Raw genomic sequence first — 57,671 nt, 5'->3', positions numbered from 1 at the left:
GGCAGCGGCAGCAGCCAGCTGGTGTTCACCTACACGATCCAGGCCGGCCAGACCGATGCCAACGGCATCAGCATCGATGCGAATGCGCTGAGCCTCAACGGCGGCACGATCACGGATGCGGCCGGCAACGCAGCGGTGCTGACCGCGGCCGCGGTGGCCGACGATGCCAGCTACAAGGTCGATACGGCCGCGCCGACGGTGAGCAGTGAAGCGATCACCAGCGCGACGGGGGCGCAGAACAATACGCTCAATGCCGGCGACGTCGTCAGCGTCACCGTGACGTTCAGCGAGAGCGTCACGGTAACAGGGACGCCGCATCTGGCCCTCAATATCGGCGGCACGCCGGTGCAGGCGAGCTATGCCTCGGGTAGCGGCAGCACCCAGCTGGTGTTCACCTACACGATCCAGGCCGGCCAGACCGATGCCAATGGCATCAGCCTCGATGCCAACGCGCTGAGCCTGAACGGCGGCACGATCACGGACGCCGCCGGCAATGCCGCGGCGCTGACCGCGGCCGCGGTGGCCGACAATGCCAGCTACAAGGTCGATACGGCCGCGCCGACGGTGAGCAGCGAGGCGATCACCAGCGCGACGGGGGCGCAGAACGGCACGCTCAATGCCGGCGACGTGGTCAGCATCACGGTGTCGTTCAGCGAGAGCGTCACGGTGACCGGAACGCCGCAACTTGTCCTGAACATCGGCGGGACGCCGGTGCAGGCCAGCTACGCCTCCGGCAGCGGCAGCGGCCAGCTGGTGTTCACCTACACGATCCAGGCCGGCCAGACCGATGCCAACGGCATCAGCATCGATGCGAATGCGCTGGGGGGGGGGGGGGGGGGGGGGGGGGGGGGGGGGGGGGGGGGGGGGGGGGGGGGGGGGGGGGGGGGGGGGGGGGGGGGGGGGGGGGGGGGGGGGGGGGGGGGGGGGGGGGGGGGGGGGGGGGGGGGGGGGGGGGGGGGGGGGGGGGGGGGGGGGGGGGGGGGGGGGGGGGGGGGGGGGGGGGGGGGGGGGGGGGGGGGGGGGGGGGGGGGGGGGGGGGGGGGGGGGGGGGGGGGGGGGGGGGGGGGGGGGGGGGGGGGGGGGGGGGGGGGGGGTGTGGCCGCGGTGGCCGACAATGCCAGCTACAAGGTCGATACGGCCGCGCCGACGGTGAGCAGCGAGGCGATCACCAGCGCGACGGGAGCGCAGAACAGCACGCTCAATGCCGGCGACGTCGTCAGCGTCACCGTGACGTTCAGCGAGAGCGTCACGGTAACAGGGACGCCGCAACTTGCCCTGAACATCGGCGGGACGCCGGTGCAGGCCAGCTATGCCTCGGGCAGCGGCACCGGTCAGCTGGTGTTCACCTACACGATCCAGGCCGGCCAGACCGATGCCAACGGCATCAGCATCGACGCCAACGCGCTGAGCCTGAACGGCGGCACGATCACGGATGCGGCCGGCAATGCGGCCGTGCTGACGGCGGCCGCGGTGGCCGACAATGCGAGCTACGTCGTCGACACCGGTTCGCCGACGGAATCCGTCGCGATTACGTCCGTCGCCAGCAGTTCGTCCTCCACGAGCACCTCGATCACCGTGACGGGGACGAATGGTACGCTTGCGTTCGGCGATAAAGTCCAGATCAGTACGGACAACGTGACGTGGACGGATGTTGTCCGGAACGGTTCGACACGGTGGAGCTTCACCGACAGTACGGTCCGAAGTGCGAATTTCACATACTTCACGCGAGTGGTCGACTCGGCGGGCAATGTCGGCGCGACGGCGAGCCTTCCGATACTGGTTGCCAGCGGCGGCGCCAGCGTCGCGATGAACCCAGCAGGCGGCGTCGTCGAGTTCACCGGATCCGGCGGCACTTTGCAGATTGGCGCGGCCGTCACTGCAACGATCAATGCGATTTCGATCGCAAGCGGCCCGGTTGCGATCGGCGGAAGCGGCAACATTGCGACCAGCGCCGGCGACGCGATCGACCTCTATGCGACCGGCGCAAGTGCGGGCAATCCCGCGAACCTGACCGTCAATCCCACCGGCCAGATCACCGGAGCCGGAAGCGCTATCTCCGTGATTCAGAATGCCGCCGGATCAATCACGGTCACGACGTCGGGAACAGTGATCGGCCAGGCGGGCAGGGGCATCCTTGCTCAGCAGAATGCGACAGGCACGGGCGGTATCCTGATCAACGGATCAGGCAATGTGACAGGAACGGGCGCCGCGTTCAGCGGGATCGTCGCTGTCAACCTCAATTCCGCGAACAACAGCGATATCACCGTCAGCCAGAGCGGAAATATCACGGGCGGTCACGACGGCATCCGCGTCCAAACCAATGGCAACGGCAATATCAGCATAACCACGGCACCCAATCCGCTCGAGGCGACCGCGCAGATCATTGGTTCGACACTCTACGGTATCGAGGCGCAATCCAAGGGGACCGGCAATATCCAGATCAATGCGGGCGCCGGCACGGTTATCACGTCAGCTGGTGTCGGCATCAACGCGTACAACGAAGCGGTCTCCCTGCCCAAGGTCGGTGGCGTGATCGCAAGCTCGATCTCGGTCAATGCGAGCGGCGTGATCAACTCGGGTACGGTCCTGACCGGACAGGGCAGCCGTCCAGCCGGCATCCTCGCCGGCTACAAGGGCGGCACGACCAATACCGTCAATGCCAACGTGTTCGGCAACGTTTCCGTCACCAACACCGGCACCATCAATGCGGCCGGTGGTGACGGCATCCGCGGCTATAATTTCGGGCCCGGAAACGTCAGCATCAGCAATTCCGGGACCATCATTGCCGGAGATGTCTATGGCATCGTCGGTTCAAGCAACAGCACTGGCAACGTTTCGGTCACGACGACTGCGAGCTCCAGCATCACCTCGGGGTCGCACGGTATCCTCGCGATCAACCAGGGCACTTCCATTTTGCAGAGCCTGGGCTCGACCGTCACCGTCACGGCCGCCGGCACGATCAACTCGGGTGTGCATCTGTCGGCCGGAGGTGCCCAGCCGGCGGGCATTTCAGCTGGATATTATGGCAGCAACGGTACTTCAAACACGAACATCAACGGCTCGGTCCTCGTCGACAACGCAGCCAATATTTCGGCGAGAGCCGGTTATGGCATCATTGGGTTCAATTTCGGCTACGGCAACATCACGATCATAAACAGGGCCGACAAGTCGGTGAGCGGTGCGCAATTCGGCATCGCCGCGAGTTCGTCCGTCAACGGCACCGCGTCGCCTTCCAATGTCTCGATCAGCGTCGAAGCCAATTCGACGCCGACGGCTGCCGCGGTGACTGCGAGCTCGCTCATGGGGCTTGCCGCAATCAACGCCAACAACTCGAGCGGCGGCAATATCACGATCACGACCGGCGCCAATGACCAGTTCACGTCCGGCGGCTCCGGCATCAACGCCAATTCAGCGGCCGTCAGCGTCGCGTCCGGAAATCAGATATCGGTCACCACGTCGACAGGCACAATCAATTCCGGCTTCAACTTCTTCTCGGGCGGCGGCACGCCTGCCGGCATCTCGGCTGGCTACTCCGTCCTCTCGCCGGCCAACATTCACGGCACCGTCGTTGTGGACAATGCGGCGACTGTCACCGCGGCTTCGGGTTCCGGCATCAATCTCTACAACAATGGCAATGGCAGCATCAGCGCAACGCTGCGGCCGACGTCGTCGATCACTGCGGCGCAGGGAGCCGGCGTCACGGCATTCTCGGCCGCGGGTGGCAGCATCACGATCAACAATCAGGGCGCCATCAGCGCGGCGGCCATCGGCATCTCGGTCGGCAACGGATCCAGTGCTTCGGTCAATGGGTTGATCTCGATTTCCAACTCCGGAACGATCAATGCGCCCGGTGTGCCGTTCATGCCCGTCGTGACGATCGGCAACGGCAACAGCACTCAGACGGCAACGGTTTCCAACGCCGCGGGCAAGTTCATCGCCTCGAATCTCTTTGCCCGCACGACCAACAATTTCGCCATCTCGGTCATTGCCGGCAATGGGGCGGTCACCAACAACGGCTCGATCACCGGCAATATCAGCTTCAGCGGAACTGGTAGCGGCAGCGTCAGCAATGCGCTCGGGGCAACCTGGAATATCAACGGCTCGAATTTCTTCGGCAGCGGCACGAACGCGATCAGCAATGCCGGCATCATCAATATGCTCGGCCTTGCCGCCTTGTCCGGGGCGGCCGCGATTGCGCTGTCGAACACGGGTAATATATCCGTTTTGCCCAACGCTTCGGCGCAGATATTCGCTAATGTAACCGGCGCGGGCTCGATCCTCCTGGGCGACCGCTCGGCCCTCGAGCTTGGACTGTCTGTTGCGGCCACACAGACCATCAATTTCGGCGGCAAGGGACTTCTGACGTTCGACAACCCGGCCTCGGTTGGTACGAATCTGCCGCTCAACTTTAGCGCCAGCGGTGGCGGCAATGTTGGCTCGATCATCACCCTGCAGGGCGGCGGCATCACGGCTGCGAACATCAGCGGCTCGACGCTGACCGTCAGCGGTGTACAAAACTATGCGTTCCAGGTGTCCGGAACCGGACTGTCCGGAAATATGTTCGATGTCCTCTCGCCGAACCGTATCGTGCTGGTGCCGACCAGCGCGACGATCATCTCCGGCGTCACCACGTCGCAATCGCCGCTGACGCCGGCAAGCTTCTACATCCTCGACAACGACCATATCAACAGCAGCACCGGACCCGGGTTCAACCTGGCGACGAGCGACGGCGTTGCCGCCAACACGTATACGGTCGTGGCCAATACGAGCTCCGACTTTGTGATCAACGGCGCGTTTCCGGGTCTGCGCGTTGCGACGCAGGGTGCGAGCGGGGCGATTATCAACGCGGCTAGTATTTCCGGCCCGACGCCCAGCTCCGGCCCCAACGTTGGCCTCACCGTTGATACCACACAGAACAGCAACATCGGAAGCGGCTCTGCCGATATCGTCAACTACGCAAATGTGAGCGCGGTGACGGTCGCCATCTCCGCCAACACCGTCAACGGCAATATCAATATCGTCAGCTCGGCAGGCACGCTGACCGGAACGAACTCGTACGGAATACTGGGCGTGTCCAACGGCACGGGCGGCGTCACCATCACGGCGTCGGGCGGCACGATCACTGCCGGTTTCAACGGTATTCGTGCCGCCGAGCTGCAGGAAACTACCCCCGGGCCGGGCGGCAACATTTTTATCTACAACTCGTCCAACATTACGAGCGGAACGAACACTGCGAACATTGCGGGCAGCGGTGCGGCCGGTCTTCGCGCGCGGATTCTCAACAACAACACGACGGTGCCGAACGCCGCGATCACAGGCGACGTCACGATCGAGAATCGCGCCAGCATTACCGCGCAGGCTGGCGCAGGCATTTTTGCCGACAATTACGGTTCAGGAAATACGTCGGTTACGTTTGCGCCTGGCCAGTATTCGATCACGGCGGTCAACGGAGGAGCGACGGGCGTCGGCAGCGGCCTCACCCAGTATGGTATCTTTGCCTTCACCTACGGTACGGGAAGCTCGCTGGTGAATGCCGGCTGGGGCACCACCATTACCTCGGGCAGCACGGGCATCAATGCCGGCAACCAGGCCACCACGATTGCTTCGGGCAGCGGGAGCACCGTCGCGGTCTATAGCCAAGGCTTCATCTCATCCGGAACGAACGTCAACAACGGAGGCAGTGCACAGTCTGCGATCCAGGCAGGCTACAATCCCGGCGGCAACGGCGCGTTCAGTTCGGCCGTGTACGGCGACGTGATCGTCTATGTCGCGAGCGACGGCAATCCCTTCGGCAACCCCAATCCGACTCTGCTCGCCGCGGCGGGGCCCGGCATCCTTGCGTACGACTACGGCGTCGGCAACATCACGGTCACCGTCGGCTCGGGTGTCTCGATTCAGGCGCTGACGGCGGCAACGTCGTCGGGGGGCGGCAACGCTCCTTACGGCATCGGCGCCACCAATCGCGGGTCGGGCAATATCGTTGTCGTGACGTCGAATGGGTCCTCCATCAATTCCGGCAGCACCGGCATCAATGCGGTCAACGACGCAAATCCGACGGCGGGCTCAGATCTGGCCAATCTGTTTGCAGCCAATGTCGCCGCTGGCAAACCTGCCGTGGTCTCGGTGACGGCAGCCGGCGCGATCAACGCCGGCGGACAGTCCACCAACAGCGGCGGCACGCCGTCCGGTATCGCCGCTGGCTTCTTTGCGCCGGTGAGCGGCGCCGGGCATTCGAACCAATATGTCAGTGGCAACGTCTTCATCAACAACGCGGCGGTCGTCTCCGCCGCCGGCTTCGGCCTCCAGGGCTATAATTACGGCTACGGCAACATAACGATCAACGATGCCTCGGGCGCCAACATCACGGCGGGCTCGAATGGCATCTACGCCCACGCCGATGGCGGGTTCACCGATCCGGTAACGTCGAGCGCGCTGTCTCGTGACATTGCCATCACCGTCTATGCCAACACGACCATCACCGCCGGCTCCGCAACGTTCAACAAGGCTTACGGCATCCTCGCCCTGAGCACCAACGCCGGCAGCATATCGGTGGTCACGTCGACGGGAGATACGATCGACTCCCACCAAGGCAGCGCCGGCATCAATGCGGTCAACGAGGCCACCAGTATTGCACCGTCGTTCAACAGCTCGGTGATCGTGACGAACGCAGCCTCAATACACTCCGGCAGCGGCACCACGGGATTCAACAGCCCGCCGGGCGGTATCCTCGCAGGCTATATCGGCCAGGCGACGGACCCCAGCCTGAACAATCCACCGAATCCCGCGAACTACAACGTCTATGGCGAGGTCGTCGTCAATAACTTCGGCGATATCACCGCCGATGCAGGCGATGGCATCAGGGCCTACAACTTTGGTGTTGGCGACGTTAGCGTCGACAACTTCTCGGGGACCATCACGGCGCTCGGCGGTGCAAATCCACCAAACGGATCGGGTGTTGGAATCCTCGCCCAGAACTTCGGGCCGGGTAGCGTCTATGTCACGACATCAGCGAGCACGAGCATTACCTCCGGGAGCACGGGCATCGCTGCCTTGAACAAGGCGACCACGGCGGATCCGCTCAATCCCTCCGTGGTCGTGCCGGCGACGGCGGAGGTCTTCGTCAATGCGTCCGGCACGATCCACTCCGGAACGACCCCGACGGGCACCGTCGCCGCCGACCCCGCCGCAGGCATCCTGGCCGGCTACAATCCCAACAATCAGAACACGGCGAATAATGCGGTCCACGGAAATGTGTTGGTCTACGACCATGCAACGATCGTCGCGCCGACCGGGACCGACGGCATCCGCGCGGTGAATTACGGCGACGGCGACATAGCTGTTACGGTCGAGTCGGATTCCCGTGTGTTCGCGGGCCGGTACGGCGTTGCGGCGTTCGGCTTCGATGGCGGCGATGTGAGCGTCACGATCGACGGTTCGGTGATGGGTGGCACAGCGGGGCTCGACGTCTCCACGACCGGCACGGGCATGGTCACCATAGACAATGCCGGCTTCGTTGCGGGCATCGTCCTCGGCTACAACGCGGCGTTCACGAACGTGGCGGGGGCGGACTGGCAATTCAGCGGCGCCAGCGCGTTCACCGGCACCAGTACGCTCGCGAATGCCGGCACGATCGAGAGCACCGGCACGTCGTCGATTCTGGGCCTGGCGGGTTTCACAAATACCGGAACGATCGCAGTGGAATCCGGCAGCCTGACCATCGGGAGCGCGGTGACCGGCGGCGGCGCTGCGGTGATCTATAGTGCTTCCCTCGTGTTCAACGCGGCGTCGGACGCCAACGTTGCATTCGACACCGGCACGAGTACGCCCGGGACCTTGGTGCTTGCGGATGCCGCTCATTTCACCGGCACGGTCACCGGCTTTGCACTTGGAGACACGATCGATCTCGTCGGGATCGCTCCTGCGAACGTCAGCGTCTCCAGTTCGGGTGGTCTGCACGTCGATTTCGGCACCGGTTCGTTCGCTCTCGGTGGCAGTTACGATCCGGCCGGATTCCTCATCGCTTCCGACGGGCAAGGTGGCGCGAAGATCAGCTGGAATCATCAGGGGCCCGTGATCGATACCAGCCAGCTGACCGTCAGTCTCAACAGTGGCACGTACACCGTGACCGGGATACAGGTGACCGACAGCGATCCCACCGTTCCGACCGCGCCTGTCGTGACCTACACGCCCGGCAGTACGCCACCCGCGTACGAGAAGGTGGCGCTGACGCTGTCGGACATTGCCGGCGCCGGCCAAACCGTGAATTTCATCTTCCAGAACGGCACGGGGACGACCGTGCAGGGTACCTCCGGCAACGACGTCATCTTCGCTGCGAGCGGCCAGGACGTGCTCACCGGGGGCGGGGGACGGGACCAGTTCGTATTCGCGTCGCCCCCGGCTTCGACGCCCGTCCAACATACGATCACCGATTTCGCGGAGGGAATCGACCGGCTCGACGTGCGTCAGTTCACGAACGTGTCCTGGGCCTCGGCGGCCGATAGTCCCAACGACACGCTGGTGACGCTGGATGCCAACGACTCCATTCTGCTCAAGAATATCGTGGCGTCGAACCTCAAACCGGCCGACTTCATCTTCCATGTGTAGTCGGCGCCAACGGGAGGTGGACTGAACTGAATGCGTGACGTAGAGGTCTTGTTGAATTCGCTCGTCGACGTCGATCGTGGCACGCTGATCTCGGTGTTGTCCATGGAGGTGCAGACTGCCACAAAGCTCGCAATGAGTGGGCACCAGCGTACGGCCTGGCAGCGCGCGAAAAGGCGAAGCGCCGTCGAGCACGCCGCCCGTCTCGCGCATATCCTGGCCTATTTCAAATATGGGGAGACGCCGCCCGGCATGTCGGAGGATGATCGCCGGCTTTGCAGCAGCCTCGTGGAGAAGCGTAGCCTGTAGGTTGACCGGGTGATCGTGTCTGGAAGACATTTGATGAAGAGTTGATCGCCATGAATGAAAACGACGCGCTCGTGCTGGATCTTGCGATCGGCAGCCGCTTCCGGGTGAGGTCCCTCGGCAAGCATAGCAAGCGTTTGGACGGCAGGACCGGACGGGTCATCGGCTTTGCCCAGACCAAGAACGCGCTGCGGGTCATTCTGGACGGCCACAAGCATCCGCAAACGCTGCATCGCAGCTATCTGGAGCCGCTGGTCGAGACCGCGTCCTGAATCGGCCGGCACCGCCTCAGTTGGATTCGATCGGCGCGATCAGGTCGACGATGCGGAGCAGGCCCTGGCAGACACGCCAGATGCAGCCGGTGCCGAGAAACAGTTCGGTCGCTGCGTTCATGTCGCCAAACTGGAGGTGATATCCATTGGCGACGACGTTGATGGATATCCTGATGCCATTGGTGCCCACCAGCTGGGTGCGCGCCGTATGCACCGCTTCGACCAGCCGCCGGCCGAACTCCTTGGCATCGTCGAGATCAAGGGCTGCGAGCCGCGGTGGCGTGCGCGCCTGGTTGAACGGATACACGGCGTCGATCAGGATGGTGTGGCCGTCCGATAGCAACAGCAGCTGGCTGACCGACTTTCCGGCCGGAAACAGGAAGCATCGCTCGTCGAGGTCGATCTTGATCTCGTACTTCGGCCGCAACTCTGCAATGATCCGGTGAGCTGGATTTATATTCATCGTGTTGCAATGCGAATTGACCGTAACTTGGCTTTATCCTAGGTCGCTCATGTGGAGGCGGCAAGGCGGATGCGGCAAGGTTGATCCAGCGCCTGGTCTTCGGGCGACCAGCGGAGGTGTTATCCCGGGCCGCCCCAGGCGGTATAGTCGGCACAGAACTGGGCAAGAGGGGGCCAGCGAGGCTCCAACCATATTTCGGGGCATTGAGTAATGGCGATCAGGATTGCGGCGGTGAGCTCCGCCACCATGTCGGATGACAAAAAGGAATTCATCGTCCAGACCACGGGCAAATATACCGGGGCGCTGGAGCTGAGATTCGCCAGCGACTGCGTCGATGATCTGATCGCGGCACTGACAAAGGTGCGAGGCGGCGCGCAGCCGGCGGCGTCACATGGCGGGGGGCCGGCACTTGCCGCCGAAACAGCCGTCCCCGGTGCTGAAGCCGCAGCGCAGGCCAAGCCGGGCGCGACCGGCAAGGCCGACGAGGTGAGGTTCGAAATCCCCAAGAACTGCACCATTTCCGCGGACACGAGCGGCCGCGGCCTCGTGCTCTTCATCCTCAATCACCGGCTGGAAGGCCAGGCCGGTTACGCGTTCTCGCCGGACGCTGCGAAACAACTGGCCGGAGGGCTGACCAAGAGCGCTGATGCATTGCTGGCGCAGCGGGCGACACCCAAGGACTGAACCGGCTGTCTGCCCGCGGAGCGTTGGCCCCGCGTCACCTAAACTCCATTCATACAAGAATTTACGATGATAAATAGCGCGATCACCCTCAGCATTCGCCCGAAATGGCCCGAGATCTCGGATCACTACGCGGTCTGGTCGCAAGGCCGCGAGATCGGCAGGATCCGCCACGCCCTCGATGCAAGCGGGGCCGATCGTTCCTGGGAGTGGTTCGTCCTGATCCCGATGGGCCTTCCGGCATGGGCGAGCGGTGCAGCGCAGGACAGGGACACGGCGATCAGGGCCTTCAGCACAGCCTGGGGAAGGCTGCTGAAGGAAACGCGACCCGAGCGGATGCAGCGCGCTTGGGAGTTGCACGGCGCGGCGCAGTCGCGGGCCGCGGCGATGGCTTCGCCGTCCGTAGCCGAAAGCTGAAGGCAAGGCGACCTTCCACCCACATCCGCTGAGGGGTATTATTTAACCTTCGGAAGCGGGAATTGCCGAGATTTCCCGGTATCTGCTCGGCCGGTCACTATCAAATTACCGAGTAAACGTTGCATTAATCGTAAAGAGTTGCTTAAAGTTCCCTGTTTGAGTTTCTGGGCAGGCAGGGCTGTTTTGATTGATTTTTGCCGACGGAGGTCTGCATAGGCCGGCACGCGCGTCCGCGCGTGTCGGTTTTTTCGTGCGCAACCGAAGGCGGCATTCCTGCCTCCTCCCACGTGACTTTGGAATTTTTGTTGTGATTTTTTTGGAGGCTTAGGTCATGGCAATTTACAAGTACGATCCGTCGAGCGGCGTGTACGTTCTTGTCGACGACTCTCAGTTGATCGCCGATCCCACGCTCGCGGCCATCTCGATCAGCACCGACCAAGCCGATTATGCGCCGGGATCGACCGCCTATTTCACCGCGAACGTCGGCGTCGGCGACACCGTCACCTTTGAAGTCACGGACGTGAATGGCATCCCTGTCTCCGGAACGAATGCGCCATGGACGGTGACGGACGGCGGCGCCGGCGATCTCGACAACGTCGCGAACGGCGTCGTTCAGACGAGCTGGAACGTCGGCTTCGACGCAGCCGGCGAGTCCTTCGTGCTGAGCGCGATCGACCAGACCGCAGGCCTGATGGCCACAACCGCCTTTACCGATTCCAGCGGCACCGTGACGACAGATATTTCCTACCAGGTCCAGGTCGACCTTTCGACCGTGGGCTCTACGGCCCAGGTCAATCAGGTGACCATTGAACAGATTCCGGTCGGTTCAACGGGCTCGTCCGGCACCGGTCAGTTTCCGTCGTTCTTGCGGATCCACAATGCCGGCAACAATAACACCGAACAGGGCTACAACACCGACGGTGACATCAAGCCCGGCACCGGTGCGCAGGATTTCCAGTTCGATCAGGTTGGAGGCAACTTCACCCACTCGGTCCAACTGGGATCGATGGCGATCGTCAACGTCGGCGGGACGGACTACAGGGAATTCCGGCTGGATCTGGGCGAGAACGTCAACAACCTGATCTCCCTGGACGTTCTCAAGCTTTACTATTCATCCAATCCGGCACTCACCAGCTACGATCCGATAGGTGCACTTGGCGGCACCGACACCGGCTTCGGTGTGGCGGCGACGCTGATCTGGAATATGGATGCAGGTGCCGACGGAGATGTCTCGCTCAAGCTCAACGACCTCTCCTCCGGCAATGGTCATCCGGACTACAGCTTCCTCGTCCCGAACTCCTTCTTCGCGGGGCTTAGCAACAGTTCCTACATATACCTGTATTCGGTCTTCGGTGGGGTCAGCGGCGAGCGGGTCGACGGCACTTTCGAGGAGTGGTCGTACCGGGCGTCCGGCAACGTCACGCCTCCACCCACCCCGCATGCGACCGTCACCATCGCCAAGGACACTGTCTGCCCGGAGGATGGAGAGAGCGTCGCCGGCAAGACCTTGCTCTCGGGTGAAGACGTCAAGTGGACTTACGCGGTCACGAATACCGGAACGGTGGGTCTGAACAACGTCGTTGTGACCGATGACAACGGGACGCCCGGCACGACGGCCGACGATTTCACTGCGACTGCCGTCACCGTGACTTTCAACAGCCAGGAGTACAACGTCGGCGACGTCAATCATAACGGTATCCTGGATGCCGATGACGCCACAACGACCGGTGTCAACGAAGCCGAAACCTGGCAGTACTCTGCAACGGGGACGACGGTTGCCGGCGCCTACTCGAACACGGGGACCGTCACGACGAGCGCGACAGGCTACAACCCGGCCAATCCGCCCGCCGATCTCAATCCAACCGCATTCGACATCAGCGGCTACACCGGCGTAACGGTGGCTCCCGACTCGATCACCATCAAGAAGGAGGTGTCCGTCGACGGCGGTCAGACCTGGTCCGACGCCAACGATCCGACTGGACCGGTCCTGCTCACCGGGTACGACGATCCTCAGTATCGTTTTACGATCACCAACAATAGCGACGTGTCCCTCGACATTCACCTGGTCGACTCCAAATTGGGGATCAACCAGGTCGTCACCGTTGCCGGCAGCGGCGGGTCCGAACTCGTCGACGCCATCGGTGGTAGTCCAATCACCGCATCCTGGGCGGAAGGGCAGCAGACCAACACCGCGACGGTATCGGCGACCTTCACCGATGACTGTGAAAACACCGCGACCGCGAGCGACTCGGACGACGCCAATTATTTCGGCGCCAACCCCTCGCTGACGATCTCCAAGGACATCATCTGTCCGGATGACGGCGATGTCCTGAAAGCCGATACCAAGATCAACCTGCTCAAGGACTCCGACGGCAAGGTCGAGTATCGCATTACGGTGACGAACACTGGGAACGTCGCGTTTACGAACCCGGTTGTCACCGACTCGCAGCTTGCGCTGGGGACGCACACGGACACCGGTACCGGGACGGCGGGCGACAACATCCTCGATGTCGGCGAGACCTGGACCTACACCGTGCTCGCCGATTGGGTTGCCGGTGGACCCAACACCAACACGGCGGATGTCAGCGTCAGCTTCACCGACGGTGCGAGCAACACGTTCACCGCCGATCCTTCCGATTCTGCCATCTACTTCGGGCTCGCTCCGCACATCACGTTGGACAAGAAGACGAATGGTGCGGATTCCGCCAAAGTCCTGGTGGGGCAGGTGATCAACTGGACCTACGCGGTCACAAACGACGGCAATGTCGGGCTGACCGGTGTCGGCGTTTCCGACAACAATGGCACGACGGGCACGACGGCCGACGATTTTGCCGCGGCAACGGTGTTCGGATCCAACGCGGATCTACTGGGGTCGGATACGACCCACAACATCGGCGACCTCAACAACAACAACGTGCTCGATGTCGGCGAAACCTGGCAATTCAAGGCGAGCGGAATTGCGGGGGCAACGGCCTACACCAACATCGGCACAGCCACGACCAATGCGGTCTCCGACGATTGCGGTGACTCGACGACGCCCACCGCAACCGATCCCAGCAGCTATACGCCGATCGGCGTGACGTTGGCCGGCCTGACCAAGGGCTATTGGTCGACGCACCTCACGTTGTGGGATGCGACGTCCGGCGACGAAAAAGGCTCCGGCTCGGAGATCAACGTCGTTCCGAAGTACGACTGGGACCACGATACGAAGACCGGCTCGAACGATCTCAGCACGCTCACGACGAACGGTCCTTCGAGCAGTCTTGGCCTCGTGAAAGGCGCCAACAACGGAGGCGGGGATTCCGGGCTTTTGATGGGCGACCTGAACCATGACGGTCTGGTCACTGGCGAGTCGGGTCATCTGTTCTTTGATCTGGCCTCCGCTCAGATACTCGCGAACAGCTCGGTCTCAGGTGATGCCCGCATCATCCTGGCGAGCCAGGCGGTCGCGGCGCAACTCAACGAGTACAACGACTATATCTACGATCAGGCGCATGGCGGGCTGGCACCGGGCTTTGATGCATCCCCCACCGGCCTGATCGAGGAGGCGGTGTTGTGGCTGAAGGGGCAGGGTGCCTTCAGCAACGGCAACAGCAAGATCAATTTCTCGACTGCAAATGATCTGGCGTCACCGGCCGTTCAGGCCATCATCAACGATGCGGCCGGAACGGACTACACCTTGAACGGCAGTGCCATCACGTTCAAGAGCACGAGCATGTCCTCGAGCGACGACTCGTGGTCGAAGCTGGCTTCGACCGGATACTCCTATAAGTCGTCCTACATCGCGGCCAATACCGACAGCGATGCCGGCAACGACGTCACCACCACCGTGTATGCAAGCGGCGAGGGGCTGAAGAACGCTCTCGCCGCCTACAACCATGGGCTCGACGGTTCGACTGGCGGCTTCGTGATATCGACGGACGGCAGCCTGATCGGCTGGCAGGACAGCCTTGGCGGCCCGGTCTACGACGTTCAAGCCAATACCGTGGATGCGTTCTGGGGCATCCTGGAAGATCAGAACCTGATCGGCCTGCATCCGATCGCAGGAATCGCCAATCACGCCTAGGCGGGACGAACTACGAAGTCCCAAGCAGGCCCCGCGGCGAAATCGCTGCGGGGCCTTTTTCTTGATCACACGATCAAGCTCCACGATGTCGTGCTCTCGTGAAGCAGCGTCGGCGCGATGCCGACGATGTCCACGATGACCTGCGGCGCCGCGCCGTTGTGCGCGTCGACGACCACGTTGGTGCCGCCCCTCGCATCGGAGACGAAGCTGAGCCAGCCATCGGTGAATGCATTGCTGCCGCCATAGCCGATTGAGCTGAGCAGCTGCCCCACATTGATGGTGTTGTTGCCCGACACCCAGTTCAGGATAGTGTCGGTCGTGCTCGAAAGCGCATTGAACATGAAAATGTCGCTGCCTCCCGCGGCTTGCGCGGCGTAGAGGATATCCGCGCCCTTGCCGGTGACGATCGTGTTGTTGCCGAGGCCGGCCTGGATCGTGTCGCCGAAATCATTGGCGATGATCGTGTCGTTGCCGACGCCCGCCCAGACATTCTTGATGATCGAGGTGGACGTGATCTGAAGCGTCTTGCCGGCGATGGTGTCGGTCGCTCCCGGATTGAGATCCAGGTAGGAGCCGGTGGTCACGGCCGCGGTGTTGATCTGTGCGGTGCCGCTGGAGTCCGTGAGCACGACGCGGTTGCTTCCGGCCATGGTCGCGAATTCGTCGGTGTAGATATAGGTGGTCGGGGTGGTTGGTGCATCGCCCAGCGCCGTCAGCGTCCAGCCGTTCAGCGTGCCGCTGTTGCCGGATACGCTGTCGGTGACCGTCAGGGTCCACGTGCCCTTGGCGTCGCCGCCCCAGAAGCTGTTCGCGGTGGTCTCGAACACGATCCCGCTGCCAGTGCCTGCGCCCGGATGAGAGACGAGCGTGGCGCTCGTACCGTCGGGCCCGGTCAAGGTCACGGTGAGGTCGCCGGGGCTTGCGTGCGTGATGTTGAGATCGATCACCATCTTCTCGACCTTGAGCGACGAGGCGAAGGTGATCTGGCTGCTCAGGCTTCCGATGCCGTCCGGAATCGCGGCGTTGTCACCATGCGTCGCCGATTCCGTCGACATGTCGGCGTAGGTCTTCTGGTAGCGCCAACTTTCGGCAAGCCGAACCGCCGCCGTCGCGTCGACCAGTCCGAAGCCGTAGTCCTCGCTGTAGTGCAGGCCGCCTCCGTTCCAGTCATGGGCACCGTTCACGTGCCAACTGGCGCTGGTCGGGTCGGTCTGTTTGGAGGAATAAGCCAAGATATCCTGAATGTCGCGGAATCCCAGATTGGGATTGGCCTGCAGCATCAGGGCGATGACGCCGGAGACCGCCGGAGCCGAATAGGACGTGCCGGAGATCGAGATGTAGTCGCCACTGGTGTTGTAGCCGGCGCTGCCGACCCGGTCGTCGCTATACGCGCCCCCCGGTGCCGAAACCAGGAGCGCTGCGCCCGGCGTGCTGAAGCTTGCAACGTGTCCGGTGGGATCGACTCCGGCAACGACGATGGCATACGGGTCGTTCTGGTAGTTGTGGTAGTTGACGTTGTCACCCGAGCTCCGGCCGTTGCCGGACGCGAAGACGATGCTGGTCCCGAGGCCGCCGCGGCCGTACATGACCTCATTGAGGATGGCGGTCCTGGACGACGCGAACGCAGACGAGAAGAAGTTGTCCGAGTAGGCGGTCGTGTAGCCCCAGCTCGCGTTGACGACGTCCATGCCGCTCGAGAGCGCGTGGGTGAAGGCATCGGCAATCTGGCTCGGGCCGCCGCCGGTGCCGTAGCTGATGCGGAAGCCCGCGATCCCGGCATCGTAAGCCACGCCGACAGTGCCGCTGCCGTCACGCGCGGCGCCGATCACACCGGCAACCGTCGTCCCATGACTGTCGGTCGACGTGCCGTAGGCATCGCTCCCGCCGTTGGTCGCGTCATAGTCCAGATTGAAGAGATAGTGCGAATGAAGATCGGTGTTGTTGTAATCGATGCCGTCGTCGATGACGCCGACCTTGACGCCCAGTCCGGTATAGTTCTGCCAGGCCTTGGTGACATTGATGCCGCCGGTGCTACTGGTCAGATTCCATTCCTTGTAAAAGTACGTGTCACTGGGCAGCGTGCTGTTGCCGGTGGGTGGGTTCAGGGTCGGCGACAGGATTGTTACGGCTACAAGTTTCGTGGTCGTGTTTCCCTGCCCGACAGTAGTGCCGGTGCCCGAGGTGCCACTTCCACCCGATGTGCTCCCGCCTGTCGTTCCGCTGCTCGTGGCACCTCCGCCACCCTTTTTCCCGGCGAAGCTTTCCGGACCGCCGCCGTCCGAAGCCGAAAAGCTCATTTCGATGCCATGACCCTGGCGCACCGCCGGAGTGTCCATCGATCCGACATTTGCCGAGGCGATGTTCAGTCCGATGAATTCCCATTCCAGAGCATTTGCATTCGCTTCAGAGAAATTCCCGTACTGATCATTCACGCCCCGCTTGGCCATTGAAGCTCCTTGCCCTGTGCGACGGAAGAAAAAGCGCGCGATGTCGCGCGTCGGTGCAGGGATCGGAAGGCCGCGCGAATTAAAGGCGGGTAAATCGAGCCGTTAAACTGGGATCAGCGGTTCCAGAGCGCTGACAACGGCAGTCCAAGTTTCGCAATCTCTTTAACGGCGCATAAATCGGGTTTTATGTTCGTTACGCCCGCCGTTTCGTGGCAATAGAGCTTGTCTCCCCGGGGAGAGCGCGAAGGAAGCCGTTAAAGCCATCCACGCAGGGAAGGCCGGACCGTGCGCACTTTCTCCGCACACGGGGTTGCGGGTGCAGCCCGGCGCCCGGTCTTCCCTGCGCCCATTCTTCCGGAAAGGGAATTTTCAGCTCGTGCTCGCGCATGTTGCGCCGCGGAAATGCGAACCATGTCCGCTGTTTGGGTTCGTGCCGGCGTTCCGCTGGTGCCGCCTGCCTTCACCCGCTGCATTTAGCCGTGGGTCGGTCAAGATAAATATCGTAAACGCGCAAGCCCCCGTAGCTCTACGGGCAGCTTTACCTTCCAGCGAGGATTATTTCGCAGGGCCGGCGGCTGTGCTAAAGATTGTGATCGATTAGACAAGAATTGTAACGGCTGCCAGTAGGTCTTTAATTCCGCCGGGCGTTGTCGCTCCGGCGTCATTTTTGATTAGGGGGGCGGGTCTCCGCCGGATTTTGTGAACGCGCCTTTCAAAAGGCCGGACGAGCTCCGGCGCCTGCTGCAGACATGCCAGGGTTATTTCGTGACGGCTGGCATCTTCAGCCTTGCCATTAACCTGCTGTACCTCGCCGGCCCGCTCTACATGCTGCAGGTTTATGACCGCGTGATCTCGAGCGCCAGCGAGATCACGTTGCTGATGCTCACGATTGCGCTGCTGCTGGCGTTCGTGGCGCTTGCCGGGCTCGACGCAGTTCGCGCAAGAGTGCTGACCCGCGCCAGCATCCGCCTCGACCGGAAGATCGCCTCGCGGGTGATGACGGCAATCATCGATCGTTCCGCCGGTGTGGGCGGCGCCCGCAGCCAGGCGCTCCGCGATTTCGATACGTTTCGCCAGTTCGTCACGGGGACCGGCATCCACGCGATCTTCGATCTGCCCTGGGCCCCCATCTACATCGCGGTGATCTTCGCGCTTCATCCGTTCCTGGGGGCCTTTGCGCTGGGGTGTTCGGTCATCCTGGTGCTGATGGCGCTGCTGAGCGAGTGGCTGGTGAAGCTGCCGCTCACGGAATCGAACGAAGCCGCGGCGCGCAGCTACAGCTTCACCGAAATGAGCCTGCGCAACACCGAGGTCGTGCGTGCCATGGGCATGACCGGCGGTCTGCTGCGGCGCTGGAGTCGCGATCGCGACCGGATGCTCGAGCGCCAGGTCGCGGCAAGCGACCGCGCCGCCGCGATCCAGAGCCTGATCCGTTTCCTGCGCCTCGCCATGCAATCGCTGATCCTGGGGCTGGGCGCATATCTCGTGATCGAGCGGGTCACGACGGTCGGTTCGATGTTCGCGGCCAGCATTCTGCTCGGCCGCGCGCTGCAGCCGGTCGAGCAGATCGTGGGCTCCTGGCGCGGTCTTGTCTCGGCGCGTGCTGCGTTCCTGCGCATTCGCGAGCTGCTTACGGCGCATCCTCTTCTCAATGCCGGCCTCACGCTGCCGAGGCCCAAGGGGCGCGTCTCGGTGGAGGCGCTCACCTTCGTTCCTCCGGGAAGCTCCAAGGCCATTCTGCGCGGCGTTGCCTTTGCCGTAGAGGCGGGAGAGGTGCTCGGGGTCATCGGCCCATCCGGGGCCGGGAAATCGACCCTGTCGCGCCAGCTTGTCGGCGTGCTGACGCCTTCGGCCGGCGCCGTGCGGCTGGACGGCGCCGACGTCTCGACCTGGGTCAAGCGGGCGATCGGCGACCATGTCGGCTACCTGCCTCAGGATATCGAGCTGTTCTCGGACACGATCGCCGCCAATATCGGCCGCTTTGACGAGGGAAGCGACAAGGACGTCATCCTCGCCGCCCAGCTCGCCGGCGTGCACGAAATGATCCTGAGGCTTCCGCACGGTTACGACACCCAGGTCGGAGAAGGCGGCGCTATTCTGTCCGGCGGCTTCCGCCAGCGGATTGGCCTCGCTCGCGCCGTCTATGGCAGCCCGAGCCTCGTCGTGCTCGACGAGCCGAGCTCGAACCTCGATGCCGAAGGTGATGTCGCGCTGGCGGATTGTATCGTGCAACTGAAGAAAGGCGGGACGACGGTTGTCATCGTCTCGCATCGGCCGGCGACCATCGGGGTCGTCGACAAGATTCTCGTCCTCAGAGATGGCGTCGCCGAGATGTTCGGGCCTCGTGCCGAGATCATGGCGCGGCTGACCCGTCCTGTCCCCGTGCACGCCGTGCAAGGCTCCAGCAGCTAGGCTCGCCCAATGGCCATTCTAGATGGAACACCCAAGAATTTCGCCGCTGTTGGCAGCCGGGCCGGTCATTCCGCCGGGCCGCCCAGCGACTCGATCAGGCGTATCTCTCTCGCCGGCTGGGTCATCATTGCCGTATTCTTCGGCGGGATTGGTGCGTGGGCGCTGACCGCGCCGCTCAACGGCGCCGTTGTCGCGAACGCGGTCGTCAAGGTTGACGGCAATCGCAAGAGCGTCCAGCACCTTGACGGCGGCATCGTGAAGCAGCTGCGGGTCAGGGAGGGCGACAGGGTCCGCTCCGGTGACCTCCTGATCGTGCTGGATGAGACCCAGGCGCGCGCCGAATACGAAGTTCTGACGCAGCAATGGGCCGTGCTTCGTGCCACGGAGGTTCGGCTCCTGACCGAGCTCGATCACGGCTCCGAGCTCGTGATGCCGTCGGATCTGAAGGCGCGTTCCGAAGATCCCTATCTCAAGAGCGTCTGGAACGGGCAGGTCAGCCAGTTCGAGAGCCGCCGGGCCGCGCTGGAGGGACAGCGCAGCGTCATCCGCGAGAAGATCAACCAGCTCGGCTCGCAGATCGTCGGCGCCCAGGCGCAGGTGAAGTCATTTACCGACCAGATCAACTCCGTTCACAGCGAGGCGCGGGATATCGCGCCTCTCGTCGAGCGGGGCCTGATCGCGCGCCCGCGTATTCTGCAACTGGAGCGTACCGCCTACGGCCTCGAGGGCCAGATCGCGGATTCGAACGCCAACATTGCCAAAGCGCGCCAGGCAATTGCCGAGCAACAGCAGCAAATGGCGCAGCTCGACAATGACCGAATGACCGACGTGACCAAGGACCTTCGCGACACGCAAGCGAAGATTCTGGAGGTCATCCCGAAAGCCATGAACGCCAAGGCGGTGCTGGGGCGCATGGAGATTCGCGCGCCCTACAGCGGCCAGGTGGTCGGCCTCAACGTCTTTTCGGTCGGCGGCGTCATACAGCGCGGCGACAAGATCCTGGACATCGTCCCGGAGCTGGATGGGCTCACGATCGAAGCGCAGGTGGCGGTCGAGGACATCAGCGACGTGCATCCCAACACGCGTGCGGAAGTTCACCTCACGGCTTACAAGCAGCGGATCGTGCCGATCATTCATGGCGACGTCATCCAGGTCTCGGCAGATCGTCTGACCGACCCCAAGAGCAACAACCCATACTACACGGCCTTCGTGCGAATTGATCAGGACGAGCTCGCGGCTATGCCGAACATCAGGCTCTATCCGGGAATGCCGGCAACGGTGATGATCCCGACGGTCCAGCGCACGGCATTTGAATATCTCGTCGGCCCGTTGATCATGTCGTTCAATCACTCCTTCCGCCAGAAATAGGAAGCATGGGCCCGGTCGAGCCTGCTCGCGCGGACGGCGGTGAGGCGGCCATCAGCTCGCGGCGCCGACGCGTTAAAGCCCCATTTATGATGCGCCATGCGGTTGTTGTGCTGCTGTTCAGCCTGCTTGCGGGGTGTGGCGGAACGCGATTGGCGCTTCAGAGCGAAAGCGAAGGTTCGTCGGTAAATCTGGCCGAGACGCTTGTGGACTGCCGCAATGCATTTCCCGATCAGAGCGCGCAGGCCGTTGCGCGTGCCGATTGCATCGTGAAGGCAACGGAGCTCTTGGTCCGGCCCGGCTTGCCATTTCCGGAGCTGCTCGACCGCGAAAATGCATTGCGCAAAGCGCTCGCCGTCCAGGTCGCGGCCGGCAAGGTGTCGCTGCTTGAACGAAATGACCAGATTGCGAAGGCGCACAGGGCCATCGTGGCGGAAGAGGCGGAAAGGCTGAGAGGAGCGCCGTCGGAAGGCGGGCAGGGACGCGGCCCGTTAGCCGTGGTTCAGTGGCGGGCTTCCAATTCGGAAGCGTGTGCCCGGCTCGGGGGCAATTCTCAGAATTGCTATTGAACGCGCTTGGCGAGGCGGCAGTGAAATCTTGGTCCGCAAGGGCAACGCAGAAAACCTGCCCGCGTCGCTGTAGGACTATTTAGCTGTAATATTACTTAAACGGGTCGTCGATCGACGCGGCTGACTGCCTCACGCGTCGAACGCCGATGGGAGAGCCGTCCGACACGAACAGCAGTTCATAGCTCTGCCCCCGCGAGTCCGTTGCACTGCAGGTGACACTCGAGACCCGTCGCGCGGCAAAGTTGCCGAACTGGCGGCAGATGCCGGTCGATGCCTCCTCCGAAGGCACCGGCAGCCCATGGACTTTTGGCCGGTGCTTGGAATTCAACAGCATCCGATCGATCGGAAGCTCGTAGGAATTGTCGTCGAAGCGCTTTCCCTTCTCGCCGGAGAAAGACACGACGTGGCCGTCGTCCGCCGGATCCTCGATGGCCACCGCGAAGCTCACACGTCCGGCTTCGTTATGTGCGTAGGCGACGGCCTTGCAGGCGTAGCTGCGACCCGCGATCTTGAGGGTCGTGCACTTGCCGGACATGTGTGCAAGGATGTCGATCAGAGGCTGACGATGCTCGATGCGCTTGGGAGCGTCGGGACTTTGCTCCGCTGCCGGACGGGGCCCGGCCGTCTGCGCGGCGCAAGGAGCCGCAAGAGCAAAAAGCGCCCCGGTCGACAGCAACAGCCCGGACCGCATCCGACATAAAAAACGCCGCCAAATGCTCACGCAATCCCCTCTGCCGGGCCGTGTCCCGCGACGAAGAAAAGCCCGTCCGGCCAAACTCTTACCCCGCTCAATCCGGCGCATAGTGACATTGGAGCGATCACCGATCAATCGAGTGAAGGAGCGGCGGGGACTGTCTTGCCTGTTTACTTAACGCCGCCGAGGCATTACAGGGCCGTAACCGGCCAGCCTTTCCCTCGGCGGAGCGGCCGTCCGCAGCCCGGGTCACCTGTCACGCCAGCGTCGAGCTATGGAGTTAGGAACGTGTGACGCCGAGCGAAATTGTCTTTCCAGTTTGTGGCTCGGACCTTGCATACCCGGCCGGCTGAACGAGACCGAAGAGGGCAGTTGGGCTGACCGATTGCACGGGATTGCAACGAACCGCACCGGTTTTCTGAAGGCGAAATCCTATGGATCGATGATTGACTTGAAAACGAACGAGACCGTAATCTCACCTACCTGTGGTCGTTAACGTTGATTCCCACACATGCAAATGGAATTTACAGGTGCCTAAATTAAAGAACAAGACGATTGCCAACTTCGGTTCGCGCTTGAAGCAGCTGCGCGAAGAGCGGTCGATGACCATTACCGAGCTGGCCAGGCGGATTGACGTGACGCCCCCCGCGATCTGGCATTGGGAGAAGCGCGGCAGGGTGCCCAAGCCCGCCACCATAAAGGCCGTGGCAAGGGTGCTTAACGTCAGCGCTGAGTTTCTCGAGGACGGTGTTCACCTCGTGAATACTCAGGATCAAGCTCCCTCCGACCAGCTCTCGCTGCGGCCGGACGAGATGAGCCTCGAACAGCTGATCCGCGCCATCGAGGCAAAAGGCTTCCATGTCCGGATCACTTCGGCCAGCGATCGGGAAATCTAGAAGGCGAAGCGCCGTATCTCGGCCGGGGATATCGGCGAACAACGCCAAGCTCCTTTACCGGCGTTGATATCGGAATTCACGAAATCGGCCAGGCCGCAATTGACGCGGGTGGCTCGCTGGCGCCAAACGGCTCTGCCGGTCGGGCAACCCTGGATGCTGCGCGCCTTGCGGGCGCCTTTCAACCGGGGCTGCGCTTTCCCAGAGTTATTCAGAAGGCGCACACCCGGCGCGCGGAGGCAATGATCGTCGGCGTGTCGGGTTTGCAACCACGGTCGCGTTTCAACCTGAATCGATTTCACGCGTAGTCGATGAGCTATGATTGCCAGCGGCGCTTGTGGCCAAGTTGGGTCCGTGACATAGTTTCGCAGTTAAAGCCAATTTAATCCTCGCGTAAATTTCGTTTCAGCCGCCAACGCGTCATTCGAGGCGATGCAATGAACAGAAATTTCAGCACCCTGAGCATTTGGAATCTGGCTCGTCCTCTGTCGCGTGTTGTCGACGACACCGGCACCCGAGTTCTCCTCGGCAGGCTCGCGCCGACGAAGTCCTGAAGCTGCGCGCCTTCCTCGCCAATGCCCATCGCGCGCCTGTCCCGACGCGCCATGCCAGATCACCACGTCTGCCGCACTCGTCGCTCGCTGGTCGGCGGCAGCTGACCAGGACACTCGGGTTCTCATGCGCTCTGTCATGTTGCGAGGAACATCATGCTCGGTCGCCTTCGAAAGCTTGTTTTCCACATTCGACACCGCACTCCCGCAGCCCGCTTTTCCGACAGCATTCGCCGCGTCAACCGCCTGGCGCGCCTCATGTCCTTGATGCAACGACGACCCTCTCGTAAAGCCGGGCGAGACTGACGATGCCGGCCGATCCTGACGGAAGCAGCATTGCCGAGCGGGAGACGATCGTTCGTCGACTGTTGCGGCGCGTACCCGGACGAGCCGGTGGCTCGCAACGGCCGGCACCAGAGGTCCCGTTCGGCCGCGAGAGCGACCCCAATCGTGAATTTGATGAGCGCCAGACCGGCAGCGAATTGGGTTGGCTGCTGGGGGCGTTGTCCATTTTCCTCATCGTCCATGCAGTCTGGACGAGGCTCGGCACTTCATAGGCGGACCGCGAGGGGCGGTACCCTACGGGGTTCCACGAAACAGGAGAATCGGCTTAGCTTCGTTCGAAGCGTGTATCCGTAGAGGATCGACGGAGCAGCGTTTGGACGATCTGGAGCGCAAGATTGAGCTGCTCAAGAAGTCGCTGGCGGCGACATGGAGCAGTCTCGCCAAATCCTCCATTCCCGCTGACGACAAGTGCCAGATGCGCGCCCAGGCAAGGCGTTGCAGCGAGGAGCTGAGGCGCTGCCTCCTGATCGCCGAGGCCAAGCACACACGCGAGCACGCCAAGGCCCTGTCCGATCACGAGGGGCGTACGTTGCCAAAACCAAACTTCCGTTTTCTCTCGACCGGGGCCGCAACGGAGCCGGCTGATCCGGGATAAATGACCCTTAAAGGGAAGGAAGCTATCCAAGCCCGCACCATTAAAATGGCATAAAGCCTGACCCAATTAGCGGGCTGCGAAACCGTCCGGAAACTCGTTTCCCCGATTGCCGACATCGCGCTGAAACGTTGCCGGACCAGTCTGTCCTTGCTTCGAGCGATGGGGATTCATCATGTGGGCAATTCTTAACGACCTGTACCGCGAATATTGTCTGGCACGCATGACCGAAATGCGGAAGCTCGAGCTCACACACTGAGGGAAGGCGACGCGAGCAGTTTGACTGCGCGCTCTTATCCCATGACCAGGTCAAGTTACTTGGGTTTTGGCCTGGGCGGGTCGACCGGTGCGGATCAGGATCGTTCTTCTCACGCAATTTGTCTTGACAGGCTGGCGACGCCAACCGCCGCCTAAACGCCTGCCGTGGCCGATTGTGGCGCGGGCTCGCGTCGCCACCACGAACCGGCACGCGCAAGAATCAGTATCGAGACGATGAGGGTCGCTCCCAGTCCCGTTGGCGTGCTCGTAAGGAAAGTGAGAACGAGTACGAGCGTGCCGGCCAGCGCAGGCAGCTCGTAGCTCCGGAAGCCGCTCCTCAGTCCTACGCGAAACAGGAAGGCGATGGAAATCGTGAGGATCAACATGTCATAGATGGCGATATAAGGCGTGACCAACAGCGTGCCTGCGGATAGGGCGGCCGCCTTCAAACCATAGGGTACGCGGCTGCGCCACATCAGCACGAGGACCAGCGTCGTGCTCACAACGAGGATGAGCTGGAGGGCCCAGGCCAGCTGTTCGGTGCCGCCGAAATGACGCACCAGAGAGTAGAGGCTCATCAATTTCCACCAACTAAACCTACCATCGACCAAGATCACATTCGAGGAGTGCGACAGCCAGTAGAAAAATGCCAGCCAACTCGCAGTGCCAAAGGCGAGTGTGGAGATGAGCAACATCGCGATGGTCGTCACGGTGGCGCTAATGAATACGCGCCAATGTCCCGCCGCCATGAGCACGATGGGAAACAGCAGCCCAAATTGCGGTTTGTAAGTCAATAGACCAAGGCAAATGCCTGCGAGCCCCGGGCGCACCGGAATGAGATAGAGCGTGCCGCCAATCAGCGCAGCGGTCAAAGATCCGGTCTGTCCGACCAGCGCATTGAAGAAAACGATCGGCACGGCGAGTGCGAGCAGTACGCCGAGGTTGTGACCGACGATTGCCCGCACGACGGCAACATACGGCACTAAACTGACAACAACCCACCCGAGGTACGCTGCACCATAGGGCAGCAGCGCCATTAGTGATGCGACGAAGAGGAATGGTGGCGGGTAGTGCCAGGGGAAGCTACCGGCGAAATCCTGTCCAAGCGCCGCAACTTCGATTTGCCGATGGATGTCCCAGTCAAAGGCTTGTGCCGGCAAGCCATCGAGCACAAGGCGCCCGGCGGCCCAAAAGCTGACGAAATCCACGGGAATGCCGAATCCATCGCCATCGTAAATCCATACCCGCGAAATGTAAGCGATCAGGCAAGCCGTCAGGTTCGCCGCGGACAGCACAAAAAGCACTGCAAAAAGCATTTTCCGGGACGAAGCGGGGACCTTGGTTTGGGCCGAGGCGGGTTCGTGGGAAGAGCGAGCCATGGCCAGGTCCGGTGCTCTAGGAAACAATCGGAGTAGGGCGCATGCCCTGGAGCCCGCGGATGGCGTTGCGCGCGGGCAAAGGAGAGCGTGAAGCCACTACGGCAAAAAACGGCAGCGTGCCATATGAAGAAAATGTCGGCGCCGTCGGGCGAAAACTGTTGAAAGTGGGCCAAAGCGACGGTCGTGCCGGCCGCGCCACGAAGCCCGTCAGTGTTCTCGGTTCCGGCCGCGGGCCGCCGCTCCAAGTCTTCCCGGACTCCATTCAGCCCTTCCTGCGGTATCGTCAGGCCACGCGATCCATCTGCTGCTATCGATGATGATGGTGGGGCGATTAATCAGTTTGAACACTTAACGTTGCTTCCGCGAGCCTAAAATGACAATGATTGGCTTTCAAGGACGCAAAACATACCGGTTAAGCATTGGTTCGCAACACATGGATGCGAATAGCGTAAAGACAGAGAGCCTTCCGCGTAGTGATCATCTTCGGGCCTGGCTGCCGTTGATCCTGGCCACAACGGCCTATTTGATTCTTATCGGCAAGATCGGCGAGATATTACGTGATGCCGATACCTATTGGCACGTTGTGGTCGGCGAATGGATTATTGATCATCGCGCCGTACCTTATGTTGATCCCTTTTCATTTACGAAGCACGGCGCACCCTGGATCACCAGCGCGTGGTTGTCAGAAGTCCTGTATTTTCTTGCATTCAAATTGGCAGGGTGGCTCGGCCCTGCGCTTCTAGCTGCGTTGGCAGCTTCTACGGCGTTCTTCCTGCTTGCCCATTGTCTCCTTAAGAGACTGTCGAACGTGCCGGTCACGATCCTGGTGAGTGCCGGCATAGCCATGACGGTGCACCACATCCTGGCCCGGCCGCATGTATTGATTTTTCCACTGATGGTGCTGTGGGTCGACGGTCTGCTTCGGGCTACCGACGCGCGACGGACGCCTCCATGGACCTATCTTCTGATCATCACGCTATGGGCGAATCTCCACGGAAGCTTCACGTTGGGCATCGCCATGATCGCACCGTTTGCCCTTGAGGCGATTTGGAACGCGGACAAATCGTCCCGCCTGACGGTCGCGCTGCATTGGTTCCGATTTGGGGTGTTGGCGCTTGGGGCCGGCTGTGTGACCCCGTATGGGATCGAATCCATCCTGGTTACAACACGGATCTTGAGCCTTGGGTCGGTCCTCTCGACAATTGGCGAGTGGAGACCGATCGATTTCGGCTCTCTACACCCGTTTACGGTTTGCCTGCTTGGTGGTGCTGCCTACGCGCTCTACAGCGGGTTCAAGCTGCCCTTTCTCAGGATGGCCGCACTGCTCGCGCTCGTCTACGAAACTCTCGCTCACCAGCGCTATGTCGACGTGTTCGCGATGGTTGCCCCATTCCTGATTGCTGACCCGTTGGCACAGCATGTCTTGCGCCAGGAACACCGGAAAGCGATTCCGGCGAGGACGACGCACCTCATCACGTTTTTTGCGGTCGTATCGATCGTGACCGGTGTGATCCTTGTGACGAAGGATCGATCGCTGCCGCTTGTTCCGGGTGCTGCAGTGGAGAAGCTCAAGGAGCGAAAGGCAGATCGCGTCCTGAATGACTACTATTTCGGCGGATATTTGATCTTCCAGCGCATGCCGACATTCATCGATTCGCGCGCCGAATTGTATGGTCCGGAGTTTCTCAGCCGCTACATGCGGGTCCTCTCGCTTGAGGATATCCCGGATTTCATCAAGCTGCTCGATGAATACAAAATCGATTCGACACTGCTCTTCCCGACGACCCCGGCTGTCGGTCTGCTCGACCGGTTGCCTGAATGGGAACGCGCGTATTCCGACGACGTGGCTGTCGCCCACGTTCGGCGTAGGCACCCGGAAAGCGTAGCGACCTCGAAATAGGGGCGTCCACGGAAGTTCGCCCAGCAAAAGGACCGATCGCTGCGCAAGGAAGCGTCCGTCCGTCTCCAACTGATGCAATCCCAGGTTGGTGACGGCGTCGGAGTTGTAAGGCCGCTTTATTGGCGCATCGGAGAATTCGGCCTCTGCGAATTCGCGCTGCGGATCAATTCGGAATAATAAAAAAAGTTCGAAAATTAAAAAATCCGACAAGACCGCTGACGGTTCTTTTACGGCAAGCGCAAAGTTCTGGCTTCTGAGTTAGGAGTGCCTCGGCAGCCGGCAGGGAGCGGCAAAAAGCGGCAAATCGCCTCCTTTTATGGTTCCAATCACCGTAGGAATACAGGAATAGCCCTTATGGAGTAAGGTTAATAAAGGATTAGCAGGTGACAAGATTTACGTTCTGTATATAAATTTTAAATTGTTGGCTCAGGCTTTCATCGGCCGACGCACCCTCAGGTTTTAATCTTAGTAAAAGGAATTTCCCATGTTGAAGCTTTACATCAAGACCACGGAAGCCCTGAAGCGCCTGCGGGCCGACAACGGCGGCGTGGTGTCGTTTGAGTACGTCATCGTTGCCGCTTGTGTCGTCGCCGCGGTCGGTCTTGCGTTCGGTGCCGGCGGAAGCGGTCCGATCTCGGCCGCGCTGAGCAGTGCAATCTCGAGCATCTCTGCGAAGGTCATTTCTGCGGTCGGATAAACGACCGATCGGGACTAGAAGACGGGGTCAGTGGATTGTGGCCCTGTCTTCTACGGCTCGAGCGCGACTGCTTCGTGGCCCATGTCGGTTGAACCAATTGTGCCACCAGCCAGTCTACCGTTGAAGACCTCGTCGGCAGACATTCCGATAGGGTGATCCATGGACGGTGCGAGCTGACGTCGTTCGTTCCGACCGGGGCGGCCACGGCGTTGAACTCAACTGAAGAGGTGTCACGTGTTGAGGCATTTTGTCGAAGTCAGTGAAGCTCTGAAGCGTCTTCGCGAGAACGAGAGGGGCGTGGTGTCGTTCGAGTACGTCATCGTTGCCGCTTGTATCGTCGCCGCGGTCGGTCTCGCGTTCGGTGCCGGCGGAAGCGGTCCGATCTCGGCCGCGCTGAGCAGTGCAATCTCAAGCATCTCTGCGAAGGTCATCGCTGCCGCCGGATAGTATGGCGATTGCTTCAGTGAGTTTCACTCGATGATGGATTGGACGCTGACTATATATTTTTCCGGTTTGGCGTTCAGCCCATCAAGGTTGCATTGACGGATTCAGGGCCGCCATAGGCGCCACTGCGATTTATATTGTTTATACGGCCGCCGTGGCCCGTTCTAATTGGGCCTCTTTAAGGCCGCTTTATTAGACGTGCTCGGGGTTTGTGCTTGATGAGTTGGATCGTCTCCATAGCCGCCATTTTGCAGATCTTGCTGCTTCTCTATGTCGCCACCATGGACGTCGCGACACGCATAATCAGCAATGAGATTTGTCTGGCCCTAGCGATCCTCGGGATCGCCGGTCATTTGACCAATCCTGCCGGCATCGCCGGGTCGCTCTTGATCGCGACGGTTCTGTTTATGGTGCTGTTCATTGTCTACCGGCACGGATCGATCGGCGGGGGCGATGTCAAGTTGCTGGTCGCGCTGGCGCTTGGTCTGCCGTGGATGGGCGTCGTTCAGCTGCTGACGATCACGGCTTTGGCGGGCGGCGTTCTTGCCCTGGTGCACGTGATGATGCGGAGCCTGCCTCATCCCAGCGTAGCGCCAGCCGGATCATCGCTGCCGCGTCGCGTCTATGCGGTCGAGCGCTGGCGTCATTTGCGGCGCGCGCCGCTTCCCTATGGCGTCGCCATAGCCTGCGGCGGTATCGGAGCGATTTTGAACAGGGGTTTTTGATATGTCATCGGCTTTGCGGCTTTCGATTATTGCGGTGTTGCTTCTCGCGATCACAGCGCTGGGCCTCATCGCGCTCAACCTGAGCACGCCCAAGGCAACGGCGACGACGGAAGTCGCGCAGCCGGTCGCAAAGGTCGTGGGATACTATGTCGCGGCGCGGCCATTGCCGCGAGGGACCTTGGCCCGTGACGAAGATTTCGCGGTGCGCTCGGTGCAGGCCGATCAGGTTCCGGCGGATGCGATCCTGGAAACGCCCGACTCCAAGGCTTCGCTTGCCGGTTCGCTCGTGCGCAAGTTCGTCGAGGCCGGCAATCCGATCACTCTGCAAGACATTGTGCGCCCTCAGGATCGGGGTTTCCTTGCGAGTGTGCTGGCGCCCGACAGTCGCGCCATCAGCATCAAGGTCGACGAAGAGTCCGGCGTGTCGGGTCTGATCAGGCCGGGCGATCAGGTGGACGTCCTGCTGACCCAGGTGTTCGAGAAGGCGGACCCCTCCCGTCGCGCGCTGACGGAAACCGTGCTCCGCAACGTCCGGATCATCGCGATCGACCAGGAAATCGCGCAGGGTGGGCGAGGCATCGCCACCACCATGGGCAAGCCCGCCCAGACGGTGTCGCTGGAGCTCACGCCTGAGCAGGTGCAGAGGATCACGGTTGCCAAGCAACTCGGAAAGCTCTCGCTTTCCGTCAGGGCCGCCGTCGACAAGCGCGATAATGCCGATGCTGGCGTCATGTCGAGCTGCGATGTGTCGCCGGAGCTCGCCCGCCAGAATGCCCTTGCCGGCCAGACCACTGCAGTGGTGCTCTATTCCGGCGGCGAAGCCAAGCAGTTCACGGTCAGGAAGCAGGTCACAGGCGTCGGCAATGCAAGCGTCAACTGCGACGGATTGCCGGATGTTGCGCGTCAGGCCGCCGTATCGGCAGGTGCTGGCAATTCGGCGGAGAAGCGATGATGATGAACATGGCAGTCGTGAATCCGCTTGAAACAGCATCTGTCGTCACGCGCGACCGCATCGTCTGCTTCGTCAACGACGAGGACAGCGCCGCGGCTCTGCGCAAGGGTCTCGACGGCGCCCACTTGTCGCTCAGGCGCGGCACAATTCGCAACGCCGTACGGATGCTCGAGACCGACACGGACCTGTTCGCACTGGTCGCAGACATCAGTGGGTACGACGATCCGTTTGCCGAGTTGGAAAGGTTGGCCAGCGTCTGTCCGCCCGATGTCCGGGTCGCATTGATCGGAGAGAGCAGGGAGATCGGCTTTTACCGCGAGCTCATGGACATCGGCGTGACCGAGTACCTGCCGCGGCCGCTGACGCGGGACATGGTGCTGGATCTGCTGCGCCCGAAGCTGCTCGGCGGCGAGGCGCCGGCCCAGCCGGATCGCGGCGGGCACGTGATCTCGATCTGCGGCGCGCAGGGCGGAGCCGGAGCGACAAGTATCGCCATAAACCTCGCGCTGCAGCTGGCGGAGACGACGAAGGCCAAGGTCGCGCTGCTCGATCTCCATCTGCAGAACGGCGAAACTGCCGTGATGCTGGGCGTTCGGCCGGGACCGGGACTGCGCATCGCGCTGGAAAATCCGATGCGTGCGGACACGCTGTTCCTCGAGCGCTCGGCAATTGAAATCAACGATCGGGTCAGCCTGATCTCCGCGGACGAGGAGCTGGATGCGCAGCTCAACATCACCGAAGCTGGCGTGAGACATGTTCTGGGCTTGCTGCGTCAACGGTTCAACTACATCGTCGTCGACGTACCCGTCCCGTTTCCTCCCTCGATCTATCCGGTGATCAGTCTTGCTCGTCACGTCCTGGTGCTGCTGGAAGCGGAGGTGACGGGTCTCCGTAACGCGCACGCGCTTCGCACCGCCGTCACCAACATCGCCGGCAAGGATCGGGTCTTTACTCTGCTCAACCGCGCCAATCGTGCCGGCGGTCTTCCCAAGGCGACGATCGTCAAGGCCCTGGGCGCCGAGCCGGACATGGTGATCCCTGATCTCGGGAAGGGGATGACCCAGGCGGTCAACCTCGGCATTCCCGCGCTCAAGCACGTCTCGGCACTGCGGCGTCACCTCAAGCCAATCGTGCGGGAGATCACGGGCGTCGCCGGCGAGCGCAAGGGACGGCTCAGGAGGTTGCTCGGGCTATGAAAAAGTTCGGGAGACGCCCAGACGAGTCGCCCATGGTTGATTTGTCCGCGCTGACGTCGAGCTTGCGCGGGTCGACCGAAGACGCGGCTTCGCCGACCGTGGATGCGCCGGCATTGACAGCGGACGCTCCTTCGCCTCCGGACTTGCCAGCACCGGCCGCTCGACCTCCTTCCTTGAGTCCGGGTTCGCCTGCACCGGCGCCGGGCGTCACGCCGAGGCGTGGCAACGAACCGTCCCTCCATCATCCCGTGATGCTCAACTCGCTGCGGGACCGGGTCATGGAGCAGATCGATCCGTCGGCGGCGGCAACCGTTTCGCGCGACGTGCTGCGACGCCAGATCGAGGAAATCATCCACGGGATCGCCAACGACGAGCGGCTCGAGCTGTCCGGCCGCGAGCAGATCCAGCTGGCGGACGATATCGCGGACGACATGACCGGATACGGGCCACTCCGTCCGCTTCTGATCGATGAAACGATCAACGACATCATGATCAACGGTCCCAGCAACGTCTATGTCGAGCGAAGCGGCAGGCTGGAGCGGGTCGCCGTACGATTCCGTGACAACGATCACATCACATCGGTCGCCCAGAAGATTGCCGCGCAGGTCGGGCGGCGTGTCGACGAATCCAGTCCCATGGTCGATTGCCGCCTGCCCGATGGCAGCCGCGTCAATATCATTCTGCCGCCGCTCGCGATCCACAGCCCCTGCATCTCCATCCGAAAATTCCCGAGCCGTCGTCTGGATATGGCTGGCCTGATAGCGAATGGCTCGATGACGCCGGCGATCGGAAAATTGCTGGAGATCGCCTCGCGGGCGCGGCTCAACGTTCTCGTGTCCGGAGGTACCGGCTCCGGCAAGACGACGCTGCTGAACGCCATGAGCCAGTTCATCGATCACAGCGAGCGCATCGTCACGATCGAGGACGCGGCGGAATTGCAGCTTCAACAGCCGCACGTGATCAGCCTGGAGACCCGGCCTCCCAGCCTGGAAGGCACCGGGCAGGTGACGCAACGCGATCTGCTCTGGAATGCCCTGCGCATGCGTCCCGACCGCATCGTCGTCGGCGAAGTCCGCAGCGCCGAGGCATTCGACATGCTGCAGGCAATGAACACCGGCCATGACGGATCGATCTCCACGGTGCATGCCAACAGCACCCGGGATGCCCTGACCCGCATCGAGAACATGGTGCAGATGGGGCAGGTCAATCTGCCGACGCGGGCGATCAGGTCGCAGATCGTTGCCGCGCTTGACATCATCGTCCAGGTCGAGCGCATGCGCGATGGCCAGCGCCGGATCATCCAGGTCAGCGAAGTGATCGGCCTCGAAGGCGAAGTCATTACGACCAACGACATTGCGGCTTTCGAGTATCAGGAAGAGGACACTCACGGCCGGATAATGGGAACCTACAAGTCGACCCACGCGCTTCCAAAGTTCAAGAGCCGTCTTGCCTATTACGGGCTTCAGCAAGCCTGGTCCGATGCAATGAGACAGATATGATTCCGAACTACGTGATCGCGATCGTCCTGGGCCTGCTGCTGTGCGCGGCACTCGTTACGCTATGGCTCGACAAGCGGGAACGGCGCATGAACCGCCAGCTCTCGGTCGCTCTGCAGACCGCGCCGACCGCCGGCCTGACCTCGATCCGCCGGGCTGAAACCGGGGCCCGCTCGATGCTGCTGTACCGTCTGGCGAACTACAATCCGGACATCGCCTACGTCCTGCACCCGATCTACGTGCTGCTTGCGGGTGCGCTCGCCGCGTTGGCTGTGTTCTATGCCAATCAGCCGTTCGGGTTTTCCAGTTCCAACGTGTCCATCGCGGCTGCGATCGTCGCGGTACTGGTGGTGCGTGGTCTGTTTGGATGGCAGCAACGGCGGTTCGCCAATCGCCTCTTCCGGCAGCTGCCGGATACGATCCAGCTGGTCACAAGCACGGTCCGTGCCGGTCTGCCGGTCAACGAGGCATTCCGCACGATCGCTCGCGAGATGCCGGAGCCGACCGCGGGTCAGTTCGCCATCGTCTGCAGCCAGATTGGCCTGGGCGTGGCCCCGGAGGACGCCGTGGAGGCCGTCTACCGGCGTACGCAGGTTGCGGAGTACGCGATGTTTTCGGTGACGCTTGCCGTCCAGTTAAAATCCGGCGGCAGCCTGGCCGAGACTTTGCAAATCCTCGCGGAAACCGTGAGCCAGCGCGTCGCACTGGCCGCCCGCGCGAAGGCGCTTGCAGGAGAGGTCATCTTCTCCTCGCGCGCGCTTTCGTTGTCACCCGTGATCATTGGTGGGTTGCTGTACATGATCAATCCGCAATCGATCAATCTTCTGTTTCTTGATCCGACCGGCAACATGCTGCTGGCCTATGCAGTCGGCTCAGTCATTCTCGGGCATTTTGTCATACGCTGGATGATCCAGAGGGAGACGTCGCTATGACTGCCGGCGCGAGTGTGGCAGCCCTCATGGTCATCGCCGTCGCGGTGACGTTCCTGTTGGTGATCCGGGAAATCCACATTCGCACGCTGAACGCGCGCGTCTCGAATGCGGTGCTCGGCATTTCCGATCGGTCGACGCGGTCCCAGGGCATGGTCGGCTGGTTCTCGTCGATCGGCATGCGGTACCGAAAGTTCTATGCCGAGGAGAATCTCGACGAACTGCGGACCGTTCTGCAATCGGCCGGATTCAACCATCATCGCGTCCTGCCGATCTGGATTGGCGTCAAGATCGTCAGCATGGTCTTGTTCCCGGTCGTCTTCTTCCTTTTCGCGCAACTGTCGGGATGGTCGGCGGCCAGCGTGCTGATGGTCGCGCTCTTTGGCTTGGCCGTCGGGATCATGGGGCCGCGGCTGATACTGCTGGTGATGAAGCGACGTTTCGATGCCGCTATCCGGTCGGGCACGCCCGATACGATCGACCTGCTGGTCGTGTGCGCCGAAGCGGGCATGGGCCTGGAAAGCGCCCTGCAGCGGGTCGCCGAGGAAATGGGCGAGACCAATCCGGCCATCTCGCGCGTTCTGCGCGGCTTGCTCGACGACTTGCGGATCCTGCCGAGCAGAGCCGAGGCATTCGAGAAACTGGCATCCACCTCGGAAGGGCTTCGCCGCTTCGGCATCATGGTCAGCCAGAGCCTGCAATACGGAACGCCGTTGGGCCAGGCGCTGCGTACCATCGCGGCCGACCTGCGGCGGGAGCGGATCACCAGCCTCGAAGAGCGCGCTCACAAGCTGGGTGCCAAGCTCACCGTGCCGATGGTGTTGTTCCTGCTGCCCGCGATGTTCGTCATTCTCGGCGGCAGTTCATTCTTGCATCTCATTCGTTCCTTCAAGGGACTCTAGTCACGAACGAAGCGTCATGAGTGAAGTTCGGACAAGCAGGCACAAGAACGGCAAGCGCTCTTTCGTTGGCGATCAGCGCGGTGCTGCCGCGTTTGAAATGGCTATTATCTACCTTGTGCTGGTGTTCAGCCTGCTGCTGCCGCTGGCCGATCTGGCAATTGCCGGCTTCAGGTTCATTTCGGCGCAACAGGCGCTTCGCGACATGGGGCAGCGAACCCAATATTCCCCGCCGGCGGACGTCACCGACCCCTCCGTCATCAGCGCCTGGAAGAGCGCGCTGCCCGCGACGATCAGCGGATTTACGATTACGCCGCAAGTTTACTGCGGTTCTCCCGGAACGGTGGCTCCCTGCAGTTCGGGAGCAGCATCGATCGTGAAATACTACACCTTCTCGACCACCTTTACTTTGACGCCGATGGTACTTGGCTCGGCGCTGTGTTCGTCCTGTACCATCACTTACACCCAGCGATTTCAGTAGGAGGACGCCGTGCGCAAACTGGCTCGCTGCCGTCGCGGTTCCGTCGCCTTCGCAACGGTGATTGCGCTGGTACCGCTGATTGGGTTCATCGCTCTCGGGGCCGAGGCGGGGTCGTGGTACGTGACCAAGCAGAATGCGCAGAATGCTGCCGATGCGGCGGCCTATTCCGGCGGCTTGTCGGTGGCATGCTCGCTGACCTCAACAACTGAGAGCGACTGCGATAGATCGCAGGATTACATCTACCGCGGCAAGCAAATTGCCGCGCAGAACAAGTTCTGCAACTCCAGCGGCGATCCCGTCTACCCCGGCTCGAATTGCGGTACGGCGCAGGCAGCTACAACGCAAACCGTGTCGATCGATCGAGGAACCTACTCTGCCGGCAGCTGGACCAGCTCGTCATCCGGCCTGCATGTGCTTGCGACCGTGGCCCAGCAGCAGCCGGGATACCTTGCGCAGATACTTGGCATGTCCACCGTCACCATCCGGTCGTCCGCGGTTGTCGAGATCCAGAATCCAAAGCCGCTGTGTGCGTTTGGGTTGGGACCGGGAAACGATGCGCTCACGATCGGCGGCAGCAGCGCCATCACCGGCACCGGCTGCGCGATGATGTCGAACACCAACGTCAAGTACAACGGCACCGCGAGTTTCAGCGGCTCGGGCTGGTCCGTGAATGCGGTGGACGGTTGTAAGGCGTCAGCGGGACATTGCGCCCTGAGTGGCGCGGGGTACAACTACAACACGCTCACCGCACAAAATCCGCTATCCGTGCTGGATACGAAATCGTTCAATTCAACGACGGGCCCCGTATTAACCGCATGCAACGCGCAGGGCAAAGTGACCAACGGCAACACCTGCAACTTGACTCCAAACGCCGGCAGCGGGGTGTACGGTGACCTGACGGTGAATTCCGGCGGCACGTTGAATCTCGCGGCAGGAACATATTTTTTCTACAACGCGACGATCAACTTTGGCGGCACTGTCACCGGCACGGACGTAACGCTGGTCTTGCTTGGAACGACTTCGAGCCTCACCATCAGTAGCGGGACCGTCAACCTTTCCGCGCCCACGACCAATTCGTTTGATTCCGATCTGAACGGTATCCTGATCGACGATCAGGCCAAGAACTCGACGACCCCAACCAAGGTTGCGGTCACCATAGGCGGCAGCAATACGTCGACCTTGGGCGGCGCCATGTATTTCCCGAATGCCAGTGTGTCGTACGGCGGTACGACACAGAGTTCGAACACTGCCTGCACGGAAGTGATTGCCGCTTCTCTCACGATCAACGGCAATACCTACCTGAGTTCGTCCGGTTGCACGTCCAACACCTTGGGTAAAACCAGGGTCATTGCGTTGGTGCGTTGATGAAAAGGCTCGACCAGCGCGGCTCGGCAGCGTTCGAGTTCTGCCTCGTCGCCGTGTTCTTTTTCACGTTCGTGTTCGCGATCTTCGATCTCGGACGCTATGCGATCACCATGCAATTGTTGCGCTCGCTGGCCAGCGAAGGCGCGAGAGCGACGATGATTCAGTGCTACACGCCTCAGGTGACGCAGAGTTTGTCGCCTTCCGGCTGCACCAGTGTCAGCACCTACTACACCAGCACCTACCTGACATCGGTGACGAACATCATGGGGCTGACGCCGACATTGAGCGCGAGCGACAGCGGGTCCGCGCTGACCATTACGGCGACTCTGCCCGGGTTCGCCATGATGACACCGCTGTGGAGCGGATTGAATTCGACGCCGACTGCGAGCACGTCGATCCCCTATTAGGGGTTGTAACGGAATACCGTTGCTCGAATCACGTCTTTCGCCAATGCCTCGGCCCGCCGAGTCCAGAGGGTGCTTACGAATTTAACGGAAAAGAATGTTATTTGCGGCCCAATAAGCACGAGGGGAACTAGCCGCCGGCGGATGGAACCAAGGGGATCGGGTTCCGCAAAGTGGTGCTTGGAGGCAACATTTGGCGACTTTCTCGCGAATTGACGTGAGATATGAGGGCTCTCGCCTTGCGGCGGAAGCGCCCGGCGGACGATGATCCCAATGCAGGGAGTCTGGGGACATAAACCCAGGCTGACGATTTTTACGTAGACGATTTGTGCAACCCCGGGTCGTTCGGGTGGGGTTGTTGACCCGCCAAGTGTGCGTTGCGGGATAGCCGCGGATCGCGGCGAGGGGGACTGGAATGGGTGGCGTCCGGATTTCGACGCAAGGGAAGGCAAAGCTCGCTGCGGTGAGCGCGCTGCTGCTTGGCGCCGTCCTTGTCGGTCCCTGGGGTGACCCTGCCGATGCGGCCGATCGGCGGAGCTCCGGAGGCGTCTTCGTCAGCGAAGCGAGCGACGTCCAGCGGGTCAAGGTAACCGTCAACAAGTCGCGCACCTTCAGGGTGGAGACGCCCTTTTCCACCATCGTCGCGGGCTCGACCGACATCATCGACGTGAAGTCGCTGAGCGACCATCAGATCTACATCCAGGGCAAGCAGCCCGGCACCACCAACGTCATTTTGCTCGATTCCTCGATGCGGCAGATCGGTATCCTCGATGTCGAGGTCACGATCGACATCGGCAATTTGCAGCAGAACATTCAGTCCTCGACCGGCATCCGCGGCATCCGCGTGTCGGCCTCCGAGGGACAGGTGATCGTGGGCGGAACAGCCCCCGACGCGGTCGCCGCTCAGCGCGCAATAGAGATCGCGCAAAGCACCGTTCCGAAGGGCAGCGTCGTCGTCAATGCCATGAACGTGACGGGGCCGCAGCAGGTGATGCTCGAGGTCCGCTTCCTCGAGGTCAACCGGGCTGCCGGCCGCGAGCTGGGAATGAATCTCTACGGTGCCAATGCAAGCGGAACGAACATTGGCAATACCGGGCTTGGTAGCATCAATACCGACAGCGGTCGCGCGCGGATGCCGAACACGGGCCCGCCCCAAGGCTCGATACCTTTGCTCGGTACTGCGGGGACGTTGGCGGGGACGGCAACGGGAGCGGCCGCTGTCCCGTTTGGAAGCCTGCTGACCAGTATCCTTCGAACTAGCAGCGGCGCCTCGGTCGATTTGCTCGTGACGGCACTGGAGCAGAAGGGACTGGTACGTCGGCTTGCGGAGCCAAACCTGATGGCGCTATCGGGTGAAGCGGCTCGGTTCCTGGCTGGCGGCGAATTCCCGGTGCCGGTGGCTTCAACGGCGGGGACTGCCGGCCTGGTGCCGACTGTGACCATCCAGTTCAAGACGTTCGGTGTTGAGCTGGGCTTCGTCCCCACGGTGCTTTCGCGCGGCGTGATCAATCTGCGCGTCGAGCCGTCCGTCAGCGAACTCGATTTCACCAACTCGGTGACGATCGCCGGCACGACGATTCCTGCCCTGAGCAGCCGCAACGCACGGACCACGGTCGAATTGCGTGATGGCCAGAGCTTTGCCATCGCGGGCCTGCTGCAAACCCGCAGCCGGCAGGATATCTCGCAGTTGCCCTGGATCGGGTCGGTGCCGGTGCTTGGAGCACTGTTTCGCTCCTCGTCCTACCAGCAGCAGGAGACCGATCTCGTCATCATCGTGACGCCGCGCCTGGTCGCGCCGGCGGCGCCTGGCCAGCAACTGGCCTCGCCGCTGGATTCGCGCATGCCGGCCAATGACGTCGACTTCTTCCTCAACGGCCAGATGGAAGTGAAGAAGCGCTACAACGACTACGTCAGCTCCGGCGGTGAGCTGAAGGGACCGTATGGTCACATCATCGCGCCCGAGGCGCGTCTGCCCGCACCGCCACCGGTTGTAACCGACCAGCCCGTCGTCAAGACACTCAATTAAGGGGCGACCGATATGACATGCACGACGTTACTCGCGGTCTTCACGCTCGGGGCTTGCAACGGCCTGGCCGGCAACGACGAGATGGACCGCTACTTTCAGCGGTCTGACACCATCACGCTGAGCGCCGGCGACGCCAAACAGGTCAACGCCGTCACCCATACGATTCATCCCTGGCCGCGAGGTGTCGGCGATCGCAGAATCGTCGTTGATGCGCAGAAAACCAGCGGCGCCATCAAGCGCTATCGCAGCGGCACCCAACCCCGCGATCCGCTGCCCGCGTTCGGAGGAAACAAGCCGGACGAGGGGCATCCTCCAATGGGTGTTGCGGGCGCAACGGCAGCAGCCGTGGACGCAGGGGGTGTCGTCAGCTTCGGCGGCGGCCCGGCCATCATAGGCCCGGGCGGCCGATGATTTTGATGATTGATTTATTGCCGGTGGTGCGACGGGGATAATGGTTATGGGGCGCCTTCTTGTATGGCTGGCCTGCGCCTTGCTGGCGACAGCTTTGGCGGCTTGCGAAACGGTGCAGGAAGCGACCGTCCGCGACGCTGCCGTGGTTGCGCCCGTTGCTCCGGCCGGTCCAGACCCCGTCCAGGAGCCGACGGACGTCAAATACTATCCCTCCGACGAGCCGGTGCGGATGGGCCTCGAGCACTTCAACCGCGGCAGTTTCGGCATAGCCAATCGCTATTTCAGGGACGCCGTCGAAAAGGCGCCGAAGGACGTAACGGCCTGGATCGGGCTTGCAGCAAGCTATGATCGGATCCGCCGCTTTGATCTTGCCGATCAGGCTTATGCGCAAGCGATCCGACTCGGCGGCGAAACCGTGCAGGTTCTGAATGACCAGGGCTATTCGTACATGCTGCGTGGCAACCTGCATGCGGCACGACGGAAGTTCGAGAAGGCATACTCGCTGGATCCGGGCAATCCGGTCATCGCGAACAACCTCGAGCTTCTCAACGGCAGTCGGCAGTTCATCGAGAGGCCGCCGAACAATCAGCCGTGAACGAATCGTCCTGGGCCGATGGAAGCATCGGTTTCCCCGGCGGCTTGGTGAGTTGCGCCCGATCGCATCGACGGCGCGCGGACGCGCATCAACGCGGTCGTTCAGCGATATAGATATCCGCGATGTTCGAACGTGCGACGCGCTCGAGGCCCGTTGCTGCAATCGTACTCTCGCAAGAGCCGTGGATGTCGACGACGACGTCGAAATGGTCGCGCCAACGCGACATGATATCGATCCACGGCACGGGCGCATCCGCCATCAGTTTCGACTGTCCCGAGGCTGAAAGCCAGTCGGAGTTCACGATGACCTGCGGTGCGGCCGCGATCGCCGGGTCTTTCGCGCGCACTGGCTGCAGGCCCTGTCCGGCGAACAGCATGTTCACCTGTGCGCGTCGGTCGATGGCGGCGAAAGTCGAAAGGTTGTGCTCGAAGTAGATATTCGGATCGCGACAATCCGGTGGCGCCACGGCGAGCACGCTCGAGCCGGTTGGAATGGCGGAGAACGCTGTCCGCAACTCCACGATATCCGCGTTATAGGCGCTCCACGTTGGGATCAGCAATGCAAGCCGCACCAAAGCGAAGGCGAAGACGGCAATCGAAACCGCGCCGGCCAGACGCCCCGGCGTCGGCACACGCGCGACGGTCGCGGCCAGCGCCAGATATACCCAAAGCACCACGAGGCGTGCATCCACCAGGTTTGCCGTGCTCAAGGAGGAAGGCGCGCAAACAGCGACGACAAAGAAGCCGAACACGGTGAGCTTTGCCGGCGTCGCAATGGCGATGAAGCGCATGACTGCAAGCAGCAGGACAAGCAACCCAAGGCCCCATTTATGGTCGAGCGGGAGGCCACCAAAGAAGGGCGCAATGACGATCCAGGACTTGTCGCTCGCGATGACATAGCCTTGCGGCAGTTGCGGCATCGACCAGACGAGGGCCAAACCAGCCGCGACATAAAGCGGAGATCGCAGCGCGCGCAGGAATGCCGGCTTGAGCGGCTCGCCTGGACGTGGCGTGGCTTCCAGCAGTCCGAAAATGACGCAGAAAGCGGCGAGCGCCAGGATGTGACAGAAGAATAACGTGACGGCCACGGCATTCATCACCAGAAGATCGCGCGCGATTTGCCGGTGCGTCTGGGCGATCCACCAGGCAAGTGCGATCAGCGCGACACCGATGCCCAATCCAAAATTGATGAGCCCCACCGTCGTTACGAGATTGTAGCTGAGAACTGGCGCGATGAGGATTGTCGGCGATGGCTCCTGCGCCCATGCGCGATGCAAGGCCCAGGCGCCGACCGCCGGCAGCCAGAACGCCAGGATGAAGGCGAGCCGTGCGACCGACTCGGGACTTAACAGCGGCGCCAACGCAACGTAGATGAGATCGATGCCGAGGTTGGGAAAGGCACCCCATTGGACGACGTAAAAAGCGTTGAGCGGATCGGACGCCGGCATGGTGAGAATGGTCAGCCGAGCCCAGTGGTTCACGAGATCCACCGTGCGCGGGATCAGGAAAAGCACCGGCAGCGTCATGACCACGAGCAGGACAAAATAGGCCGTCCGCAGGTCGAAGGCCGTGGTCCACTTCGTTTCTCGCTTCGCCTTTATCTCATTTCCCACAATAAGGCCCTTGCAAAACTCGCTGAACCGGGAACGACTGTCACCGAACAAAGGTGTCCTTGTCAGGGGCGTTAACTGCCTCGCTAACATTGCATCAAGATCGATTGCTTTCACCCTCCGCGACGAAATAGGATTACCGTCGAAATTATTTCAGAACGAACCACCAGAGGGCCGCATCATCGACGGCGCCTCTGGACCTCAATTTGGGGGCTCTTCGACCGATGAGAGAGGGCCGAGTCAGTCAAGTTGGTGGACCCGGCCCAAATTCCAGCAGCAAATGGGCGATGGGCGCGCGCTTCATCCTTTACGGGCTGGCGATCGTTCTTGTCCTGATGACTGCCTCGCTCTCCGATTGGCAGGCAGGGCAATTCAGGCACCTTCTCGATTTTGACGCCTTCTACATCGTTGCGCAAAGAGTCTGGCTCGGCGACGTCGCGCAAGTCTACTATTTCGATCAGTTCGCAAAACTGCAGATCGATACCATAGGCCGCGACATCAACATTTTCGGGTACTGGACCTATCCTCCCCAGTTCACTCTGCTGGTCGCTCCCTTGGCGCTGCTTCCGGTCGGCGCTTCATATTTTCTGTTCGTCGCGGGCACGCTCGGCTGCTATCTCCTGACATTGAGGGCCATCTCGAGAAGCTGTTTCGCTCTGGTGGTGATTCTGCTTGCGCCGGTCCTGCTCCTCACGCTTTTCGGCGGTCAAAATGGCTTTCTGACCGGCAGCCTCATCGGCGTTACGTGCCTCGCCATGGAGCGGAAGCAGATCGCCGCCGGATTGAGCCTTGGCATGATGGTGATCAAGCCTCATCTTGCGGTTGCTATCGGGATTTATGCGTTGCTCGCGCGTCGCTGGATCGCCGTCATGACTGCAATGACGGTCATCCTTTTGAGCTCGATCCTGTGCACCTTGCTGTTCGGGGTCTCAATCTGGAGTGCGTTTCTCACGAGTGCACACGAGTCCGCCGTGTTTCTGGGAAGCGGACGCTTCGATGTTTTTCGCTCGATCTCCCTCTATGCGATCATGCGAACAGTCGGCTTTTCTGCTTCATGGGCTTTTCTGGGCCAAGCGGCCGTTGCCGTAGTCGCCCTGTCGGTTGTCGCCTTTGCGATCTATCGCGACTTTCCGGCGCGCTGGTCCCTGGGCATTTCGGCCGTCGCCACGCTGTTGATCAGCCCATACGCCTACGACTACGACCTGCCAATTCTCGGTGTAGGAATGGCCCTGTTGCTGCCGGATCTGACGCGTCTGGCAACAGGCGGCGAGCGCGCTGCAATCTATGGCCTGACGTTCATGTCAGGGTTCTACGGCTTGTTCCAGATTTTACGGCTGACCATTCAAGACGGAAAATCGATTGAACAGCCCGCGTTCGACGGTTTGTTGCTCGTCACTCTGCTCTGGCTCATAGTGCGAGTATTATTGCGAGGCGCAGACGAGGCCCGCCGCAATCCGCGGAACGGGGCCGACGTGGATACCTGACGTCGGCGCAGGTCTGGAGCATTTGAATACCAATAAATTCGGATTGTCGAAATACCTTTTCAAGAAAGCCTATAATTAAAGCGGTTTCAGCCGCCGGAGCCGGCGCGACCACCCGGGAACCTTAAGACTAGCTCAACGTTTTTGACGTATGGCTTGTCCTATGAACCGGCTCTTTAAATTGCAGTTTTTGGGACCGCTGGCGCTTTTCACCACCACGCTCTGCGCCGAGTTGGCTGCGCGCGCTCTCGAATACGCCCCGAGCTCCCAGGTTCTCTGGTTCATCAATCTCAAGCTGTTCGGCATTTTTCAGCGCAGCGACGCGTATCTGAGTTACTTCGTCAGCATTGAGGGATTTCAGCTCTTCGGACTTGCGCTTCCGATCTTCGTGCTTGCCTGCCTCGGGCTCATTGCCAGGTCGCGGCCGCTCTTCACGATCGCAACGCATCTGAGCGCTGCCTACGCGGTTTTTCTGGTTGCATCCTGGCAAGTCGGCATGCCCACTGTCAGGCAGGCGTCGCTTGGAACGATCGCCGTCCCGTCGGGTGGCCTGTTCGTGATGGCGACCATTCTCGGCACCTGCATGTTGTCCTTTGCGATTACGCATCTGCTCTATTTCCGTGCCGTCCATCAGGAAATCGGAGCTCTGGTTCATCGGCTGCGGGGAGCTCGTATCGTCCAGGCGCGCAACTAATTCGTCGTAAAACCCTTTGGCGTGACGGCATTTTGCGGTCTCGCGATGTGCATTGATTGAAGCTGCGGGTCGTGAATTGCGACCGTGTCCCGGAAGATGGCCGAGGATCGAGGGCGCTCGTATGCAGCGCCCGATCTTGACAAACATTAACGCAGAAATAACGTTCCCGCCCCGTCGCGTTGAGACCGACCGCACTTTATTCGGATTTACCGAAGGTAGCAGATGAGTACAGATAAATTGCAGGCGTTGAGCGATACCATTGCCGGCATACTCAACGAGCCGCCATCACCCGTTACATATTTTGACGTTGAGCCGCATGACAGGAATGCGGCCGGCGAACGCGCAGCAAGCGCTTTTGGCGGTCCAGCGCATGTCGATGAGGCTCCGAAGGGGAGCTTCGGAAAGCTGAGTTCTCGCGAAGCCGGCGTTTCGCGAAGTCCGCCGCCCGAAGCGCACATCGTCCGGCCCCATGAGAACGAACGCGCCAGCAGAGCCTCCGAGCAGCCGCCATCGAAGCTGGAAGCCGCAAGCCTCCGGCCTGACCCGCAGACGCTAAACGCCCAACGCTCCGCCGCGTCAAGCAACCGGATTTCAGCGCGACGGTGGGGCTTGTTTGCGCTTGCAGGCGTCGTGCTGGCCGCAGGAGCAGGTGTCGCCGCTGTGGGCTGGCTGGGCTCGCCCGGCGATGCCGCCAAGGCGACCTCGCAAACCTCGCCCGCAGCCGTCGCCGGGCCGGCGTCTCTGCCGCCGGAGTTGACCCCGCTGCTCCAATCGATGTCGCGCGATATCGCAAGCCTGAAAAAGGAGATCGAGCAGCTCAAGCTTAATCGCGATCAATCGATCCGCGATAACGCAAGTCTTGGCGAACAGCTCAAGGCCAGCCAGGACCAGGTGAGCCGCGCCGTTGCCCGGCTTTCCGATCAAGTGAAGGCCGGCCAGGAGCTGGCGGAGCGCGACAATGCGAGTGCCGTCGAGCAGATCAAGGCGGTCAGGGATCAGCTGACCCGTCTTGAGCAGGCTGCGGCGGCGAAGAGAGTGACGCCTCCGCCGCGGATCGCGGCTCCCGCTGCGCCGGGTCCCGCGGCAGCCGCCTCGTCGCCGCAGGCCGCAGCTCAGCCGGCGGCCGCAAAACCGAAGCCGCCGCCGACTGCGCGGCCGACTGCGCCGGCGGCCGCGTCCACGCCCGCGCCTGCGCGCTGACCGCCGGTTTCTCTGGCGAGCCCGGCCGTCCCGGCGCCCGGAACCGACCCGAAATTACGGCAGTATGGCTCACCGTAGTCGAACGGAATCCACATGGCACTTCAGTACCGCTAGGGTGCTGATGCCGGGGCTGGCATTTCATCACGGACACCCATTTCAACCGGCAAGGGGCCGCTCTATGAGCGGCCCCTTTCAGTTTGGGCGGGCAGAAAGGAAGCCCGCCTCCGGCAAAATAGCGCAGTGGAGGCGGGCCAAGGCCGTTTGCGGCGCCGTTGCACCCGGGGCTGGCTAGGGGGCCCGTCGCTCGCGATGGAACCGTAGCACCATGGAACCCGAGCCGAAATCCGCAGGAATACCGAAACAACAACGCCGCTCGCTTAAATAATCGCGAGCGGCGCTGCGCCAGCCCCGGGAGGGTCATGCAAAATCCCGGATTTAAGGACTTTAAGCCGGGTTTGCGAAGATTCGGTGCACAAATTTATGCTCGTAAATGCCGAAAAAGTAGGAAGTGCCCCGAGCGTGCAATGGCGCCGAGCGGGCCGTTTCGCAAACTCCGGTCGCCGTTTGCCGAAATCCGACAGGCGCATTAGCCTTTCCTGAATTTTTCTCTCGCACTATCGGGAGACGCGCAATTGCAGTGCTGAGTCGCTTCGACTGCGGCCGAAGCCGCTCCATTTTTGAAAGAGCTTCTCGCGTGCCGGCAGGCCAAGTCTGTCCTGGCGAGCAGTCAGCGAGCGGCGGCATGATTGAAGATATTAACCCAGGCTTCGACCAGGTATGGCTGGTTCACCGCAACCCGAAAAACGTGGGACTGCACGTATCGAGTTCTCGCGCGGCGTCGACGTGCACATCGTGGCGATCGACGGGACGTGGAGCCGTCAGTGTCAGATGACCGACGTGGCCGAGGCCGGAGCAAAGCTCAGGATTGAAGGATCGATCGAAGGGCTTGCGCTGAAGGAGTTTTTCCTGCTCCTTTCGACGACGGGTGCCGCTTTCCGCCGCTGCGAATTGGCCTGGATCAACGGTGACCATATCGGGGTTCACTTCCTGCGCGGCAAGAACTTGAGCAAGGGGTGAGTCGTCGTGGAGGAGCGTCGCAGGCAGCAGCGCGCGACAGTCGACGAGGTCGCATACATCGCCGGCGATGGATCCAGCATGCGATGCCGCGTGGTCAGCCTTTCCGATCATGGCGCCGCCATCGAGTTGGCGGACAAGGTCTACGTCAGACCCCGCATCAAGCTGATGCTGGAGAAGGATCGCATCATCCGGGATTGCCGTGTCGTCTGGTCCAGCGGAAATCGTATCGGTGTTGAATTCCTGGACTGAGGATCGCGATCACGGCCGGCGATGCGCTGCATGCCGCGTCGTGCTCCTCAAGACCGCCATTGGGGCCGAGCAAGGGAAGCCATACCGGTGCCAGGGAAGCCCGGGCGTCCGCGCCGATCACGTTTTTATTGGAAGATTTAATCTTTAACGACCAAGATTTAGGCTTGCATCAGGGGGTGGCCTGGACAACTGTGACTGATCCATAGGCACATTTAGCCTTCGGGTAGCGAGAGAATAGTCGTATCGATTTTTTGGATTTTACGAATGAGGACGCTCTTAATCATTCTCGGCATTTGGTTGCTGATTAACGTGCTCTTCGTCGTCGTGATGATCCCGCCGCGTAAGCCGCGGATGGCGAACGTTGCCGGCAGGGCGGGCGACGCCACGGCTGTCGCAGCCGGGATGAGCTCGGGCACGACTGAAGCGCGGGACGAGAGCGTTTTGCTACGGCATGTCGTCATCGCAATTGCGCTCGGCGCATTCTTCTCGTTAACGCCGCCCTTGCTCGAAGCTTACGACGCGATCAAGGGATGGGTGAGCAGGCGCGGGCATGGATCGAAGAGCGACCGGGATGATCCCGGCCATGACGCGCAAGCGGGAGAGGGATGACGCGCCTCCGTTGCCTGCGCGGCGCTGGCGGCCGCGCAGGAGAGCGCGATCGATCAGCTCACCAGTATTGGTTCATGCGATACGGCCGGGGATATTGGCCGCGGTAGTAGATAACTCCAGGTCCGGCGACCGGCCGGTGTCGAAAGCGCGAATTGGAGAGGTCGACGGCGATCGCTCGCACATCGTGGCCTACAAAAACAGGATACTCGTAACCGAAGGCGTAGCTGTCTTCCGCAAGGGGCGCATACTGCCCATAGAAGGACGGGCCCTGGCCGTATCCAAACCCCCACGTATTTTCGACGGTGGGAAGGCCGCCCGTTCCCATCCGCGTTCCGCCAGCAACGGCCGGTCCTGATGTCACGAGGGTGCCGATTCCTAGAAGCGCGGCAGCCGCCAGGATGTATGAAGTACCTCGCATCGCGTTTCTCCTCTCACATTGGGTGTCAGAAACAGGAGTAGACGCGCGTGAGCCTATCCGCTCTCGCGTGATAGCGGTAGCGGATAAGGGGGAGGTCAGCTGCTGTTCATGAACCACGCGGTTTGCGCTTGCGGTTCGGCGTCTGGACGGCGGTGAGTTAGCAGCTGCAAAAACGATAAGGCTTGCCTCGGTTAATCGGATCGATAGTCTTTGTTACTTTCGAGATGTTCATTTCAGCAGGGGCTTCGGGTGACAAACGATACCGCTGTTTTTGATGCGTTGCGCTTCGACCCACAAGAAGGCGAGATACCGACGGGGAGAATAGGCACCCGCGAGGCAATTCTTCGAGACGGTCTGCTTGTCGATCCATCCACGCTTGCTTATTGCCCGCATCAATGGATCGACGGCAGCGGTTACCTCGATCTCGATCTGACGCGACAATTTCCTTACGCGCTCGCGCTCTGATGGACCGGAGCGGTCAGTTCGGCCCGAGTACGGCGTCGATCTGACGGCTGTCCCTTCTGACGATGATGATGGCTCCGTTGCGGATCGCGAATCTCGCGCCGAGCAACTTCGGCACTTTTTCCGTGACCGGTGAAGGGAAGGGGATCGTCGTTCCAGGAAGCGGATCGCCAACCGCCGGCGCTGTGGAGGAGCCGACGCTAGGGGCGGGTTTGATATAGTCGCGAATGAGTTGAATCTCCTCCCGCGACAAAGCGAGAGGAGGCGCTTGCTGCGGATTGTCTGTTGTCCGTTTGCTGCGTTCTTCCCGCGCCTTTTCCTCGGCCTGCCGTGCTTTCTCTGTCTCAAACCGCAGAAGCCGCTCCTTCAGCGGCGACAGTTCTCGCTGCAGGAAGGAGATTTCCGTCTGCAGCGACCTGATCTGTCGCAGGGCAATCACGGCGCCGGCGCAGATGATGACGACCAGCAGGCTGATGAGCGCAACTAAAATTCCATTGACGTTGGTTTTACGGCTGACGGTCCGCGCTTTCGGCAGATCCTCCTCGAGGTGCCGCCGCCATAGCGCGGCCAGGCGATGCAGCGGCCGGGCAATTGCCTGCAGCGCGCGAGCTCGCCAGTTGCCATTGTCCGGCGCAGGATCTGGTTCGCGTGAGGTGAGGGGGCGGGCCGTTGTCGATGGCGGAGCCGCTACAGCTGGCGGAATTGCCGGTTCGGCAACAGCAGCGTTCACATCCAGCTCGGCGGGGCCTGGCTTGGCCACATGCCTCGGTGCGCCGTCGGTGCCGCCTGTCCTGGGAGCGTTCGAGCCTTGGGCAGAGTGGGGTTCGGTATCCCCGCGGAGATCAAGATTGAACATTCTCGAGCGCACTTCGGCGCCAACCAGATGATCGATGTTTCCGAGAGAGTTCGACTGATTTGGGAGGGCCCCGACGACCGAGCGGCCCGCCTCGGTGATCTCCAGGCTGTCGCCATCCACGACGGCCAGGCCGGCCTCAATCAGCTCGATTCCGGCGGAGACCTGTTCCTCGATCCGGTCTTCGACTTCACCATTCTCGTCATGCGCCTGCAGTTGCCGCTCGAGCTCGGCAAACGCAATCCGTCCGTTCGGACGACTCGCAAGTGCAGCAAGGATGGCGAGACTGGCTTGCACGGCGACCACGATGATCAGGCCAAAACAGGCGAAACGAGCGAACAACCGGACGGCGATCAACTATTCGCACGCCAGGGCCTTGATTGGAAACTCCCGCTTTGGCACTGTTGCGCATTAGCGCGTGAAGATCGAGGGCAACATGCCGAAATTGCTGGCCGCGACCGCCATTTCCCTGACAGTTATGTTCGTTTCAAGCGCCGCTCACAGCGGTCCCTATCCCTTCGGCGACGAGCCGTATCGTCTGGATTTCGGCCCCGCGCCGCAGATCGACGCCGGCTGCTGGAAGTGGAACTGGCAGCAGTATCAATGGAATAATTACTGCCCGGTCTACGTTCAGCCCAAGGCCTATATGCACCCGAGGTCGCAGGGAGCCGTGCTGCGCACCAAGGGCTGATCAGCCCGCCTCAGGCGCTCCTCGCCCTAGAGCGTTTTCCGGCGAAGTGGGTACCGGTTCGCGCCAAGAAAACGCGTCAAAACAAAGAATCTAGAGCCCCGTTCCGATTCCATCGGAACGGGAAAGGCTCTAGCGGGCGAGGGTGCAGGCGACTTGGCTATGTTTGCCGAAGTTCAGCAGGGCATTCTCGCGGAAGCCGTCGAGCCAGATGCCCCGTCCGGCGTAGCGATACCCGACGCCCATGGGAACCAGCCGGACATGCGCACCGCCTCGTCCGGTGTGCAGGGATGCCGTAACAACCTCGCCGACGACCGAGACCGCGATCGGGCAAAGCGGATATTGCTTGCCGTTCTCGCAGACAAACACCAGTTCGCTGCAATTTCCGACCGCCGCGGGTGAGGCCATCAGGCCCAGATCGGCCGCGCTGGCTTGGCTCGTACCGATCGCCAGACTCAAGAAGGCCGCTGCCCAAAGAAATCCGTTGAATCTGCTCTGCATCGCAGCCCCCAATAGCGAGAAATATTCGACTAAAAGAGCAAAAATGGCATCAAAGGTCAATCAGCGCGGCCTCCTTTCGGTGTGCACGAACCACTCGCGGCGCGTCATCCCCAACGCTTCGCGCGGGGCGCTGGGGATCGGCCATTTCAGCTTTTCAGAAGTCCATTGCCGCTACCGCCGTTGTTCGCGCGAAAACGTGCTCTGATGCGGGAGATTCTTGTGAGCCCCGGATAAATCCGATTTAGCCCCGCGAGTTGCGGCTGGCCTTGCGATCACGCCGGGCTCGTTTAGGTCCTGTCCGAGTCCATTGAAATACCGACGCGGTCGCGGCCGGTCCGTTCAGCGATCGACTTCCCCCTGACCCCGCCGGCTCACTGTTACCGAAATGCCGCGGTCGCCGGAATTAATGACGCGTGAACTGCCCGTTTAGCCTCGGCATTGATCTTCCGTAATGGTGCGTGGTTGACCGACCGTCCGACGCCGTGACAAGAAGTCGCGTGGGGAGCAGGCGTGGTCACGCGCGATTCGAAACAGCAGGTCGGGCAGGCGGGTTTTCCGTAATTTAACGGGCCTCTTGCCATGTTAATGTTTGCTTTACGGCGGTGCCTGAACCTGAGGCTGTGCTTTTCGAGTGTGCGGCTATTCCTTGGGGAGCAAGCGAGCGGGTATGGAGACAATGACCACAGGCCGGCGTTCAATCCTTGCGACCTCTTTCGTTCGTTGTGGCGCTCTGGCGCTTCTGATCACCTCAATCAGCACTGTAGCCAAGGCGGATGAATTCCAGGGGCCGACCTTCCGCAAAGGTCTTTGGCACTTCGTTCGTACGCTCGATATGGTCGCTCATCGCAAGCCGAAGCACCGTTTGCTCGAGCGGGAGCTGACGGCCTGTGTCGATCCGACCGTTGCGATGAAGGCGACGTTCTCGTCTCCCTCGGTCGGCAGCTGCGTCTCTGCGAGACCCGAAAAGAAGAACAATCAGTACACTTTCGCAAACCGTTGCGATTTCATGGGCCCCGTCAGCACGGTGATCACGGTTCATAGCGAGGAATCCTACACCGAGCAGAACGAGCTCAGTGAGGGACAGATGCCGAGAGTCGAGCTGGTCGTGGCGCATCGGATCGGCGATTGCGGTGCGGGCCCGGAGCAGAATTCCGGCGCGAAGACGCTGTCGCATTGACGCTGCGCCGCCGCACGGCGGCTGCGCAGTTTCCGCGTCGCAATGGCGGCTGGCCCTTGCGCCAAACCAGCAGACGCGGAAATATCGCCGCGTTCGGGGATGAGGCGTGTCATGAGGCCGTTGACCGGAATCTTCTGCTGTGTGGCGCTGTGCGCCCTGATTGATGCAGCGGCGGCGCAAGACACTCGGCCGGCCGCTGCGGACTCCAGCCTCGGCGAGCTAGTCAAGATCGACTCATTCCAGGCGACGCGGCGGGCCGACAATTACGGAATCGCCAGCTTTGTGCTGTCCAACGGCACCGACAAAAAGATCGACAGCATCGAGCTGACTTGCTGGATGGACGACGATCGGGAGCGCGCCACGAAAGTTCTGGTGTGGGCCAACCAGCCCGTTCCCGCGCGTGCGAGCTACCAGTTCAAGAACGTCAATATCGGCGTGGTCGGGCCGAATTCGCGCAGCCAATGCGAGGTCACGCGGGTGGATTGAATTCAAGCCCGGTCGACGACGGACGCGTAATGTCAGTGCCGACCCCGCAATGATATTTAGCCCTAGATCTTCTGGCCGCCGGGGCCGGCGACGTTGACCGTAATCTTTTGAATCTCGGTCCGTCCGCCGGGATACTTGACCTCGATGGTCAAGGTATCGTCGCCGACAAAGTCCGGAGGCGATTTGTAGAAGGCCACGTAAGCCGGCACTTCCAGCGCAAGGCAGGCCTTGTAGTTGGTCGCCTTCACCTTACCGGACTTTACGACGACCTTTCCCGAGGTCGGCGAGGTCGCCAATCGGATGGTTGGCAGCGGGCCGGAGGTGCAATCGGGTCTGACGTTAACGTAAAGCCCGATTTGCGTGTCCTTGTTCGGCTGGGCCTTGACCGTGCGTTCGACCATCTGGGCGTCCGGCGCCGGCTGGTTCTGAGCGGCGGCGGCATGCAATCCAAAAGATCCGACCAGCACGGCTGTTACCAGTAATTTCCTCATCCTTTGCTCCAGCTGCCGCGCCTCAGGGCCTGGAGCGACATGCGCCAAAACGGCGTTCATCTGGCCCGTTTCGCGACATATCGCGGCCGCGCGCTCCCTTTACCACATCCTGATCGAAAGTATTGATTAACCAAATAGTTTTCTTGACGCTCGTCGGGGTTAACAATAGCTTAAAGATACACTTCGACGTAAATTTGCCTGCAATTTTTCACTTCACGTCCTTTTGGCGGAGAGATTTCATGAATGAGCAATTTCGGGTTGCCCAGGTTACTGCTGGAAATTCGAACAACTCCTCGCCGCCACGTATCTTCAAGCTGACCAAGCCGTTCGCCGATCAGGCGGTCGTTTTGAACCTCGGATACGACCAGAAGGTTCAAGTCGATTTTTCGGCTATTGCGAACGAGAAGATTACGCTCGTTCATATCGGCGAGAAGCTGATCATTCTTTTCGACAATCACTCCACGGTGACGGTCGAGCCGTTCTTCGACTCCCGCCACGATCAACTCGGCAATCTCACCATCCAGGTTGCGCCGGGTCGCGACCTGACCGTCGCGGAGTTCGCCAGCGCCTTCCCGATCATCAATGATTCGTCCGTTCTCCCCGCAGCCGGCGGCTCGCTTGGTCAAAATAATGCGCAGGCGAGCGGCGCGAACTTCAGCGCTCCCATTGTCGATCCGCTGCCGCCGGTGCCCACCAACATCCTGGCCCCCCAGGAGGATCTGCCGAGGACTCCAGATCAGCCGCCAACCGGTTTCATCCCGCAGACGCCGACCCCGCTGGCTCCGACGATTTCGCTGGGCACGCTGCCCGAGCTGGTCGTGGACGAGAGCTTCCTGACATCGGCGACGAACGGCATCGACGGCTCCACGCCCTTTCTGGCGAGCACGGTGGCGTTTGGCGTTTTGCCCGTCACGCTCAATGTGCCGGGCGGCCAGCAGTCCCTGACCTTCGCGCTGTCGATCAGTGCGCCGGGCGTGGACACCGGATTGATCGATTCGCAGACCGGAAATCACGTGTTTCTGTTCCTGGAGAACGGCGTCGTGGTCGGCCGCGAAGGCAAGGACGCGGCTGCAGCGGCCAATGGCCCGCAGGATTTCACGGTGTCCGTCGATGCCACCGGCAAGCTGACGCTGACGGATCTGCGCGCGGTGCATGAAGGCACGGGCGAGGACGGCGACATCAGCGAGGGCATCCATGTGCCTGCCGGTCTCGTCTCGCTCACGGTCACCGTGACGGACAACAGCAGTCAGAGCGCGAGCGCGAGCATCGACGTTGGCCCGCATCTGACGTTGCAGGACGATGGTCCGTCGATTCAGGTCGTTCTGGGGGGTGAGGAGCAGACGGTTCCGAACTTGGTCGTCGACGAAAGCAACCTGACGGCTGCGACCAACGACATCGACGGCTCGATCCACAATGGCAACAACACGGCGAGCGCGTTCTTCGGTAACCTGTTTCAGTCGGTGACCGGCGCGGACGGGGTGGCGGATTCCGAGCATCCGATCAGCTATGCGCTGTCGATCGATCCTTCCAAGTCGAGCGGCCTGGTGGACGCGCAGACCAGCGAAGCTGTCGTGCTGGTGATGAACGGCACGACGGTGGAAGGCCACACCGCGGCGAGCGACCTGCTGGTGTTCACGCTGTCGGTCGACAGCATTGGCACGGTGACGTTCACGGATTATCGCGCGGTGAAGGAGGCCGACGGCACCAGTCCGGACGGCAACGAAGGCATCAGCCTCGCCAGCGGCGCGGTGACGCTGACGGGGACGATCACCGACAACGACGGTGATACGGCGAGCGCGAGCATCGACCTCGGCCCGCAGGTGACGTTCCTGGACGACGGTCCGTCGATTCAGATCGTCCTGGAGGGTGAAGAGCGACCGCTTCCGTACTTGATCGTCGACGAGAGCAACCTGACGGCTGCGACCAACGGCATCGACGGCTCGATCCACAATGGCAACAACACGGCGACCGCCTCGTTCGGCGCCATTTTCGCGGCGGTGACCGGCGCGGACGGTGTGGCGGATCCGCAGCATCCGATCAGCTATGCGCTGTCGATCGATACCTCCAAGTCGACAGGCCTGGTGGATGCGCAGACCAGCGAAGATGTCGTGCTGGTGATGAACGGCACGACGGTGGAAGGCCACACCGCGTCGAGCGACCTGCTGGTGTTCACGCTGTCGGTCGACAGCGACGGCAATGTGACGTTCACGGACAATCGCGCGGTGAAGGAAGCCGACGGCACCAATCCGGATGGCAACGAAGGCATCAGCCTGGCCAGCGGCGTGGTGACGCTGACGGCAACGATCATCGACAACGATGGTGACTCGGCGGCCTCGAGCATCGACCTCGGTCCGCAGGTGACGTTCCTGGACGACGGCCCGTCGGTGAAGGCGGCCCTTGCCAGCGAAGCGCAGGTGGTGCTGGACGAAGGCAACACGGATGCGGGCTCGCCGCCGACGAGCACGGCGGCGACCATCGACACCGGGGCGATCGCCAAGGGCGACGATCCGGATGTGACGGGAGCGGGCTATATCGCGCATGCGGTTGACGTGTCGCTGGTGACAGCGACGCCGGAGTTCGGGGCGGACGGCCCGGCGGCCTCGGATGCGACGGCCTACAAGCTGACGGTGACCAATGCGGTGTCGGGTCTGTTCGTGACCGACGGCTCGGCGATCAGCCTTGTCGACGTGAACGGCGACGGCAGCGTGATCGTGGGCGTGGTGCAGGCCGGCGGCTTTGCCAACCAGGCCGCATTTGCGATCTCGATCAACGGCACGACGGGCGCGGTGACGGTCGAGCAGTATCTGTCGCTGCACCAGGACAGCGCGAGCGACACACCGGACGACGGGGTGTCGCTGAACGCCAACTCGCTGGCCGTGACGGTGACGATCACGGACGGCGACGGCGACCAGGCAAGCGCGCCGGTCGACGTGTCCGGCAAGATCACCTTCGACGATGACGGCCCGAAGGTCACGGCGACCCTGGCTGACGAAGCCCGGGTCTTGCTGGACGAGGGCAACACGGATGCAGGCTCGCCGCCGACAAGCACGGCGGCGACCATCGACACCGGGGCGATCGCCAAGGGCGACGATCCGGATGTGACGGGCACGGGCTATATCGCGCCCGCGGTTGACGTGTCGCTGGTGACGGCGACGCCGGAGTTCGGCGCGGACGGTCCGGCGACCTCGGGGTCGACGGCCTACAAGCTGACGGTGACGAATGCGGTGTCGGGTCTGTCGGTGACCGACGGCTCGGCGATCAGCCTCGTCGACGTGAACGGCGACGGCAGCGTGATCGTGGGCGTGGTGCAGGCGGGCAGCTTTGCCAACCAGGCCGCGTTTGCGATCTCGATCGACGGCACGACGGGCGCGGTGACGGTCGAGCAATATCTGTCGCTGCACCAGGACAGCGCGACAGACACGCCGGATGACGGAGTTTCTCTGAACGCGAACTCGCTGGCGGTGACGGTGACGATCACCGACGGCGACGGCGACCAGGCGAGCACGCCGGTCGACGTATCGGGCAAGATCACCTTCGACGACGACGGCCCGAAGGTCACAGCGACCCTGGACAGCGAAGCCCAGGTCTTTCTGGACGAGGGCAACACGGACGCGGGTGTGCCGCCGACGAGCACGGCGGCGACCATCGACACCGGCGCGATCGCCAAGGGCGACGATCCGGATGTGACGGGCACGGGCTATATCGCGCATGCGGTTGACGTGTCGCTGGTGACGGCGACGCCGCAGTTCGGCGCGGACGGTCCGGCGACCTCGGGGTCGACGGCCTACAAGCTGACGGTGACGAATGCGGTGTCGGGTCTGTTCGTGACCGACGGCTCGGCGATCAGCCTCGTCGACGTGAACGGCGACGGCAGCGTGATCGTCGGTGTGGTGCAGGCCGGCAGCTTCGCCAACCAGGCCGCGTTTGCGATCTCGATCAACGGCACGACGGGCGCGGTGACGGTCGAGCAGTATCTGTCACTGCATCAGGACAGCGCGAGCAATACACCGGATGACGGGGTGTCGCTGAACGCGAACTCGCTGGCGGTGACGGTGACGATCACCGATGGCGACGGTGACCAGGCGAGCGCGCCGGTCGACGTGTCGGGCAGGATCACCTTCGACGATGACGGCCCGAAGGTCACGGCGACCCTGGACCGCGAAGCCCAGGTCTTGCTGGACGAGGGCAACACGGATGCGGGCTCGCCGCCGACGAGCACGGCGGCGACCATCAACACCGGGGCGATCGCCAAGGGCGACGATCCGGATGTGACGGGCACGGGCTATATCGCGCATGCGGTTGACGTGTCGCTGGTGACGGCGACGCCGCAGTTCGGGGCGGACGGCCCGGCGGCCTCGGATGCGACGGCGTACAAGCTGACGGTGACCAATGCGGTGTCGGGTCTGTTCGTGACCGACGGCTCGGCGATCAGCCTTGTCGACGTGAACGGCGACGGCAGCGTGATCGTGGGCGTGGTGCAGGCCGGCAGCTTCGCCAACCAGGCCGCATTTGCGATCTCGATCAACGGCACGACGGGCGCGGTGACGGTCGAGCAGTATTTGTCGCTGCACCAGGACAGCGCCAGCAACACGCCGGATGACGGGGTGTCGCTGAACGCCAACTCGCTGGCGCTGACGGTGACGATCACCGACGGCGACGGCGACCAGGCGAGCACGCCGGTCGACGTGTCGGGCAAGATCACCTTCGACGACGACGGTCCGAAGCTGACGGCGGTGCTGTCGGGTACGACGGCTGCGCTGGACGAGGGCAACACGGACGCAGGTTCCCCGCCGACGAGCACGGCGGCGACCATCAACACCGGCGCGATCGCCAAGGGCGACGATC

Annotated in this window: 47 protein-coding genes (1 of these 47 only partly in view); 39 read left to right on the top strand and 8 right to left on the bottom strand. The window is 61.8% G+C overall.

Annotated features, from left to right (window positions below):
* The 3 genes in view from XH79_RS02690 to XH79_RS02680 are tightly spaced (at most 41 nt apart) and all read left to right on the top strand, a layout consistent with a single transcriptional unit that may run on beyond the window.
* Positions 1 to 8,604, top strand: partial view of an Ig-like domain-containing protein gene (locus XH79_RS02690; protein ID WP_271580543.1) — the 3' portion only. The gene continues 6,486 nt to the left of window position 1, outside the view; 8,604 of the gene's 15,090 nt are visible here — the last part of the coding sequence; the start codon falls outside the window, past its left edge; the stop codon is at positions 8,602 to 8,604.
* Positions 8,605 to 8,634: 30 nt separating this feature from the next.
* A complete protein-coding gene (locus XH79_RS02685; RefSeq protein WP_271580542.1) occupies positions 8,635 to 8,910 on the top strand; it encodes a hypothetical protein in 276 nt (91 codons plus the stop codon).
* Positions 8,911 to 8,951: 41 nt separating this feature from the next.
* On the top strand, positions 8,952 to 9,179 hold the full coding sequence (locus XH79_RS02680; RefSeq protein WP_271580541.1) for a hypothetical protein: 228 nt from the start codon (positions 8,952 to 8,954) through the stop codon (positions 9,177 to 9,179).
* A gap of 16 nt (positions 9,180 to 9,195) precedes the next feature.
* Here XH79_RS02680 and XH79_RS02675 read toward each other — a convergent pair whose 3' ends face one another.
* Positions 9,196 to 9,642, bottom strand: coding sequence for a hypothetical protein (locus XH79_RS02675; RefSeq protein WP_271580540.1), 447 nt, complete (start codon positions 9,640 to 9,642; stop codon positions 9,196 to 9,198).
* A gap of 246 nt (positions 9,643 to 9,888) precedes the next feature.
* Between XH79_RS02675 and XH79_RS02670 the strand changes: the two genes are divergently transcribed.
* From XH79_RS02670 to XH79_RS02660, 3 genes are all read left to right on the top strand, one after another.
* Positions 9,889 to 10,326 (top strand): hypothetical protein, encoded by a 438-nt coding sequence (locus tag XH79_RS02670; RefSeq protein WP_212348303.1) that lies wholly within the window; start codon positions 9,889 to 9,891, stop codon positions 10,324 to 10,326.
* 66 nt (positions 10,327 to 10,392) lie between these two features.
* Complete coding sequence (locus tag XH79_RS02665; protein ID WP_212348301.1) at positions 10,393 to 10,740, top strand: hypothetical protein; 348 nt, start codon at positions 10,393 to 10,395, stop codon at positions 10,738 to 10,740.
* A 658-nt stretch (positions 10,741 to 11,398) separates the two neighbouring features.
* The gene (locus XH79_RS02660; protein ID WP_271580539.1) at positions 11,399 to 14,806 is read left to right on the top strand and encodes a beta strand repeat-containing protein; all 3,408 of its coding nucleotides are present in this window, start codon (positions 11,399 to 11,401) and stop codon (positions 14,804 to 14,806) included.
* Between the two features lie 65 nt (positions 14,807 to 14,871).
* Here the strand turns inward: XH79_RS02660 and XH79_RS02655 are convergent, their stop codons facing one another.
* Complete coding sequence (locus XH79_RS02655; RefSeq protein WP_271580538.1) at positions 14,872 to 17,253, bottom strand: S8 family serine peptidase; 2,382 nt, start codon at positions 17,251 to 17,253, stop codon at positions 14,872 to 14,874.
* Positions 17,254 to 17,952: 699 nt separating this feature from the next.
* On the opposite strand from XH79_RS02655, the gene XH79_RS02650 reads away from it, so the two are divergent.
* From XH79_RS02650 to XH79_RS02640, 3 genes are read left to right on the top strand one after another with little or no spacing between them, the layout of a single operon-like run.
* A complete protein-coding gene (locus tag XH79_RS02650; RefSeq protein ID WP_271580537.1) occupies positions 17,953 to 19,665 on the top strand; it encodes a type I secretion system permease/ATPase in 1,713 nt (570 codons plus the stop codon).
* 9 nt (positions 19,666 to 19,674) lie between these two features.
* Positions 19,675 to 21,033 carry an HlyD family type I secretion periplasmic adaptor subunit gene (locus XH79_RS02645; protein ID WP_271580536.1) on the top strand — a complete coding sequence of 453 codons (1,359 nt, stop codon included), beginning with the start codon at positions 19,675 to 19,677 and terminating at the stop codon, positions 21,031 to 21,033.
* A gap of 5 nt (positions 21,034 to 21,038) precedes the next feature.
* Entirely contained in the window at positions 21,039 to 21,599 is a 561-nt protein-coding gene (locus tag XH79_RS02640; RefSeq protein ID WP_271580535.1) for a hypothetical protein, read from the top strand.
* A gap of 91 nt (positions 21,600 to 21,690) precedes the next feature.
* Here XH79_RS02640 and XH79_RS02635 read toward each other — a convergent pair whose 3' ends face one another.
* Positions 21,691 to 22,290: a hypothetical protein gene (locus tag XH79_RS02635; protein ID WP_271580534.1), complete on the bottom strand. Its 600-nt coding sequence runs from the start codon at positions 22,288 to 22,290 to the stop codon at positions 21,691 to 21,693.
* Positions 22,291 to 22,823: 533 nt separating this feature from the next.
* On the opposite strand from XH79_RS02635, the gene XH79_RS02630 reads away from it, so the two are divergent.
* The 3 genes from XH79_RS02630 to XH79_RS02620 all read left to right on the top strand — a co-directional run bounded on the left by XH79_RS02630 (position 22,824) and on the right by XH79_RS02620 (position 24,677).
* Positions 22,824 to 23,189 (top strand): helix-turn-helix domain-containing protein, encoded by a 366-nt coding sequence (locus tag XH79_RS02630; RefSeq protein WP_271580533.1) that lies wholly within the window; start codon positions 22,824 to 22,826, stop codon positions 23,187 to 23,189.
* An 856-nt stretch (positions 23,190 to 24,045) separates the two neighbouring features.
* Complete coding sequence (locus XH79_RS02625; RefSeq protein WP_271580532.1) at positions 24,046 to 24,294, top strand: hypothetical protein; 249 nt, start codon at positions 24,046 to 24,048, stop codon at positions 24,292 to 24,294.
* A 101-nt stretch (positions 24,295 to 24,395) separates the two neighbouring features.
* Positions 24,396 to 24,677 (top strand): hypothetical protein, encoded by a 282-nt coding sequence (locus XH79_RS02620; RefSeq protein ID WP_212348274.1) that lies wholly within the window; start codon positions 24,396 to 24,398, stop codon positions 24,675 to 24,677.
* 407 nt (positions 24,678 to 25,084) lie between these two features.
* Here XH79_RS02620 and XH79_RS02615 read toward each other — a convergent pair whose 3' ends face one another.
* Entirely contained in the window at positions 25,085 to 26,311 is a 1,227-nt protein-coding gene (locus XH79_RS02615; RefSeq protein WP_271580531.1) for a glycosyltransferase family 87 protein, read from the bottom strand.
* A 59-nt stretch (positions 26,312 to 26,370) separates the two neighbouring features.
* Here XH79_RS02615 and XH79_RS02610 point away from each other — a divergent pair, with 59 nt between their 5' ends.
* The 16 genes from XH79_RS02610 to XH79_RS02535 all read left to right on the top strand — a co-directional run bounded on the left by XH79_RS02610 (position 26,371) and on the right by XH79_RS02535 (position 40,831).
* Positions 26,371 to 26,628, top strand: coding sequence for a hypothetical protein (locus tag XH79_RS02610; RefSeq protein WP_271580530.1), 258 nt, complete (start codon positions 26,371 to 26,373; stop codon positions 26,626 to 26,628).
* Between the two features lie 56 nt (positions 26,629 to 26,684).
* Complete coding sequence (locus tag XH79_RS02605) at positions 26,685 to 28,211, top strand: hypothetical protein (RefSeq protein WP_271580529.1); 1,527 nt, start codon at positions 26,685 to 26,687, stop codon at positions 28,209 to 28,211.
* A 484-nt stretch (positions 28,212 to 28,695) separates the two neighbouring features.
* A complete protein-coding gene (locus XH79_RS02600) occupies positions 28,696 to 28,908 on the top strand; it encodes a hypothetical protein (protein ID WP_212348269.1) in 213 nt (70 codons plus the stop codon).
* A gap of 234 nt (positions 28,909 to 29,142) precedes the next feature.
* Complete coding sequence (locus XH79_RS02595; RefSeq protein WP_212348266.1) at positions 29,143 to 29,355, top strand: hypothetical protein; 213 nt, start codon at positions 29,143 to 29,145, stop codon at positions 29,353 to 29,355.
* A 215-nt stretch (positions 29,356 to 29,570) separates the two neighbouring features.
* Complete coding sequence (locus XH79_RS02590; protein ID WP_212348263.1) at positions 29,571 to 30,077, top strand: A24 family peptidase; 507 nt, start codon at positions 29,571 to 29,573, stop codon at positions 30,075 to 30,077.
* Between the two features lies 1 nt (position 30,078).
* Positions 30,079 to 31,029 (top strand): Flp pilus assembly protein CpaB, encoded by a 951-nt coding sequence (gene cpaB, locus XH79_RS02585; protein ID WP_271580528.1) that lies wholly within the window; start codon positions 30,079 to 30,081, stop codon positions 31,027 to 31,029.
* Positions 31,026 to 32,225, top strand: coding sequence for an AAA family ATPase (locus XH79_RS02580; RefSeq protein ID WP_245004126.1), 1,200 nt, complete (start codon positions 31,026 to 31,028; stop codon positions 32,223 to 32,225). The genes cpaB and XH79_RS02580 overlap by 4 nt, the downstream gene beginning before the upstream one ends.
* Complete coding sequence (locus XH79_RS02575; RefSeq protein ID WP_271580527.1) at positions 32,222 to 33,724, top strand: CpaF family protein; 1,503 nt, start codon at positions 32,222 to 32,224, stop codon at positions 33,722 to 33,724. Before XH79_RS02580 ends, XH79_RS02575 begins: the two co-directional genes overlap by 4 nt.
* Positions 33,721 to 34,653 carry a type II secretion system F family protein gene (locus tag XH79_RS02570; protein ID WP_271580526.1) on the top strand — a complete coding sequence of 311 codons (933 nt, stop codon included), beginning with the start codon at positions 33,721 to 33,723 and terminating at the stop codon, positions 34,651 to 34,653. Before XH79_RS02575 ends, XH79_RS02570 begins: the two co-directional genes overlap by 4 nt.
* On the top strand, positions 34,650 to 35,552 hold the full coding sequence (locus XH79_RS02565; protein WP_271580525.1) for a type II secretion system F family protein: 903 nt from the start codon (positions 34,650 to 34,652) through the stop codon (positions 35,550 to 35,552). Before XH79_RS02570 ends, XH79_RS02565 begins: the two co-directional genes overlap by 4 nt.
* A gap of 16 nt (positions 35,553 to 35,568) precedes the next feature.
* The gene (locus XH79_RS02560; RefSeq protein ID WP_271580524.1) at positions 35,569 to 36,030 is read left to right on the top strand and encodes a TadE/TadG family type IV pilus assembly protein; all 462 of its coding nucleotides are present in this window, start codon (positions 35,569 to 35,571) and stop codon (positions 36,028 to 36,030) included.
* Positions 36,031 to 36,039: 9 nt separating this feature from the next.
* Positions 36,040 to 37,395: a pilus assembly protein TadG-related protein gene (locus tag XH79_RS02555; RefSeq protein ID WP_271580523.1), complete on the top strand. Its 1,356-nt coding sequence runs from the start codon at positions 36,040 to 36,042 to the stop codon at positions 37,393 to 37,395.
* A complete protein-coding gene (locus XH79_RS02550) occupies positions 37,395 to 37,802 on the top strand; it encodes a TadE/TadG family type IV pilus assembly protein (protein WP_271580522.1) in 408 nt (135 codons plus the stop codon). Before XH79_RS02555 ends, XH79_RS02550 begins: the two co-directional genes overlap by 1 nt.
* 412 nt (positions 37,803 to 38,214) lie before the next feature.
* Positions 38,215 to 39,825: a type II and III secretion system protein family protein gene (locus tag XH79_RS02545; RefSeq protein ID WP_271580521.1), complete on the top strand. Its 1,611-nt coding sequence runs from the start codon at positions 38,215 to 38,217 to the stop codon at positions 39,823 to 39,825.
* 12 nt (positions 39,826 to 39,837) lie between these two features.
* Positions 39,838 to 40,236: a hypothetical protein gene (locus XH79_RS02540; RefSeq protein WP_271580520.1), complete on the top strand. Its 399-nt coding sequence runs from the start codon at positions 39,838 to 39,840 to the stop codon at positions 40,234 to 40,236.
* Between the two features lie 229 nt (positions 40,237 to 40,465).
* Entirely contained in the window at positions 40,466 to 40,831 is a 366-nt protein-coding gene (locus XH79_RS02535) for a tetratricopeptide repeat protein (RefSeq protein ID WP_271580519.1), read from the top strand.
* A gap of 88 nt (positions 40,832 to 40,919) precedes the next feature.
* On the opposite strand, the gene XH79_RS02530 is transcribed toward XH79_RS02535, so the two are convergent.
* Positions 40,920 to 42,494, bottom strand: coding sequence for a hypothetical protein (locus XH79_RS02530; RefSeq protein ID WP_271580518.1), 1,575 nt, complete (start codon positions 42,492 to 42,494; stop codon positions 40,920 to 40,922).
* 233 nt (positions 42,495 to 42,727) lie between these two features.
* Here XH79_RS02530 and XH79_RS02525 point away from each other — a divergent pair, with 233 nt between their 5' ends.
* The 7 genes from XH79_RS02525 (at position 42,728) to XH79_RS02495 (ending at position 48,633) form a co-directional block, all read left to right on the top strand.
* A complete protein-coding gene (locus XH79_RS02525) occupies positions 42,728 to 43,924 on the top strand; it encodes a glycosyltransferase family 87 protein (RefSeq protein ID WP_271580517.1) in 1,197 nt (398 codons plus the stop codon).
* A gap of 160 nt (positions 43,925 to 44,084) precedes the next feature.
* The gene (locus XH79_RS02520; protein WP_271580516.1) at positions 44,085 to 44,615 is read left to right on the top strand and encodes a hypothetical protein; all 531 of its coding nucleotides are present in this window, start codon (positions 44,085 to 44,087) and stop codon (positions 44,613 to 44,615) included.
* Between the two features lie 609 nt (positions 44,616 to 45,224).
* Complete coding sequence (locus XH79_RS02515; protein ID WP_271580515.1) at positions 45,225 to 45,815, top strand: hypothetical protein; 591 nt, start codon at positions 45,225 to 45,227, stop codon at positions 45,813 to 45,815.
* Positions 45,816 to 46,592: 777 nt separating this feature from the next.
* A complete protein-coding gene (locus tag XH79_RS02510; protein ID WP_212348229.1) occupies positions 46,593 to 46,892 on the top strand; it encodes a PilZ domain-containing protein in 300 nt (99 codons plus the stop codon).
* A gap of 6 nt (positions 46,893 to 46,898) precedes the next feature.
* Complete coding sequence (locus XH79_RS02505; protein WP_212348226.1) at positions 46,899 to 47,141, top strand: PilZ domain-containing protein; 243 nt, start codon at positions 46,899 to 46,901, stop codon at positions 47,139 to 47,141.
* A 309-nt stretch (positions 47,142 to 47,450) separates the two neighbouring features.
* Complete coding sequence (locus tag XH79_RS02500; protein WP_271580514.1) at positions 47,451 to 47,750, top strand: hypothetical protein; 300 nt, start codon at positions 47,451 to 47,453, stop codon at positions 47,748 to 47,750.
* Positions 47,751 to 48,417: 667 nt separating this feature from the next.
* Complete coding sequence (locus XH79_RS02495; RefSeq protein ID WP_212348220.1) at positions 48,418 to 48,633, top strand: hypothetical protein; 216 nt, start codon at positions 48,418 to 48,420, stop codon at positions 48,631 to 48,633.
* 13 nt (positions 48,634 to 48,646) lie between these two features.
* On the opposite strand, the gene XH79_RS02490 is transcribed toward XH79_RS02495, so the two are convergent.
* The gene (locus XH79_RS02490) at positions 48,647 to 49,840 is read right to left on the bottom strand and encodes a hypothetical protein (protein ID WP_271580513.1); all 1,194 of its coding nucleotides are present in this window, start codon (positions 49,838 to 49,840) and stop codon (positions 48,647 to 48,649) included.
* Positions 49,841 to 49,919: 79 nt separating this feature from the next.
* On the opposite strand from XH79_RS02490, the gene XH79_RS02485 reads away from it, so the two are divergent.
* The gene (locus XH79_RS02485) at positions 49,920 to 50,174 is read left to right on the top strand and encodes a hypothetical protein (RefSeq protein WP_245004119.1); all 255 of its coding nucleotides are present in this window, start codon (positions 49,920 to 49,922) and stop codon (positions 50,172 to 50,174) included.
* A gap of 129 nt (positions 50,175 to 50,303) precedes the next feature.
* Here XH79_RS02485 and XH79_RS02480 read toward each other — a convergent pair whose 3' ends face one another.
* The gene (locus XH79_RS02480) at positions 50,304 to 50,732 is read right to left on the bottom strand and encodes a hypothetical protein (RefSeq protein ID WP_271580512.1); all 429 of its coding nucleotides are present in this window, start codon (positions 50,730 to 50,732) and stop codon (positions 50,304 to 50,306) included.
* 772 nt (positions 50,733 to 51,504) lie between these two features.
* On the opposite strand from XH79_RS02480, the gene XH79_RS02475 reads away from it, so the two are divergent.
* Positions 51,505 to 51,849, top strand: coding sequence for a hypothetical protein (locus XH79_RS02475; RefSeq protein WP_271580511.1), 345 nt, complete (start codon positions 51,505 to 51,507; stop codon positions 51,847 to 51,849).
* A 111-nt stretch (positions 51,850 to 51,960) separates the two neighbouring features.
* Positions 51,961 to 52,335, top strand: a complete 375-nt coding sequence (locus XH79_RS02470; RefSeq protein WP_271580510.1) for a hypothetical protein — start codon at positions 51,961 to 51,963, stop codon at positions 52,333 to 52,335.
* A gap of 62 nt (positions 52,336 to 52,397) precedes the next feature.
* On the opposite strand, the gene XH79_RS02465 is transcribed toward XH79_RS02470, so the two are convergent.
* Positions 52,398 to 52,826, bottom strand: a complete 429-nt coding sequence (locus tag XH79_RS02465) for a hypothetical protein (RefSeq protein ID WP_245004116.1) — start codon at positions 52,824 to 52,826, stop codon at positions 52,398 to 52,400.
* Positions 52,827 to 53,065: 239 nt separating this feature from the next.
* On the opposite strand from XH79_RS02465, the gene XH79_RS02460 reads away from it, so the two are divergent.
* On the top strand, positions 53,066 to 57,671 hold a 4,606-nt coding region (locus XH79_RS02460; RefSeq protein WP_271580509.1), incomplete at its 3' end, for a DUF5801 repeats-in-toxin domain-containing protein.

Source organism: Bradyrhizobium sp. CCBAU 45389 (genome assembly GCF_028128625.1).
GTDB lineage: Bacteria > Pseudomonadota > Alphaproteobacteria > Rhizobiales > Xanthobacteraceae > Bradyrhizobium > Bradyrhizobium liaoningense_B.
This window is presented reverse-complemented; position numbering and strand designations above follow the sequence as displayed.

Coding starts and splice junctions, on each gene's coding strand:
- XH79_RS02465 (WP_245004116.1), bottom strand. CDS start 52,826: ATGAGGAAATTACTGGTAACAGCCGTGCTGGTCGGATCTTTTGGATTG.
- XH79_RS02645 (WP_271580536.1), top strand. CDS start 19,675: ATGGCCATTCTAGATGGAACACCCAAGAATTTCGCCGCTGTTGGCAGC.
- XH79_RS02550 (WP_271580522.1), top strand. CDS start 37,395: ATGAAAAGGCTCGACCAGCGCGGCTCGGCAGCGTTCGAGTTCTGCCTC.
- XH79_RS02675 (WP_271580540.1), bottom strand. CDS start 9,642: ATGAATATAAATCCAGCTCACCGGATCATTGCAGAGTTGCGGCCGAAG.
- XH79_RS02625 (WP_271580532.1), top strand. CDS start 24,046: ATGCCGGCCGATCCTGACGGAAGCAGCATTGCCGAGCGGGAGACGATC.
- XH79_RS02610 (WP_271580530.1), top strand. CDS start 26,371: ATGGCGTTGCGCGCGGGCAAAGGAGAGCGTGAAGCCACTACGGCAAAA.
- XH79_RS02475 (WP_271580511.1), top strand. CDS start 51,505: ATGGTCGCTCATCGCAAGCCGAAGCACCGTTTGCTCGAGCGGGAGCTG.
- XH79_RS02605 (WP_271580529.1), top strand. CDS start 26,685: ATGACAATGATTGGCTTTCAAGGACGCAAAACATACCGGTTAAGCATT.
- XH79_RS02560 (WP_271580524.1), top strand. CDS start 35,569: ATGAGTGAAGTTCGGACAAGCAGGCACAAGAACGGCAAGCGCTCTTTC.
- XH79_RS02540 (WP_271580520.1), top strand. CDS start 39,838: ATGACATGCACGACGTTACTCGCGGTCTTCACGCTCGGGGCTTGCAAC.
- XH79_RS02590 (WP_212348263.1), top strand. CDS start 29,571: ATGAGTTGGATCGTCTCCATAGCCGCCATTTTGCAGATCTTGCTGCTT.
- cpaB (WP_271580528.1), top strand. CDS start 30,079: ATGTCATCGGCTTTGCGGCTTTCGATTATTGCGGTGTTGCTTCTCGCG.
- XH79_RS02520 (WP_271580516.1), top strand. CDS start 44,085: ATGAACCGGCTCTTTAAATTGCAGTTTTTGGGACCGCTGGCGCTTTTC.
- XH79_RS02685 (WP_271580542.1), top strand. CDS start 8,635: ATGCGTGACGTAGAGGTCTTGTTGAATTCGCTCGTCGACGTCGATCGT.
- XH79_RS02600 (WP_212348269.1), top strand. CDS start 28,696: ATGTTGAAGCTTTACATCAAGACCACGGAAGCCCTGAAGCGCCTGCGG.
- XH79_RS02470 (WP_271580510.1), top strand. CDS start 51,961: ATGAGGCCGTTGACCGGAATCTTCTGCTGTGTGGCGCTGTGCGCCCTG.
- XH79_RS02545 (WP_271580521.1), top strand. CDS start 38,215: ATGGGTGGCGTCCGGATTTCGACGCAAGGGAAGGCAAAGCTCGCTGCG.
- XH79_RS02570 (WP_271580526.1), top strand. CDS start 33,721: ATGATTCCGAACTACGTGATCGCGATCGTCCTGGGCCTGCTGCTGTGC.
- XH79_RS02575 (WP_271580527.1), top strand. CDS start 32,222: ATGAAAAAGTTCGGGAGACGCCCAGACGAGTCGCCCATGGTTGATTTG.
- XH79_RS02665 (WP_212348301.1), top strand. CDS start 10,393: ATGATAAATAGCGCGATCACCCTCAGCATTCGCCCGAAATGGCCCGAG.
- XH79_RS02565 (WP_271580525.1), top strand. CDS start 34,650: ATGACTGCCGGCGCGAGTGTGGCAGCCCTCATGGTCATCGCCGTCGCG.
- XH79_RS02485 (WP_245004119.1), top strand. CDS start 49,920: ATGCCGAAATTGCTGGCCGCGACCGCCATTTCCCTGACAGTTATGTTC.
- XH79_RS02670 (WP_212348303.1), top strand. CDS start 9,889: ATGTCGGATGACAAAAAGGAATTCATCGTCCAGACCACGGGCAAATAT.
- XH79_RS02535 (WP_271580519.1), top strand. CDS start 40,466: ATGGGCCTCGAGCACTTCAACCGCGGCAGTTTCGGCATAGCCAATCGC.
- XH79_RS02525 (WP_271580517.1), top strand. CDS start 42,728: ATGGGCGCGCGCTTCATCCTTTACGGGCTGGCGATCGTTCTTGTCCTG.
- XH79_RS02615 (WP_271580531.1), bottom strand. CDS start 26,311: ATGGCTCGCTCTTCCCACGAACCCGCCTCGGCCCAAACCAAGGTCCCC.
- XH79_RS02635 (WP_271580534.1), bottom strand. CDS start 22,290: ATGCGGTCCGGGCTGTTGCTGTCGACCGGGGCGCTTTTTGCTCTTGCG.
- XH79_RS02655 (WP_271580538.1), bottom strand. CDS start 17,253: ATGGCCAAGCGGGGCGTGAATGATCAGTACGGGAATTTCTCTGAAGCG.
- XH79_RS02510 (WP_212348229.1), top strand. CDS start 46,593: ATGGCTGGTTCACCGCAACCCGAAAAACGTGGGACTGCACGTATCGAG.
- XH79_RS02640 (WP_271580535.1), top strand. CDS start 21,039: ATGGGCCCGGTCGAGCCTGCTCGCGCGGACGGCGGTGAGGCGGCCATC.
- XH79_RS02580 (WP_245004126.1), top strand. CDS start 31,026: ATGATGATGAACATGGCAGTCGTGAATCCGCTTGAAACAGCATCTGTC.